The 53,694-nt window shown below is 69.6% G+C and carries 57 protein-coding genes (2 of these 57 running past the window's edge); 23 read left to right on the forward strand and 34 right to left on the reverse strand.

What is annotated here, in order from left to right; genetic code table 11:
- Positions 1-292, forward strand: partial view of an NAD(P)H:quinone oxidoreductase gene (gene wrbA / locus RTL41_RS00290; protein ID WP_312160163.1) — the 3' portion only. Its footprint begins 308 nt before the window's first position; only the last 292 of its 600 coding nucleotides appear in the window; the start codon falls outside the window, past its left edge; it ends in the stop codon at positions 290-292.
- 94 nt (positions 293-386) lie between these two features.
- Here the strand turns inward: wrbA and RTL41_RS00295 are convergent, their stop codons facing one another.
- Together RTL41_RS00295 and RTL41_RS00300 are read right to left on the reverse strand one after the other, a co-directional pair.
- Positions 387-1,364 carry a nitronate monooxygenase family protein gene (locus RTL41_RS00295; RefSeq protein ID WP_312160164.1) on the reverse strand — a complete coding sequence of 326 codons (978 nt, stop codon included), beginning with the start codon at positions 1,362-1,364 and terminating at the stop codon, positions 387-389.
- Positions 1,365-1,579: 215 nt separating this feature from the next.
- The gene (locus tag RTL41_RS00300; RefSeq protein ID WP_312160167.1) at positions 1,580-2,362 is read right to left on the reverse strand and encodes an SDR family oxidoreductase; all 783 of its coding nucleotides are present in this window, start codon (positions 2,360-2,362) and stop codon (positions 1,580-1,582) included.
- A 186-nt stretch (positions 2,363-2,548) separates the two neighbouring features.
- On the opposite strand from RTL41_RS00300, the gene RTL41_RS00305 reads away from it, so the two are divergent.
- Together RTL41_RS00305 and RTL41_RS00310 are read left to right on the forward strand one after the other, a co-directional pair.
- Positions 2,549-2,962 carry an HXXEE domain-containing protein gene (locus RTL41_RS00305; protein WP_312160169.1) on the forward strand — a complete coding sequence of 138 codons (414 nt, stop codon included), beginning with the start codon at positions 2,549-2,551 and terminating at the stop codon, positions 2,960-2,962.
- Positions 2,963-3,037: 75 nt separating this feature from the next.
- Complete coding sequence (locus RTL41_RS00310; RefSeq protein WP_312160171.1) at positions 3,038-3,478, forward strand: hypothetical protein; 441 nt, start codon at positions 3,038-3,040, stop codon at positions 3,476-3,478.
- Positions 3,479-3,501: 23 nt separating this feature from the next.
- Here RTL41_RS00310 and RTL41_RS00315 read toward each other — a convergent pair whose 3' ends face one another.
- The 4 genes from RTL41_RS00315 to RTL41_RS00330 form a co-directional block, all read right to left on the reverse strand.
- Positions 3,502-4,299: a 3-hydroxybutyrate dehydrogenase gene (locus tag RTL41_RS00315; RefSeq protein ID WP_312160172.1), complete on the reverse strand. Its 798-nt coding sequence runs from the start codon at positions 4,297-4,299 to the stop codon at positions 3,502-3,504.
- 4 nt (positions 4,300-4,303) lie between these two features.
- Complete coding sequence (gene yaaA, locus RTL41_RS00320) at positions 4,304-5,104, reverse strand: peroxide stress protein YaaA (RefSeq protein WP_312160174.1); 801 nt, start codon at positions 5,102-5,104, stop codon at positions 4,304-4,306.
- A gap of 7 nt (positions 5,105-5,111) precedes the next feature.
- Positions 5,112-6,521 carry an FAD-binding oxidoreductase gene (locus RTL41_RS00325; protein ID WP_312160176.1) on the reverse strand — a complete coding sequence of 470 codons (1,410 nt, stop codon included), beginning with the start codon at positions 6,519-6,521 and terminating at the stop codon, positions 5,112-5,114.
- A 115-nt stretch (positions 6,522-6,636) separates the two neighbouring features.
- Positions 6,637-6,945 carry a YciI family protein gene (locus RTL41_RS00330; protein ID WP_312160178.1) on the reverse strand — a complete coding sequence of 103 codons (309 nt, stop codon included), beginning with the start codon at positions 6,943-6,945 and terminating at the stop codon, positions 6,637-6,639.
- A 250-nt stretch (positions 6,946-7,195) separates the two neighbouring features.
- Between RTL41_RS00330 and RTL41_RS00335 the strand changes: the two genes are divergently transcribed.
- On the forward strand, positions 7,196-7,498 hold the full coding sequence (locus tag RTL41_RS00335; RefSeq protein ID WP_312160180.1) for a hypothetical protein: 303 nt from the start codon (positions 7,196-7,198) through the stop codon (positions 7,496-7,498).
- Between the two features lie 96 nt (positions 7,499-7,594).
- On the forward strand, positions 7,595-8,233 hold the full coding sequence (locus RTL41_RS00340; RefSeq protein ID WP_312160181.1) for a glutathione S-transferase family protein: 639 nt from the start codon (positions 7,595-7,597) through the stop codon (positions 8,231-8,233).
- A 27-nt stretch (positions 8,234-8,260) separates the two neighbouring features.
- Here the strand turns inward: RTL41_RS00340 and RTL41_RS00345 are convergent, their stop codons facing one another.
- The 3 genes from RTL41_RS00345 to RTL41_RS00355 all read right to left on the reverse strand — a co-directional run bounded on the left by RTL41_RS00345 (position 8,261) and on the right by RTL41_RS00355 (position 10,966).
- Entirely contained in the window at positions 8,261-8,536 is a 276-nt protein-coding gene (locus RTL41_RS00345) for a hypothetical protein (RefSeq protein ID WP_312160183.1), read from the reverse strand.
- A gap of 178 nt (positions 8,537-8,714) precedes the next feature.
- On the reverse strand, positions 8,715-9,593 hold the full coding sequence (locus tag RTL41_RS00350; protein ID WP_409418298.1) for an L-threonylcarbamoyladenylate synthase: 879 nt from the start codon (positions 9,591-9,593) through the stop codon (positions 8,715-8,717).
- Positions 9,594-9,610: 17 nt separating this feature from the next.
- Positions 9,611-10,966, reverse strand: coding sequence for a YceI family protein (locus tag RTL41_RS00355; protein WP_312160186.1), 1,356 nt, complete (start codon positions 10,964-10,966; stop codon positions 9,611-9,613).
- A gap of 291 nt (positions 10,967-11,257) precedes the next feature.
- Between RTL41_RS00355 and RTL41_RS00360 the strand changes: the two genes are divergently transcribed.
- Positions 11,258-13,000 carry an acyl-CoA dehydrogenase gene (locus RTL41_RS00360; protein WP_312160187.1) on the forward strand — a complete coding sequence of 581 codons (1,743 nt, stop codon included), beginning with the start codon at positions 11,258-11,260 and terminating at the stop codon, positions 12,998-13,000.
- 3 nt (positions 13,001-13,003) lie between these two features.
- Here RTL41_RS00360 and RTL41_RS00365 read toward each other — a convergent pair whose 3' ends face one another.
- A complete protein-coding gene (locus tag RTL41_RS00365) occupies positions 13,004-13,486 on the reverse strand; it encodes a peroxiredoxin (RefSeq protein ID WP_312160189.1) in 483 nt (160 codons plus the stop codon).
- A gap of 113 nt (positions 13,487-13,599) precedes the next feature.
- Between RTL41_RS00365 and RTL41_RS00370 the strand changes: the two genes are divergently transcribed.
- Positions 13,600-14,169, forward strand: a complete 570-nt coding sequence (locus RTL41_RS00370; RefSeq protein ID WP_312160191.1) for a YqgE/AlgH family protein — start codon at positions 13,600-13,602, stop codon at positions 14,167-14,169.
- Here the strand turns inward: RTL41_RS00370 and RTL41_RS00375 are convergent.
- The 12 genes from RTL41_RS00375 to coxB form a co-directional block, all read right to left on the reverse strand.
- On the reverse strand, positions 14,166-15,824 hold the full coding sequence (locus tag RTL41_RS00375; RefSeq protein WP_312160193.1) for a bifunctional diguanylate cyclase/phosphodiesterase: 1,659 nt from the start codon (positions 15,822-15,824) through the stop codon (positions 14,166-14,168). The genes RTL41_RS00370 and RTL41_RS00375 overlap by 4 nt on opposite strands.
- A gap of 60 nt (positions 15,825-15,884) precedes the next feature.
- The gene (locus RTL41_RS00380; protein WP_312160196.1) at positions 15,885-16,496 is read right to left on the reverse strand and encodes a GNAT family protein; all 612 of its coding nucleotides are present in this window, start codon (positions 16,494-16,496) and stop codon (positions 15,885-15,887) included.
- A gap of 64 nt (positions 16,497-16,560) precedes the next feature.
- The gene (locus tag RTL41_RS00385) at positions 16,561-17,838 is read right to left on the reverse strand and encodes a pitrilysin family protein (protein ID WP_312160199.1); all 1,278 of its coding nucleotides are present in this window, start codon (positions 17,836-17,838) and stop codon (positions 16,561-16,563) included.
- Positions 17,825-19,219: a threonine synthase gene (gene thrC / locus RTL41_RS00390; RefSeq protein WP_312160201.1), complete on the reverse strand. Its 1,395-nt coding sequence runs from the start codon at positions 19,217-19,219 to the stop codon at positions 17,825-17,827. Before thrC ends, RTL41_RS00385 begins: the two co-directional genes overlap by 14 nt.
- Entirely contained in the window at positions 19,219-20,028 is an 810-nt protein-coding gene (locus RTL41_RS00395) for an SURF1 family cytochrome oxidase biogenesis protein (RefSeq protein ID WP_312160203.1), read from the reverse strand. The genes thrC and RTL41_RS00395 overlap by 1 nt, the downstream gene beginning before the upstream one ends.
- On the reverse strand, positions 20,021-20,377 hold the full coding sequence (locus RTL41_RS00400) for a DUF983 domain-containing protein (RefSeq protein WP_312160205.1): 357 nt from the start codon (positions 20,375-20,377) through the stop codon (positions 20,021-20,023). The genes RTL41_RS00395 and RTL41_RS00400 overlap by 8 nt, the downstream gene beginning before the upstream one ends.
- Positions 20,378-20,387: 10 nt before the next feature.
- Positions 20,388-21,263 carry a cytochrome c oxidase subunit 3 gene (locus RTL41_RS00405; protein WP_312160207.1) on the reverse strand — a complete coding sequence of 292 codons (876 nt, stop codon included), beginning with the start codon at positions 21,261-21,263 and terminating at the stop codon, positions 20,388-20,390.
- Positions 21,264-21,337: 74 nt separating this feature from the next.
- Positions 21,338-21,976 carry a cytochrome c oxidase assembly protein gene (locus tag RTL41_RS00410; protein ID WP_312160209.1) on the reverse strand — a complete coding sequence of 213 codons (639 nt, stop codon included), beginning with the start codon at positions 21,974-21,976 and terminating at the stop codon, positions 21,338-21,340.
- Positions 21,957-22,109: a hypothetical protein gene (locus RTL41_RS00415; RefSeq protein WP_312160211.1), complete on the reverse strand. Its 153-nt coding sequence runs from the start codon at positions 22,107-22,109 to the stop codon at positions 21,957-21,959. The genes RTL41_RS00410 and RTL41_RS00415 overlap by 20 nt, the downstream gene beginning before the upstream one ends.
- Positions 22,106-23,077, reverse strand: a complete 972-nt coding sequence (cyoE, locus tag RTL41_RS00420) for a heme o synthase (protein WP_409418291.1) — start codon at positions 23,075-23,077, stop codon at positions 22,106-22,108. The genes RTL41_RS00415 and cyoE overlap by 4 nt, the downstream gene beginning before the upstream one ends.
- An 81-nt stretch (positions 23,078-23,158) precedes the next feature.
- Positions 23,159-24,814, reverse strand: coding sequence for a cytochrome c oxidase subunit I (gene ctaD / locus RTL41_RS00425; RefSeq protein WP_312160214.1), 1,656 nt, complete (start codon positions 24,812-24,814; stop codon positions 23,159-23,161).
- Between the two features lie 17 nt (positions 24,815-24,831).
- A complete protein-coding gene (coxB, locus tag RTL41_RS00430) occupies positions 24,832-25,833 on the reverse strand; it encodes a cytochrome c oxidase subunit II (protein ID WP_312160216.1) in 1,002 nt (333 codons plus the stop codon).
- 354 nt (positions 25,834-26,187) lie between these two features.
- Here coxB and tldD point away from each other — a divergent pair, with 354 nt between their 5' ends.
- Together tldD and RTL41_RS00440 are read left to right on the forward strand one after the other, a co-directional pair.
- Positions 26,188-27,618: a metalloprotease TldD gene (gene tldD / locus RTL41_RS00435; RefSeq protein ID WP_312160217.1), complete on the forward strand. Its 1,431-nt coding sequence runs from the start codon at positions 26,188-26,190 to the stop codon at positions 27,616-27,618.
- Positions 27,619-27,754: 136 nt separating this feature from the next.
- A complete protein-coding gene (locus RTL41_RS00440; protein ID WP_312160220.1) occupies positions 27,755-29,800 on the forward strand; it encodes a TonB-dependent receptor domain-containing protein in 2,046 nt (681 codons plus the stop codon).
- A 63-nt stretch (positions 29,801-29,863) separates the two neighbouring features.
- Here RTL41_RS00440 and RTL41_RS00445 read toward each other — a convergent pair whose 3' ends face one another.
- On the reverse strand, positions 29,864-31,705 hold the full coding sequence (locus tag RTL41_RS00445) for a peptide MFS transporter (RefSeq protein WP_312160222.1): 1,842 nt from the start codon (positions 31,703-31,705) through the stop codon (positions 29,864-29,866).
- A 188-nt stretch (positions 31,706-31,893) separates the two neighbouring features.
- On the opposite strand from RTL41_RS00445, the gene RTL41_RS00450 reads away from it, so the two are divergent.
- Positions 31,894-32,382 carry a DUF427 domain-containing protein gene (locus RTL41_RS00450; protein ID WP_312160224.1) on the forward strand — a complete coding sequence of 163 codons (489 nt, stop codon included), beginning with the start codon at positions 31,894-31,896 and terminating at the stop codon, positions 32,380-32,382.
- 15 nt (positions 32,383-32,397) lie between these two features.
- Here the strand turns inward: RTL41_RS00450 and RTL41_RS00455 are convergent, their stop codons facing one another.
- The 3 genes from RTL41_RS00455 to RTL41_RS00465 form a co-directional block, all read right to left on the reverse strand.
- Positions 32,398-32,787 (reverse strand): GFA family protein, encoded by a 390-nt coding sequence (locus tag RTL41_RS00455; RefSeq protein WP_312160225.1) that lies wholly within the window; start codon positions 32,785-32,787, stop codon positions 32,398-32,400.
- Between the two features lie 2 nt (positions 32,788-32,789).
- Positions 32,790-34,148: a glutamate--cysteine ligase gene (locus RTL41_RS00460; RefSeq protein ID WP_312160227.1), complete on the reverse strand. Its 1,359-nt coding sequence runs from the start codon at positions 34,146-34,148 to the stop codon at positions 32,790-32,792.
- 70 nt (positions 34,149-34,218) lie between these two features.
- On the reverse strand, positions 34,219-34,953 hold the full coding sequence (locus RTL41_RS00465) for a 16S rRNA (uracil(1498)-N(3))-methyltransferase (RefSeq protein ID WP_312160229.1): 735 nt from the start codon (positions 34,951-34,953) through the stop codon (positions 34,219-34,221).
- A 113-nt stretch (positions 34,954-35,066) separates the two neighbouring features.
- On the opposite strand from RTL41_RS00465, the gene ppk2 reads away from it, so the two are divergent.
- Complete coding sequence (gene ppk2 / locus RTL41_RS00470; RefSeq protein WP_312160231.1) at positions 35,067-35,846, forward strand: polyphosphate kinase 2; 780 nt, start codon at positions 35,067-35,069, stop codon at positions 35,844-35,846.
- Positions 35,847-35,859: 13 nt separating this feature from the next.
- Positions 35,860-37,059, forward strand: a complete 1,200-nt coding sequence (locus RTL41_RS00475) for a winged helix-turn-helix domain-containing protein (protein WP_312160233.1) — start codon at positions 35,860-35,862, stop codon at positions 37,057-37,059.
- A gap of 49 nt (positions 37,060-37,108) precedes the next feature.
- Here the strand turns inward: RTL41_RS00475 and RTL41_RS00480 are convergent, their stop codons facing one another.
- From RTL41_RS00480 to RTL41_RS00490, 3 genes are all read right to left on the reverse strand, one after another.
- Positions 37,109-37,909: a hypothetical protein gene (locus RTL41_RS00480; RefSeq protein ID WP_312160234.1), complete on the reverse strand. Its 801-nt coding sequence runs from the start codon at positions 37,907-37,909 to the stop codon at positions 37,109-37,111.
- A 69-nt stretch (positions 37,910-37,978) separates the two neighbouring features.
- Positions 37,979-39,766 (reverse strand): ABC transporter ATP-binding protein, encoded by a 1,788-nt coding sequence (locus RTL41_RS00485; RefSeq protein ID WP_312160235.1) that lies wholly within the window; start codon positions 39,764-39,766, stop codon positions 37,979-37,981.
- Complete coding sequence (locus tag RTL41_RS00490; RefSeq protein ID WP_312160236.1) at positions 39,763-41,550, reverse strand: ABC transporter ATP-binding protein; 1,788 nt, start codon at positions 41,548-41,550, stop codon at positions 39,763-39,765. Before RTL41_RS00490 ends, RTL41_RS00485 begins: the two co-directional genes overlap by 4 nt.
- A 614-nt stretch (positions 41,551-42,164) precedes the next feature.
- On the opposite strand from RTL41_RS00490, the gene RTL41_RS00495 reads away from it, so the two are divergent.
- Positions 42,165-43,175: a UbiA family prenyltransferase gene (locus RTL41_RS00495; protein ID WP_312160238.1), complete on the forward strand. Its 1,011-nt coding sequence runs from the start codon at positions 42,165-42,167 to the stop codon at positions 43,173-43,175.
- Between the two features lie 13 nt (positions 43,176-43,188).
- On the opposite strand, the gene RTL41_RS00500 is transcribed toward RTL41_RS00495, so the two are convergent.
- The gene (locus RTL41_RS00500) at positions 43,189-43,605 is read right to left on the reverse strand and encodes a MerR family DNA-binding transcriptional regulator (RefSeq protein WP_312160240.1); all 417 of its coding nucleotides are present in this window, start codon (positions 43,603-43,605) and stop codon (positions 43,189-43,191) included.
- Between the two features lie 152 nt (positions 43,606-43,757).
- Between RTL41_RS00500 and RTL41_RS00505 the strand changes: the two genes are divergently transcribed.
- From RTL41_RS00505 to RTL41_RS00520, 4 genes are read left to right on the forward strand one after another with little or no spacing between them, the layout of a single operon-like run.
- Positions 43,758-44,492, forward strand: coding sequence for an SDR family oxidoreductase (locus RTL41_RS00505; RefSeq protein ID WP_312160243.1), 735 nt, complete (start codon positions 43,758-43,760; stop codon positions 44,490-44,492).
- Positions 44,489-45,259 carry an SDR family NAD(P)-dependent oxidoreductase gene (locus tag RTL41_RS00510; RefSeq protein WP_312160246.1) on the forward strand — a complete coding sequence of 257 codons (771 nt, stop codon included), beginning with the start codon at positions 44,489-44,491 and terminating at the stop codon, positions 45,257-45,259. Before RTL41_RS00505 ends, RTL41_RS00510 begins: the two co-directional genes overlap by 4 nt.
- Before the next feature lie 54 nt (positions 45,260-45,313).
- Positions 45,314-45,910: a TetR/AcrR family transcriptional regulator C-terminal domain-containing protein gene (locus RTL41_RS00515; protein ID WP_312160247.1), complete on the forward strand. Its 597-nt coding sequence runs from the start codon at positions 45,314-45,316 to the stop codon at positions 45,908-45,910.
- Positions 45,910-46,842, forward strand: a complete 933-nt coding sequence (locus RTL41_RS00520) for a fatty acid desaturase family protein (protein ID WP_312160249.1) — start codon at positions 45,910-45,912, stop codon at positions 46,840-46,842. The genes RTL41_RS00515 and RTL41_RS00520 overlap by 1 nt, the downstream gene beginning before the upstream one ends.
- Here RTL41_RS00520 and RTL41_RS00525 read toward each other — a convergent pair.
- Positions 46,839-47,426 (reverse strand): HdeD family acid-resistance protein, encoded by a 588-nt coding sequence (locus RTL41_RS00525; protein WP_312160251.1) that lies wholly within the window; start codon positions 47,424-47,426, stop codon positions 46,839-46,841. The genes RTL41_RS00520 and RTL41_RS00525 overlap by 4 nt on opposite strands.
- A gap of 101 nt (positions 47,427-47,527) precedes the next feature.
- Here RTL41_RS00525 and RTL41_RS00530 point away from each other — a divergent pair, with 101 nt between their 5' ends.
- Complete coding sequence (locus tag RTL41_RS00530; RefSeq protein WP_312160252.1) at positions 47,528-48,190, forward strand: methyltransferase; 663 nt, start codon at positions 47,528-47,530, stop codon at positions 48,188-48,190.
- Between the two features lie 91 nt (positions 48,191-48,281).
- Entirely contained in the window at positions 48,282-48,794 is a 513-nt protein-coding gene (locus RTL41_RS00535; protein WP_312160254.1) for a YkgJ family cysteine cluster protein, read from the forward strand.
- On the opposite strand, the gene RTL41_RS00540 is transcribed toward RTL41_RS00535, so the two are convergent.
- The gene (locus RTL41_RS00540) at positions 48,782-49,072 is read right to left on the reverse strand and encodes a hypothetical protein (protein WP_312160256.1); all 291 of its coding nucleotides are present in this window, start codon (positions 49,070-49,072) and stop codon (positions 48,782-48,784) included. The genes RTL41_RS00535 and RTL41_RS00540 overlap by 13 nt on opposite strands.
- A 164-nt stretch (positions 49,073-49,236) precedes the next feature.
- Between RTL41_RS00540 and RTL41_RS00545 the strand changes: the two genes are divergently transcribed.
- From RTL41_RS00545 to RTL41_RS00555, 3 genes are all read left to right on the forward strand, one after another.
- On the forward strand, positions 49,237-51,000 hold the full coding sequence (locus tag RTL41_RS00545; protein WP_312160258.1) for a gamma-glutamyltransferase family protein: 1,764 nt from the start codon (positions 49,237-49,239) through the stop codon (positions 50,998-51,000).
- Between the two features lie 26 nt (positions 51,001-51,026).
- Positions 51,027-51,371, forward strand: coding sequence for an MmcQ/YjbR family DNA-binding protein (locus RTL41_RS00550; RefSeq protein WP_312160260.1), 345 nt, complete (start codon positions 51,027-51,029; stop codon positions 51,369-51,371).
- 98 nt (positions 51,372-51,469) lie between these two features.
- A complete protein-coding gene (locus tag RTL41_RS00555) occupies positions 51,470-51,655 on the forward strand; it encodes a hypothetical protein (RefSeq protein ID WP_312160263.1) in 186 nt (61 codons plus the stop codon).
- 3 nt (positions 51,656-51,658) lie between these two features.
- Here RTL41_RS00555 and RTL41_RS00560 read toward each other — a convergent pair whose 3' ends face one another.
- The gene (locus RTL41_RS00560; protein ID WP_312160266.1) at positions 51,659-51,949 is read right to left on the reverse strand and encodes a UrcA family protein; all 291 of its coding nucleotides are present in this window, start codon (positions 51,947-51,949) and stop codon (positions 51,659-51,661) included.
- A 116-nt stretch (positions 51,950-52,065) separates the two neighbouring features.
- Positions 52,066-52,287: a hypothetical protein gene (locus RTL41_RS00565; protein ID WP_312160268.1), complete on the reverse strand. Its 222-nt coding sequence runs from the start codon at positions 52,285-52,287 to the stop codon at positions 52,066-52,068.
- 82 nt (positions 52,288-52,369) lie between these two features.
- On the opposite strand from RTL41_RS00565, the gene RTL41_RS00570 reads away from it, so the two are divergent.
- Positions 52,370-53,694, forward strand: partial view of a UbiD family decarboxylase gene (locus RTL41_RS00570; protein WP_312160270.1) — the 5' portion only. It continues 199 nt past the right edge of the window; the window shows 1,325 of its 1,524 coding nt (coding positions 1-1,325); its start codon is at positions 52,370-52,372; its stop codon lies beyond the right edge, outside the window.

The raw sequence follows: 53,694 nt of genomic DNA on the forward strand, positions 1-53,694 counted from the left end.
GGTCGGCAAGGTCGGCGGGGTCTTCACCTCCACCGCCACCCAGCACGGCGGCCAGGAGACCACCATCATCTCGACCATCACCCAGTTGCTGCACCACGGCATGGTCATCGTCGGCCTGCCCTACGCCTGGGCCGGCCAGATGCGTCAGGACGAGATCACCGGCGGCAGCCCCTACGGCGCCTCGACCATCACCGCTGGGGACGGCTCGCGCCAGCCCAGCGCCAACGAACTGGACGGCGCGCGCTTCCAGGGCCGCCACCTGGCCCAGATTGCGGCCAAGGTCGCCGCGTAGCGTCCAGACGACCGGCGGAAGGCCGCACACCCCTTCCGCCGCAACGCCGCGCCCGTCCCCGCCAGCCCCGGGGGCGGGCGCTTTTCGTTGCAGCCTAGGCCGGAACGCCCGCCCGCAGTTTGGCGGTGCGGTCGATGGCCGCCTCGGCTTCCTTGATCAGGTTGGCGACGATCTGCGCCGCCGGCAGCACCTCATGCACGCCGCCGGCCGACTGGCCCATGGCGAAGCAGGAGCGGTCGGGGTCCAGGCCCTCGATCTGGCCGCCGATCCCGCCCATCACCCCGGCCCGGCTCGACAGCATCGCCTGCATCGGGAAGGGCTGGATGTCCTGGGGCCGGGTCTCCCATTCCTCGACATAGGGGTTCTTCTTCACCCGCATCGGCTTGCCCGAGTAGGAGCGAGTGCGGACCGTGTCCTCGTCCGCCGCCTCCAGGATCGCCTGGCGGTAGAGCTCGCCGGCATGGGCCTCCGTCGAGGCGATGAACCGGGTGCCCATCCAGACGCCGGTCGCGCCCAGCGTCAGGGCCGCGGCCAGGCCCCGGCCGTCATAGAGGCCGCCCGCGGCCACCACCGGGATCTTCACCGCCTCGACCGCCTGGGCCACCAGCGGCATGGTGCCGACCAGGCCCGTATGCCCGCCGCCCTCGCCGCCCTGGCAGATGACGGCGTCGCAGCCGGCCTGCTCGGCCTTGACCGCGTGCTTCACCGCCCCGCAGACGACCATGACCTTCAGGCCCGCCTTCTTGAGCTTCTCCATGATCGGCATCGGCACGCCCAGCCCGGCGACGAAGGACGAGGCGCCCTCCTCGATGATGATCTCGACCGAGGCGGTCAGGCTCTCCGGCGAGGCGGCCAGCAGGTCGACCCCGAACGGCTTGTCGGTCAGCGACTTCACCTTGCGCATCTCGTCGCGGATGAACTCGGGCGTGCGGCCGGCCATGCCGAGCACGCCATAGCCGCCGGCGTTGGACACCGCCGCCGCCAGTTCGGCGTAGGAAACGCCGCCCATGCCCGCGAGCATGATCGGGTGCTTCACGCCCAGCAGATCACAAAGCGGAGTATGCAGGGTCATCGAAATCCTCCCAAATCTTATGCCGGGGAGGATGGCGCCCGGCGGCCCGTCTGGAAACCATGACCCGACGTCAGCGGCTCCGCCGCCACCGCCGCCGCCAACGTGTCATCCCGGTTTGCGCAGCAAGACCGGGACCCATGAACACCGGATGGATCAGGATGCGGCTCGGCCGCGCCCCCTCTTCGCCTCCGGCGAAACCGGGATGACAGCCGACCTCAGAAGATCGCATACCCCCCGTCGATCAGCACCGAGTCCCCGGTGTGGAACGCCGAGGCGTCCGACGCGAAATAGACCGCCATGCCGCCGAAGTCGGCCGGCTTGCCCCAGCGCCGCATCGGCACGCGCTTGATGACGTTGTCGTTGAACTTGTCGTTGTCCTGCGCCCCGGCCGTCATGTCGGTGGCGATCCAGCCGGGCAGGATGCAGTTGGCCCGCACGCCATAGCGCGCATGCTCGACCGCGATGGCGCGGATCATCGGGATCAGCGCGCCCTTGGTGGCCGCATAGGCCTCGTTGCGCGCCGCGCCGTCCAGCGCCGAGAGCGAGGAGATCGCCACCAGCGAGCCGCCATGGTCGCCCTGGCCCGAGCGCTCGACCATGTGCTTGCAGGCCTCGCGGAAGGTGAAGAACACCCCGTCCAGATTGACCGACAGCACCTTGCGATAGGTGTCGGTCGGGAACTCGGCGAACGACCTGGCCCCGCCGCCGATGCCGGCGTTGGCGATCACCGTGTCGACCCGGCCCATCTTGCTCACCGCCTCGGCCATGCCGGCGCGCACCGCCTCCTCGTCGGCCACGTCGACCACCTGGGTCAGCACCCGCACGCCGGTGGCTTTGAGCTTCTCGGCCGCGTCGGCGTTCTTCTGGGGGTTCGAGCCCCAGATGACGATGTCGGCGCCGGCCTGGGCCATGGCCTCGACCATGCCAAAGCCGATGCCGCCGTTGCCGCCGGTCACCAGCGCCACCTTGCCGGTCAGGTCGAATGGTTTGTAGGCCACGAGCGCCTCCCTCGTTTTCAAACGTTTGTTGGGCCACAAGGAGCGTGCTTCCGCCGGGGCCGTCAAGCGCCCCGGTTGACTTCCGCCCCGCCTGGGGCGCTCGATCGCTCGCTGCACGGAGCCGCGACATGCCCAAGCTCTACGACCGCCCGCCTTCATCCTGCGCCGCCCGGCCGGGCGGCTGAGATGGGCCGCCGCCGCGCCGCCGGCCTGCTGCTGATCAGCGCGCTCGCCCTGCACAATCTGGAGGAGGGCCTGGCCTATTCCCTGATGCGCGGCCGGGTGGCCGCCATGCTGCATCACCTTGGCCTGGGCTGGTGGTCGCCGGCGCCGGAGATGTTCGCCCTGGTCCTGACCCTGCTGACCCTCAGCGTCGGGGCCCTGGTCGGCTGGGCGGCGACCGGCGCGACCTCCGGGATCAAGATCGGCGTGCTGCGGGCCGTCGCGGCCCTCCTGCTGATCAACGTGGCCCTGCCCCACCTTCCGGCGGCCGCGGTCCTCGGCGGCTACGCCCCCGGCGTCCTGACCTCGCTGCTGGTCAACCTGCCCGTCTCGCTCTGGGTCCTGTACAGGCTGCGAGAGTCCGCACAACCTGGATAACGTTGTTCTCCAGGCTACGGCAGAGCAATCTCCCCGCGCGCATCCCTGCGCGACACAACCAAGGGAGAGTTACGCGTGAGAACGATCCTTCTATCGGCCGCCCTGGCCCTGGCCATCGGCGGCTCGGCCATGGCCCAGAACGCCGCCAGGACCTACGACCTGGGCCCGGTCTGGCAGGTCAGCTACATCGAGACCAAGCCCGGCATGTTCGACGACTACATGGCCTATCTGAACTCGACCTGGCGCGGCATCCAGGAGGCCGAAAAGGCCCGGGGCGACGTCCTCGACTATCGCGTCCTGGCGATCGACTCCCCGCGTGACGGCGAGGCCGACGTCATCCTGATGATCCAGTACAAGAACATGGCCGTCTTCGACCGCAGCCTGGACGAGGACGAGGCCACCATGGCCAAGGCCTTCGGCAGCATCCCCAAGAGCAACCAGGCCGCCGTTTCGCGCGAATCCATCCGCGTGCTGCGGGGCGGCCTCACCGCCCGCGAGCTGAAGTTCAAGAAGTAAGGCCGTTGCGGGCGGGGACCTTCTCAGGTCGCCGTCCAGCCGCCGTCCACGACCATCGCCGCGCCCGTCGCCGAGGCCCCGAGGTCGGACACCAGATAGAGCAGCATTCCGGCCAGGTGCTCGTACTCGACGAACTTCTTGGTCGGCTGGGCCGCCAGGATGACCTCCTCCATCACCCGGTCCTCGGGAATGCCGCGGGTCTTGGCCTGGTCGACGATCTGCGCCTCGATCAGCGGCGTCTTCACATAGCCGGGGCAGATGGCGTTGGCGGTGATTCCGGTCCGCGCCAGCTCGACGCCCAGGCCCTTGGTGAAGCCCACCACCCCATGCTTGGCCGCCACGTAGGGCGCCTTGAACGGCGAGGCGACCAGCCCGTGCGCCGAGGCGATGTTGACGATCCGCCCGCGCCCTTGCGCCTTCATGATCGGGATCGCCGCGCGGCTGGCGTGGAAGGTCGAGGACAGGATGATCGCGATCAGCGCATCCCACTTCTCCGGCGGGAACTCGTCCACCGGGGCGACATGCTGGATGCCGGCGTTGTTGACCAGGATGTCCAGCCGGCCGAACTCGCGCACCGCATAGTCGATCAGGTCGGTGATCTCGTCCGGCTTGGTCATGTCCGCGCCGTGGTAGCGGATCGCCGCATTGGTGCGGGCCTGCAGCGCCGCGCGGTCGGCCTCGATCTTGGCCGGGTCGCCGAAGCCGTTGAGGATCACGTTGACCCCCTGCTCGGCCAGCGCGGCGGCGAGCGCCTGGCCGATCCCGCTGGTGGAGCCGGTGATGACGGCCACATGGCCCTGCAACCCATAGTCGACGGCCATCCGATCAGTCCTTCTGCTTTCTGGCCGCCGACGGCGGCGGAGGCTGGGGCCGCGAGAACACCCATTCGGCGTCGCTCGAGGCGCTCTTCTGGAAACGATAGCCCTCGCTGTCGAAGGCCTTGAGATCCTCGGCCTTCTCGATCCCGTGGTCGATGGCGTAGCGGGCCATCAGCCCGCGCGCCTTCTTGGCGTAGAACGAGATGATCTTCGACGACCCGTCCTTCTCCTCGAAGAACTTCGTGGTCACCACCGGCAGCTTGATCGCATTGCGGTCGACGGCGCCGAAATATTCCTGGCTGGCGCAGTTGACCAGGGTCGGGTCCTTGTGGTCCGCGCCCGCCTCGTTCAGGGCCTTGGCGATGCGGTCGCCCCAGAAGTCGTAGAGGCTGGCCCCGCGCCGGGTCTTGATCCGCACGCCCATCTCCAGGCGATAGGGCTGGATCGCGTCCAGCGGCCGCAGCACGCCGTAGAGCCCCGACAGGATGCGCAGGTGCTTCTGGGCGAAGGCCAGGCGCTTCTTGTCCAGGCCGCGCGCCTTCAGCCCCGAATAGACGTCGCCGTTGAAGGCGAAGGCGGCCTGCAGCCCGTCCTCCATCGCCGGATCGAAGGCCTGGAACCGCTCGCGGTTGAGCTGCGCCAGCTTGTCCGACAGGTCCATCATCTTCTTCAGGTCGGAGACCTTGAGCTTCTTGGCCGTGACGCTGAGCTCGGCGATGTCGGCCCCCATCTGCGGCGTCGTCATCGGCGCGGCGATGTCCGGCCGCGTGAAATCGAGCGCCTTGGCGGGGGAGATGACGATCAGCATGGGGACTTCAGAAAAGGACTCGCGGATTCATGATCCGCTTCGGGTCCAGGCTTAGCCGGATCGCCGAGAGCGCCGCAACCTCGACCGGCGACTTATAACGCCTCGCCTCGTCGGTCTTCATCGATCCCAGCCCATGCTCGGCCGAGATCGAGCCGCCCATCGAAGCGACGATGTCGTGGACGATGCGCGAGCCTTCGGCCCGCAGCGCCGCATGGGCGCCGTCGTCGCCGCCGTCCGGCCGGATGACGTCGTAGTGGATGTTGCCGTCGCCGACATGGCCGAAGGCGGTCACCCGGCAGCCGGGAACCAGCGCCTCCATCCGCGCCGTCGCCTCGTTCAGGAACGCCGCCACCCGGCTGACCGGCACCGAGACGTCGTGCTTCCAGGTCGCGCCCTCGGGCTTCTGGCCCGGCGACTGGTTCTCGCGCACCGACCAGAAGGCCCTGGCCTGGGCCTCGCTCTGGGCCACGGCGGCGTCGCGCACCAGCCCGTCCTCCAGCGCGGCGGCCAGCAGCCGCTCCATGGCGTTCTCGGCCGCGCCGGGCTCGCCCGAGGCGATCTCCACCAGCACGTACCAGGGATGAACCTCGCTCAGCGGATCGCGCTGGTTCGGGATGTTCCTCAGCACGAACTCGATCCCGCGGCGGCCCATCAGCTCGAACGCCTCGACCGCGCCGCCCGCCTCGTCCTTGGCGCGGGCCAGCAGCCGGATCGCCGCCTCGGGGTCGTCCACCGCGGCGATGGCGGTGGCGCGCGAGACCAGCACCGGGAACAGCTTCAGGCTGGCGGCGGTCACCACCCCCAGCGTCCCTTCCGCCCCGATCAGCAACTGCTTGAGATCATAGCCGGTGTTGTCCTTGCGCAGGCGCTTGAGCCCGTTCCAGATCTCGCCATTGGGCAGCACCGCCTCCAGCCCCAGCACCAGGTCGCGGGTGTTGCCATAGCGCAGCACCGCGGTGCCCCCGGCGTTGGTCGAGACGATGCCGCCGATGGTCGCCGTGCCCTGGGAGGCGATGTCCAGCGGGAAGCGCCGCCCGGCCTCCAGCGCCGCGTCGTGCGCCGCCTGCAGCGTCACCCCGGCCTCGGCCACCAGCACGTCGTCGAAGGCGTCGACGTCGCGGATCGCCCGCATCCGCTCGGTCGAGAGCAGGATCTCGCCCAGCGGGATCTGGCCGCCGACCAGGCCGGTATTGCCCCCCTGCGGAACGATCGGGACCCCGGCCTCGGCGCAGACCCCGACCACCGCCGCCACCTCGCGGGTCGTCTTCGGCAGGGCCAGAAAGGGCGTGTTGCCCTGCCAGCGGTCGCGCCATTCCACCAGCTTGGGCGCCAACCGGTCGGGGTCCTGGCTCCAGCCGCCCTCGCCGAGCACGGCCTTGAGGCGGGAAATGACGTCGGCGGGCACGGGAACGGTCATGACGCCGACCCTAGGCCCGCGCCCCGCCCCCTTGAACTCAAATTTCGTCTCGCCCTGGAGTTGGTTCGGACAGGCCCCCGAGGGCCTGCATATGCTGCGGGCGGCGAGACGTCCGTTATCTCGTCTTGCCGCGGGCGGGATCGTCCGCGAACGCGCCGAACATCGGGTCCCACGACAGGATCGTGAGCTCGTCGATCAAACCCTCCACCGCGAAGGGATCGAGGGCGATGAGCTGCTCGACCTCCTCGCGGTCGTCCGCCGTCACGAGGATGAAGCCGGCGCGCTTGCCAAGGCCCTCTACAGGGCCCGACGCCCGGATCTTCCCCACCGCTATCAGGGATTTGAGATAGTCGACGTGGGAGACGACATGGCGGCCCCAACCTTCGCCGTCAGGGTGCGTCATCGTCACCAGGAAGAACGCCATGGGCCTCTCTCTCGTCTGAACCTTGCCCGCCTCTTGCCACGTCCGCCGCGAGCGCGCCATGGCGCGAACCAGGGGACCGCCTTCGCTTCGGCGACATTCCCGAGGCCCCCCGCCTATGCCTTCGCAACGGGTTCAGGAGTGAATCGACCCGTCGCGAACCCGCCGAATCAAGGACGATGTCCGCCCATTGCAGACGTCAGCCCCTCGCCCATGCTAGGCGCCGAGGTCAGCCCCCATCGCGAGGAACATCATGACCCTGCAGGATCAACCCGCCTACATCATCAGGATGCGCGCGAAGCCCGGATCGGGGGACAAGCTCTTTGAGCTTGCAACCGTCGGCATGGCCAAGTCCGGCGCCTCGGATCGGTTCATTATCTTGCGCGAGAGGCAAGACCCCGACGTGCTGTGGAACGTCGAGGTGTTCAGATCGACGGAGGCGAAGGACGAATATGAGAACAGCCCTCTCGCCGACTTGCTGCGCGATGAAATCATAGACCTCCTGGCCGAACCCCCGATGCGGATTGAAGCCAGCCCGTATTCCGCGGCGCCTTGAGGAAGCCGCCGCCCGGAACCGCCGGCCGGGAACGGCTGTTGCCAAACCGCTGTCAGCAGCCTCGGGATATGTCATCGCGATCAAAGGGAGCCGACCATGTCCGACCTCGTCTTCTACACCAACCCCATGTCGCGCGGCCGCATCATCCGCTGGATGCTCGAGGAGGTCGGCCAGCCCTACGAGACCAGGATCCTGCGCTGGGAGACCGGAGAGGCGAAGGGCGCCGACTATCTCGCCATCAATCCGATGGGCAAGGTGCCCGCCATCGTCCATGACGGGGTGGTCGTCACCGAATGCGCCGCCATCTGCGCCTACCTCGCCGACGCCTTCCCCCAGGCCGGTCTGGCTCCGCCCGCGCACAGCCCGCTGCGCGGTCCCTACTATCGCTGGCTGTTCTTCGGGGCCGGCCCGATCGAGCAGGCCGTGGGCGCCAAGGCGGTGGACCTGGAACCGACGATCGAACAGCGCAGCATGCTGGGCTTCGGCTGCATCGAGGACGTCCTGGCGACCGTGGAGGGCGCGGTCGAGAGCCGCCCATATCTCGTCGGCGACAGCTTCACCGCCGCCGACCTCTATCTCGCCTCCCACCTGTCCTGGGGGATGAACTTCGGCACGATCGAAAAGCGCCCGGCGTTCGAGACCTATGTGGAGCGCCACCTGCAGCGCCCCGCCGCACGGCGCGCCGACGAGATCGACAACGCGCTCATCGCCGCCGCCGCCCAGCCGACGTCCTAAAGCCGGGCCGCCGGCGACTTCGGCCGCTCAGCGCACCCCTTCCTTCTCCCTGGGAGCCGAGACGCGGCGCGTCCTGGCTTGCGCCTTGGGCTTGGGCAGCAGTCGGAAGCGCGTCTGGCACCAGGCGAAGTCGACGCCCACGTCGAGCAAGGCGTCGGAACGTCCGCACGGGCAGGCGAAGTCCATGACCGCGAGGACCCGGTAGGTCTCCCCGGCCTGGAGGGGCACCGGCCTTCCCGTGACATGGTTTGGGGCGGCGTTGACGCAGAGAACCAGATCGCCAGGGCCGACGGCGTCACTCATGGCTTTCTTCCCTTGGCCCGCAGGGCGATCGCACATGGAGGTCGCCCTATTTTTCCTCCCCCCGCTGCGCAAGGGAGGAAAAGGGGCCAAGGCCATATGCGATACCCCTGCCTACAATGGGTGAAGACTAGACCCGGACCCCCAGGGCGCAAAGACCGCTTTCCGACCGCGCGCCCGCCTAACCCACGAACCCCGCGGCGCGCTTCAGGCGGTCGTTGATCGCCTCGCCCAGCCCCTCGTGCGGGATCGGGGCGACGGCGATGGCGGCTGGGTCGGTGCGGTCGGCGTCGCGCAGATAGGCGAAGAGGCGCGCGGCGGCCTCGCGCAGGTCGCCGGTCGGGCTGAGGTTCCAGCGGTGCTCGCCCGGACCGAAGGCCAGGTACGCCTCCCCCGCCCGCGGCGCGGCGGCGTTCAGGCGCACCGGGGCCTTGGGCGAATAGTGCCGCGCCAGCCGCCCGGGCGAGCGCCTGGCGTCGGCCTCGGCTTCGGCCAGCGGGCCGATCACCGCCTCGATCTGCGCGCGGGTCACCGAGCCGGGCCGCAGCAGCCGCGGTTCGTCCAGCAGCGCCACCACCGTCGACTCCAGGCCGACCTCGCAGGGGCCGCCGTCGAGGGCGGCGGCGGCCGCCTCGCCGGTCTCCTCAATCGCGTCGGCATAGTTGGTCGGGCTGGGCCGGCCCGAGCGGTTGGCGGACGGCGCCACCACCGGCCCGCCGAACCGCGCCAGCAGCGCCTGGGCCAGCGGATGGGCCGGCGCGCGCACCGCCACGGTGTCGAGCCCGGCGCGGGCCAGGTCGCTCACCGCCCCGATGTCGGCCACCGGCAGCACCAGGGTCAGGGGACCGGGCCAGAACGCCGCGGCCAGCGCCCGCGCCCGATCGTCGAACCGGGCGATCTTCTCCGCCGCGGCCAGGTCGGCGACGTGCGAGATCAGCGGGTTGAAGCTCGGCCGCCCCTTGGCCTCGAAGATGGCGGCGACGGCCTGCGGGTTGGCGGCGTCGCCGGCCAGCCCATAGACCGTCTCGGTCGGCAGGATGACCAGTCGGCCCGCGCGCAGGGCTGCGGCGGCGGCGTCTAGCGCCGCGTCGCCGTCAGGTCGACGCTGACCTTCACCTCGGCCGGGATTTGATCGGTGCTCTTCCACTCGCCCTGTCCGACGCCAAAGGCCGTGCGGTCGAGGCTGGTTACACCGCTGACGCGCGCCTTGTCGCCCTCGATCTTGAGCGTGAACGGCAGGCGCTGCGGCTTGCTGACCCCGCGCAGGGTCAGGGTCCCGTGGGCGACATAGCGGTCCTCGCCGGTCTTCTCGAAGCGGGTGGCGGTGAAGGTCGCCCTGGCGTGGCTGGCGACGTCGAACCAGTCCGAGCCCTTGATCGACTCGTCGCGCTGGCCGTCTCCCGTCACCGCCGAGGCCAGGTCGATGCTGACGCTGACCTTGGACTTGTCGAGCGCCTCGGGGCTGAAGCGGATGTCGGCCCGCCAGCGGTCGAAGCGCCCCTCGATCGCCGTGCCGCTCCAGGAGGTCGCAAAGCCCAGGGTCGAGCCCGGGCTGACGGTCCAGGCCGAGGGTTCGGCGGCGGCCGGCTCGGCCTGGGCCGGAGCGGCCTCGGCGGGGCTCGCGGTTTCGGCGGGCGGGGCGGCGACGACCTCCGCCGGCGCCTCCTCGACCACGGCCGGCGGGGGCGGCAGCGGCCTGGAGGCCGGCGGGGCGGGCCGCACGGCGTATCCCGCGCCGATCACCGCCAGGGCCGCGACCGCGACGCCGAGCAGCCGCGGGTCGAACCAGGCGCCGGGCCGCGCGCCGGGCGCCATGTGCGCCAGCACCGGCTCGTCCTTGCTGAAGAGCTGGTGTTTCAGCGCCCCGGCCACGTGCAGCGCCACCAGGACATAGGCGCCCCAGGCCAGGACCTCGTGCCCGGTCTCGCCGAACGCGTGCCAGGCGGCCTTGGCCGGCGCGGCCAGGTGCGCCAGCCCCGGCACGTGCGGCCAGGGGATGACGCCGTAGAGCAGGGTCGGGACCTGGATCTTGCTGGCCGAGACCATGATCCAACCGGTGATCGGCAGCCCGATCATGATCACGTAGAGCCCGACGTGCGCGGCCTTCGCCAGCCATGTCTCCCAGTTCGCCATGCCGGCCGGCAACGGCGGCGGCCGGTGGGTCAGGCGCCAGCCCAGCCGGATCAGGCTGAGCAGCAGCACGGTGATCCCGATCGACTTGTGAAGCTGGACCAGGGCGAAGCCCTCCGGGGTCCGCCCCCCGCCCATCCGCCAGGCGATGATGACCTGGAAGACGATGGCCGCGGCGATCAGCCAGTGCAGGACGATGGCGACGGCGCTGTAGCGGCTGCGCCCCGGGGCGGTCTCGGACATCGGTCGGTACTTCCTGCTGCGCGCGACGACGACCACGATGCGCCGTCTCGGCAGGATCATGGAAGCGTCGATCGAAAACCTGCCGGTTGGCATGGCCAAGCTCGAAATTCCATATGGGCGACGATAGCCGGCTGGCTAGGGGCCGGCCGGCCGCGGATCGACCATCCTCCGCGCGATCCCCGGGGCCCGGGGCGGCGCAGACAGGCGCGCCACGCCTGGCCGGCCGCGGCTGCGCACCCGCCGACGCCCCTCAAGCCATTGACCCGACATTGACTTTCAATTTGGAACTCGTGGGGGCTTGGAGCGGCGCCGCGCCTCCCCTAAAGAACGCCTGACATATCGGAGTTCAGCATGTCCTTTCGCGCGCCCATCCGTGACCTTGCCCTTTCGCTGCGGATCGCCGGTCACCCGGCGCTCGTATCGGGCGCCTTTGCCGAACTCGATGACGATACGCTCGCCGCGGTGCTCGAGGCCGCCGGCGCCTTCACCGAGGAGCAGCTCGCCCCGCTCAATCGCAAGGGCGACCAGGTCGGCGCGCGCTACGAGAACGGCGCGGTGATCGCCGCACCGGGCTTCGCCGACGCCTACCAGGCCTTCGTCGCCGGCGGCTGGAACTCGCTGTCGGCCGATCCCGAGCATGGCGGCCAGGGCCTGACCAAGGCCATGGAGCTGGCGGTGTTCGAGATGGTCCACGCCTCGAACATGGCCTTCGGCCTCTGCCCGATGCTGACCCAGGGCGCGATCGAGGCGCTCGACCTGCACGGCACCGAGCGCCAGAAGTCGCTGGTCCTGCCCAAGCTGGTCTCGGGCGAATGGACCGGCACGATGAACCTCACCGAGCCGCAGGCCGGCTCGGACCTGGCCGCCGTCACCACCCGCGCCGAGCCCGACGGCCAGGGCGGCTATCGCCTGTACGGCCAGAAGATCTTCATCACCTGGGGCGACCACGACGCGGCCGACAACATCTGCCACCTGGTCCTGGCCCGCCTGCCCGACTCCCCGCCCGGCGTGAAGGGAATCTCGCTGTTCCTGGCGACCAAGCGCCTGGTCGAGGACGACGGCTCGCTGGGCGTGGCCAACGATCTGCGCGCCGGCTCGATCGAGCACAAGCTGGGCATCCACGGCTCGCCCACCTGCGTGATGCTGTTCGAAGGCGCCAGGGCCGAGCTGGTCGGCGAGGTGAACAACGGCATCGCCCATATGTTCGTGATGATGAACGCCGCGCGCCTGCAGGTCGGCGTCCAGGGCGTGGCCATCGCCGAACGCGCCTTCCAGCAGGCCCTGGCCTTCAGCCAGGAACGCCGGCAGGGCCGCGCCGTGTGGTCGGCCGAATATCCCGCCCCGCTCTACGGCCACCCGGACGTGCGCCGCTCGCTGCTGCTGATGAAGGCCAAGATCGAGGCCGCGCGCGGCATCTGCCTGACCACCGGCGTGCTGACCGACCTCGCCCGCCTGGCCCGGACCGACGCCGAGCGCGCCACCGCCAAGGCGCGCCAGGAGCTGCTGACCCCGATCGCCAAGGCCTGGTCGACCGACGTCGGCGTCGAGATCGCTTCCATGGGCCTGCAGATCCACGGCGGCATGGGCTTCATCGAGGAGACCGGCGCGGCCCAGCACTATCGCGACGCCCGCATCGCCCCGATCTACGAGGGCACCAACGGCATCCAGGCGATCGACCTGGTCGGCCGCAAGGTCTCGATGGAAGGCGGCGGCGTCATGGACGCGCTCTGCGCCGAGATGCACGCCACGGCCGAGGCGCTGGACGGCGGGCTCGCCCCGGTCGGGGCGCGGCTGGAGGCCGGGGTCGCGGCGCTGGAGCGCGCCACCGACTGGGTGCTGCAGAACAAGGGCCCCAACGCCCTGGCGGCCGCCACGCCCTATCTGAAGCTGGCCGGCGACGTGATCGGCGGCTGGATGCTGGCCCGGCAGGCCCAGGCCGTCGCCGAAGGTTCGGACGACTGGTCGAAGAGCAAGGCCGCCCTGGCCCGCGTCTACGCCAGCCAGGTCCTGGCCCAGGCCCCGGGCCTGGCCGACGGCCTGATGGAAAGCGCCGACGACCTCGAGGCCGTCGGCGCTCAGGCCCTGGGCGCTTGACGCCTAGAGCTGGGCCAGCATGTAGTCCGCGGCCGAGACCTTGAACTCGCCGGGAGCCTCGACGTTGAGCTCCTTCACCACGCCGTCCTCGACGATCATCGAGTAGCGCTGCGAGCGCACGCCCATGCCGAACTTGGAGGCGTCCATCTCCAGGCCGATCGCCTTGGTGAAGTCGCCGTTGCCGTCGCCCAGCATCAGGATGTCGCCGAGCACCGACTGGCTCTCGCCCCAGGCCTTCATCACGAAGGCGTCGTTGACCGAGATGCAGGCGATGGCGTCGACGCCCTTGGCCTTGAAGTCGGCGACGTGGTCCTTGAACCCCGGCAGGTGGCGGGCCGAGCAGGTCGGGGTGAAGGCGCCGGGCACCGCGAACAGGGCGACCTTCTTGCCGGCGAAGATCTCGTCGACGCTCATCGGCTTGGGGCCTTCGGCCGTTCCTGCGGAAAAGGTGGCGGCGGGCAGCTTGTCGCCGACTTTGATGGTCATGATCTGTCTCCCTGATCAGTTCAGGCCACCAGATAACGCCCTGCGCGGCCGCTTCAACGGCCTTATGTAACGCTATGACTTGAAAGAGCCGCGATCAGAGTCACATTCGAGGCATGGGAGACGGCGCTTTTCTTTCCGGCAAGATGCTGATCGCCATGCCGGGCATCGGCGACCCGCGCTTCGAGCGCGCGTTGGTGCTGATCTGCGCCCACGACGAAGGCCACGCCATGGGCATCGCGGTGAACCGGCCGGTGGAAGGCCTCACCCTGCCCGACCTGCTCGGCCGGCTGGACGTGAAGACCTCGGTCGACATGGCGCCGGACCTGGTGCTGCTGGGCGGTCCGGTCGACCGCGAACGCGGCTTCGTCCTGCACACCGACGACTACATGGCCGGCGAGCACAGCCTGGAGGTCGGCGAGGGCGTGGCCCTGACCGCGACGCGCGAGGTGCTGGAGGCGATGGCCGGCCACGGCCATCCGCCGCGGCGCTCGTTGCTGGCCCTGGGCTATGCCGGCTGGGGTCCCGGCCAGCTCGAGCGGGAGCTGCGCGAGAACGTCTGGCTGACCTGCGAGGCCGACGAGGCGCTGATCTTCGGACCCGACCACGCGCACAAATGGTCGAAGGCCCTGGCCAAGATCGGGGTCGACGCCAGCCTGCTGACCTCGACCGCCGGCCGCGCCTAGCCGCGCGCCTTCACCGGCGCGGCGCCGTCCACGTAGCTTTCGTTGAGATAGACCTCGGCCTCCTGCGGCGAGAGCGCCGGCGCATAGCCGAAGCCCTGGCCGTAGTCGCAGCCCAGCGAGAGCAGTTGGCGGGCCATCTGGGCGTTCTCGACCCCCTCGGCGACCACTTCCAGCGACAGGTCCTGGCCGAGCTTGACCACCGACGACACGATCTTGGCCGACCCCTCGTTGGTGGCCATGGTCCGCACGAAGTAGCGGTCGATCTTCAGGGTGTCGAACGGCAGCCGCGTCAGATAGCTGAGCGAGGAGAAGCCGGTTCCGAAATCGTCCAGCGCCAGGGCGGCGCCGGCCTCGCGCAGCTTGTGCAGGACGATCGCCGCGCGGTCCGGGTCGCGCATGACGTCGCCTTCGGTGACTTCCAGCTTCAGCGCGCCGGGCGGCAGGCCGGTCTCGCGGCGGATCTGGGCCACGTCCGAGATCAGGTCCGGGCGGTCGATCTCGCCGGTCGAGAGGTTGACCGCGACCGTCAGTTCGCCGGCCGCGCGGTGGTCGCGCCGCCAGCGGGCCAGTTGCTCGCCGGCCTGGCGCATCATCATGGCGCCCAGCTCGCTCATCAGCCCCATCTCCTCGCAGAGCGGCAGGAACTGGTCGGGGGTCAGCAGGCCCCGGCGCGGGTGGCGCCAGCGGACCAGGGCCTCGAAGCCGGACAGCGCGCCCGTCGAGAGCCGCACGATGGGCTGGTAGAAGGGCACGATCTCGTTGCGGCCCATGGCGCCGCGCAGGTCGCTCTCCAGGGCCAGGCGCGAGAGCCCGTCGCTCTCCAGGCTGCGGCCGTAGGCGGCCGCGCCGCCGCGCCCGCCGCTCTTGGCCGCCTCCACCGCCAGCTCGGCGCGGCGCAGCAGTTCGGCCGCTTCGGGCGCGTCCTCGCCGCCGACCGCCTCGACGGCGCCGATCGAGAGGGTCGGGTGAATGTCGAAGCCGGCGACCCGCAGCGGCTGCTCCAGCGCCTGGCGCAGGGTCTCGGCGGCCGACTGCTGGCTGACCGGGGTCAGCACCGCAAACTCGTCCTCGCCCACCCGCGCCAGCAGGGCGTGGGGCGGGAAGGCCGCGGCCAGGCGCGAGCCCAGGGCCGCCAGCACCAGGTCGGCGCGCTCGTGGCCCAGCGCCTCGTTCAGGCGGCGCAGGCGGTCGAGGTCGGCGACCACCAGTTCATGTTGTCCGGGATGGGCCAGGCGCTCCCTGGCGCGCGCGACGAAGCTCTTGCGGTCGAGCAGGCCGGTCAGACCGTCCAGGTCCGAGGCGGCGAACTTGGCTTCCGGCGCAACGACCCCGGCGGCGCGCAGCCCTTCCTCCAGCCAGACCCCGCGCCAGATGCAGACGCCGCCGCCGCGCATGCGCAGCCGCACGGAAATCTCGGCGCCCGGCTCCTGGACGCGCAGGATGTCCTCGGCCAGGGCGCGATCGGGCGGCAGCGCCAGCGCGCGCATCGCCGCCGACGAACATTCGGGCGCCAGCGGGCCAAGACCCAAGGCGCGCGAGGCGCCGGTCAGGTGCAGGCGATCCTTCTCGGGTTCCCAAAGCCAAAGGGCCACATCGGCGGCGCCTAGCGCCTCCAAGGTCGCGGTTGCGTCCCAGCTCCAACGATCGTTCGGCATTGTCTCAAGACATTTCTGGCCAACGCGCCGCAGAGCGGTTCGGCCCACGACAGCCGAGCGCTAAACAGACACTCCTTCGTCCGGGCCCTCGTGCGCCCGCAGCGGAGACACGAGACCGAACAGCACATGATCTCGCCAGACGCCGTTAATTTTCAGATAAGCCTGGGCGAGACCTTCCTCGCGGAACCCGGCTCGGTTGAGGAGCTGGCGCGAGGCCTCGTTGCTGGGCAGGCAGGCCGCTTCCAGGCGGTGAAGGGCCAAAGTGCGGAACGCGAACACCGTCAGGGCGCGGACCGCCCCCAGGGTTTGCCCTTGCCGCGCAAAGGGTTGGCCGCACCAATAGCCCACCGATCCCATCTGGGCGACGCCGCGCCGGATGTTGGACAGGGTGATGCCGCCGGTCAGGGCGTCGTCCCGGCTGCGGAACACGAAGAACGGATAGGCGGCGCCCGCCTCGCGGTCGCGGGCATAGGCGGTGAGCCTGCGGCGGAAGGCCGCACGGGTCAGGTCGTCGGCCGGCCAGGTCGGTTCCCAAGGCTGCAGGAAGTCGCGCGACTGCTGGCGCAGCTCCCGCCACTCGGCGAAATCCGCGGCGCGGGGCGGGCGCAGCCACACGCCGTCGCCCTCGATGCGCAGGCCGCTTTCCGGCGCGATCCAATCCAACAAGGCCATCGGCGGAACCTCGCGGGATGCGGGGAGGCCGTCAAGACCGGCCTTGGCCCGCCTTTCCCGTGCGCTACCCGAACAAGGCCCGCTGGAACGCCTCGGCGGCTTTCATCGAGGCCTTGGGGCCGAGCACGCTGGCCGCCGCCCGGCCGGGGGCCAGGATCGCCTCGCCCAGGCGGATGACGTCGGCCTGGCTGACCGCGTCGATCTGCTCGGCCAGTTCGGCCGGCGCCAGGGTGCGGCCGAACAGCAGCACCTGGGCCGCGGCCTGTTCGGCGCGCGACAGCGGCTGCTCGCGGGCCATGAACATCGAGGCCTTGAGCTGCGCCTTGGCGCGGGCCAGTTCGGCGGGCTCGACCCGTTCGGCCATGCCGCGGATCTCTCCGGCGGCGACGCGGGCCAGCTCGACGGCGTCCTTGGCCGCGCAGCCGGCGAAGACGCCCAGGACGCCGGTGTCGGCATAGGTCTCCGAATAGGCGTCGACGGCATAGGCCAGGCCGCGCTTCTCGCGCGCCTCCTGGAACAGCCGCGAGGCCATGCCGCCGCCGAGGATCTCGGCATAGATGCGCAGGGCGAAATAGCCCTGGTCGCGCACCCCGACGGAGGGCAGCAGGAAGACCAGGTTGGCCTGCTCCAGGCTCTTGGAGGTCGTGCGCGCGCCGCCGGCGAAACTGGCCGGCGCCGGCGCGGCGGTCCCCTGCCCCTGCGCGCCGCCGAAGTCGCGCTCGGCCAGGGCCAGCAGTTCGTCCTCGTCCACCGCCCCGGAAGCGGCGATCACCAGGGCGTCGGGCGCATAGAGCGCCGCGCGCCAGTCCGACAGCGTCGCCGGCTCGGCGCGGGCGATCGACTCGTCGGTGCCCAGGATCGGGCGGCCCAGGGGCTGGCCCTCGAAGGCCGCCTGCTGGGCCATCTCGAACACGTGGTCGTCGGGGGTGTCGGCGGCCTCGGCGATCTCCTGGCCGACGACCTGGATCTCGCGGGCGAGGTCGCCGGCGTCCATGGTCGGATGCAGCACCAGGTCGGCGACCACGGCGCTGCCCAGGTCCAGGCCGCCCTTCAGGGCGCGGATCTGGAAGCTGGTGCGCTCATAGCCGGTGGCGGCGTTGATCTGGCCGCCCTCGGCCTCGATCACCTCGACGATGTCGCGGGCCGAGCGCTCGCCCGCGCCCTTGAACACCATGTGCTCCAGCAGGTGCGACCAGCCCGAACGGGCCTCGTCCTCCGATCGCGCGCCGCGGCCGGCGACGACCGACAGGGCCAGGGTCTCGAGTCCGTCGATGGGGTCGCAGACGACCCGGACGCCATTCTTCAGCGTATGAATGTTGGGCAGAGCATCAGCCTTCCGCAAAGGCCCTGACATAGGCCTTGATGGTGTCCGCGTCAGCCGGCAACCGGTCGAAGCGCTCTTCCCGGCCGGCCAGGTGCGCGGCGGTGCGCGGCATGACCGGGGTCTCGCCGGTGGCCGCCTCGACCGTCTCGGGGAACTTGGCCGGGTGCGCCGTCGACAGCACCACGATCGGGGCGGCGGTCGCGCCGCGGGCCCGCTGCATGCCGGCCACGCCGACGGCGGTGTGCGGATCGATCAGTTCGCCGGTCTCGCGCAGGGTGGCGACGATGGTGCGGGTGGTGTCGCCCTCGCCGATCGAAACGCCGGTGAAGGTCTCGCGCATGGTCGCCAGGGCCTGCGGCGGGATGTCGACGCCGCCGGTCTCGGCGAAGGCGGCGAAGGCGCGCGCGGTCTCCAGGCCGTCACGGCGCACGGCTTCGAAATAGAGCCGCTCGAAGTTGGACGCCGACTGGATGTCCATGGCCGGCGACTGGGTCGGGGCGGTGACGCCGCGGACGTAGCGGCCGTCCTCGAAGGCGCGGGCCAGGATGTCGTTGGAGTTGGTGGCGACGATGATGCGGTCGATCGTCAGCCCCATCCGCTTGGCCACATAGCCGGCGAAGCCGTCGCCGAAGTTGCCGGACGGCACCGCGAACGAGACGGACCGATGCGGCGCGCCCAGCGCCACCGCGGCGGTGAAGTAGTAGACGCTCTGGGCGACGATGCGCGCGAAGTTGATCGAGTTGACCGCCGAGAGGCCGACCGACTGCTTCAGCGAGGCGTCGGAGAGCGCGGTCTTCAGGATCGCCTGGCAGTCGTCGAAGTCGCCGGCCACGGCCACGCAGCGGACATTGGCCTCGTCGGCGGTGGTCATGAAGCGGCGCTGGACCTCCGAGATCCGGCCGTCCGGGAACATGACCACGATCTTGGTGTTGCTGCGCCCGCGGAAGGCCTCGACCGCCGCGCCGCCGGTGTCGCCGGAAGTGGCGCACAGGATCGTCTGGGTGCGCTTCTGCTGGCCCAGCACATGGTCCGACAGGCGGGCCAGCAGTTGCATGGCCACGTCCTTGAAGGCCAGGCTCGGCCCGTGGAACAGCTCGGCGATGAAGCCGCCCGCGGCGATCTGGCGGACCGGGACCACGGCGGCGTGGGTGAAGCTGGCATAGGCCTCGGCGCACATCTCGGCCAGCGTCGCGCGGTCGATCTCCTCGCCGACGAACTTGGCGAGCACCGCGCTCGCGACCTCGGCATAGGGGCGGCCGGCGAAGGCGGCGATCTCGTCGCGGGTGAACTCGGGCCACGCCTCGGGGACATAGAGGCCGCCGTCCGGGGCCAGGCCGGCCAGAACCGCATCGACAAAGCCGACCGAGGGCGCCTGCCCCCGCGTAGAGACGTACCGCATCAAGACTTCCGTTTCCGCCCCCCACCCCGCGGGGTCGGTGCTGACTGATTGATTGGCGAGTTTTCGTCGCCGAACCGGCCGCCGTTTCGGCGGAAAGTTCGCCAGAGCATGGCGGCATAGACGCCGACCAGGGCGGCGGCAAGGCCGAACCAGGTCAGGGCGTATTCGAGGTGGCGATTGGAGATTTCCGCCGGGAGCGGGGCCGGATCCAGCGCCGTCCATTCCGGGTTCGAGGAGGTCTCGGCCATCAGGAACAGCGGGGCCGGGGCGTCGGCCTGGAGGGCGTTGGCCATCGCCGCGGTGTCGCGGACGTACCAGCGGTTGGCGGTCACGTCGTTGGGCGGGCTGAACAGGTTGCCGGCCTCGGGCGCGCGCAGGACGCCGACGATCTCCACCGGCGTCGTGTCCGAGACGTTGACGCGCGGCCGGGCCGAGACGTCGTCGCCGACGAAGCCGCGATCGACCAGGATGCTGTTGTAGCGGCCGCCGGCTGTGCGGCAGGCTGAGATCAGGCGCGAGCCGGCCTTGCCCTCGCGGACCGAGAACAGCTCCAGATAGGGCGCGCTGGCCAGGCCCGGGCATTCCAGCCGCACGCGGGCGAAATCGAGATCGGCGCCCGCGCCCATCTGCTCCATGGCCGCGACGCCGGAGGTCGCCGGCGCGGCCTGCAGGGCGCCGACCCGCGCGAGCAGCGCTTCCTTCCAGTGCAGGCGCTGCAACTGCCAGCCGCCCAGGCCGATCAGGATGACGAGCGAAACCGCGACCGCGATCGTCAGGCCGACCGGAAAGCGGCCGGCGCGGTCAGTCATGGCGCGCTTCCGAGGCCCTGTTGGCGAACTGCGCGGCCAGCATCAGGCCCTTGAGCGGCCGCAGCAGGCCGATGCAGACGGCCAGGGTGAGGGGCAGGAACATGACGATGTGCACCCAAACCGGGGGCGAGAAGGCCAGCTCGGTGAAGAGCATGGCGAAGGCGCAGAGGAAGCCCGCGATCAGGATCACGAAGACCGCGGGACCATCGCCGGAGTCGGCCTTGGCCAGATCGTAGCCGCACCGCTCGCAGGCGGGGGCTACGTTCAGGAAGCCTTGGAAAAGACGCCCCTCTCCACAGTTCGGGCAGCGGCCGCGAAGGCCCGCCAGCAGCGGATTGGGGCTGTCCATATCTGCGGTCCTAGTGGCCCGCCCCGCCGAACACCACGTAGATGAAGGCGAACAGGAAGAGCCAGACGACGTCGACGAAGTGCCAGTACCAGGCGGCCGCTTCGAAGCCGAAGTGCTTCTGCGGGGTGAAACCGCCGCGCAGCAGGCGGATCAGGCAGACGGCCAGGAAGATCGTCCCGATCAGGACGTGGAAGCCGTGGAAGCCGGTGGCCATGAAGAACGACGAGCCGTAGAGCCCCGAGTTCGCCGCGCCCTCGCCGCCGAAGAAGTACTTGTGCTCGAGGATGTGGTGGTACTCGTAGGCCTGGATGGCGGTGAAGAATGCGCCGAGCGCGATGGTCAGGGCCAGGGCGATCTTCGTGCCCTTGCGGTCGCCCTGCTGCAGCGCGTGGTGCGCCCAGGTCACCGTGGTGCCCGAGAGCAGCAGGATCAGGGTATTCAGCAGCGGCAGGTTCCAGGCCGGGACCGTCTCGATGCCGGCCGGCGGCCAGGTGGCCCAGGCGGCGCGGACTTCCTCGATCGAGGACAGGGTCCGGTGCTCGTGGAAGAGCGCCATCTCGAAGAAGATCCAGAACCAGGCGACGAAGAACATCACTTCCGAAGCGATGAACATGATCATGCCGTAGCGCAGGCCGATCGAGACGACGGGGGTGTGGTCGCCCGCCTTGGATTCCTTCACCACGTCCGACCACCAGCAGATCATGGTGATAAGCACGCCAACGAGGCCGAGGAAGAACACCCACGGAGAATGCTGGGGAAGGCCGAACATGCCCTTCATCCAGATCACCCCGCCGATCGCCATCACCGCCGCGGACAGGGAGCCCACGAGCGGCCACGGGCTGGGAGGCAGCAGGTGGTAGTCGTGCTTAACTTCGCCGTGGGCCATTTCGGTCCTAACCCCTCTCAGATCTCACAGACGCCTGCCCCTCTCTCGGACCGGCGAATGACAATTCGCGTGTGCTATAGCCCCGCCTTGGCCGGTACGCCAAGGGCCGAAGCGTGCTTTGACGGCGTGGCGTCCGCGCGCTTTTCGCCGCGCTGGGCCTCCACCGACGGGAAGAAGGTGTAGGACAGGGTCACTTCGCCCTTGCCCTTGGTCTCGAAGTCGTCCGCGAACTTCGGATCGACGAAGTAGACGACCGGGAATTCGATGGTCGTTTTCGGCGGAATCGTCTGGTCCGAGAAGCAGAAGCACTCGAGCTTCTGGAAGTAGGCGCCGGCCGATTCGGGCACGACGTTGTAGATCGCCCGGCCGGTCTGCGGCTGGTCGCTGTTGTTGGTGACCTTGAAGAAGGCCAGGCCCGTCTGGCCGATCTTGACCTCCTGGGTCACCTGCTCGGCGGTGAAGGTCCACGGCAGGTCGCGGATGTTGGCGTCGAATCGGATGGTCAGGTTGCGGTCCAGCACCTTGTCCGGCGCCGCCTCGGCCTTGCGCACCGTGCCGTCGAAGCCGGTGATCTGGCAGAACGCCTTGTAGAGCGGCACCGAGGCGTAGGACGCGCCGATCATGGCGGCGAACACGCCGGCCGCGATCATGCCGACCTTGCGGTTGCGCTTCTGGAGCGGGGTGAGCTCGGGCTTAGAACGGCCGCTGGCCAACGCTGCCTCCCAGACGCACGATGGTCACGACGAAGACCAGGACCACGAACAGCACCAGCCCCAGCGCCAACGCGATGTTGCGGCCGCGGCGGGCGCGGGCTTCGACGGTCGGATCGGGGGTGGGCTCGCTCACGAGAATACTCCGACGGCGGGCAGGTCGAGCAGGTGCTCGGCCAACAGGGTGGCGAACAGAAGGGTCAGGTAGAGGATCGAGAACGCAAAGAGATTGCGCGCGTCCTTCGAGCTCGCCTTCACGTCATAGAGGCCATCGTCGTTGCGCTGGCCGCCGGTCTCGCCGGCCTGGCTCCTGAACACGCGCCAGGCCAGGATGAGGAACATCAGGCCGCCGAGCGCAGCGACCGCCAGATAGGTGATCCCGCCCAGGCCGGTGAAGGCCGGCACGATGCACAGCGGCACGAACAGCAGGCTGTAGATCAGGATCTGCTTGCGGGTGGAGGCCGCGCCGGCGGTGACCGGCATCATCGGCACGCCGGCCTTCTGGTAGTCCTCGCTGGTGTAGAGCGACAGCGCCCAGAAGTGCGGCGGGGTCCACATGAAGATGATCGCGCAGAGCAGCCAGGCGTTCAGCGGCGCGGTTCCCGTCGCCGCGGCCCAGCCGATCACCGGCGGCAGCGCGCCGGCGAGGCCGCCGATGACGATGTTCTGCGGCGTCGAGCGCTTCAGCCACATCGTATAGACGACGGCGTAGAAGAAGATGGTGAAGGTCAGCAGGCCCGCGGCCAGCCAGTTGGTCGTCATGCCCAGCAGCATGACCGAGAACAGCGAGAGCACGACGCCCATGGCCAGGGCGTCGGCGCCCTGCACCTTGCCGGCCGGCACCGGGCGGCCGCGGGTGCGGCGCATCTTGGCGTCGATGTCGGCGTCGTACCACATGTTGAAGGCGGCCGACGCGCCCGCCCCGACGGCGATGCAGAAGATCGCCACCGCCCCCAGCACCGGGTTCACCGGCGCGTTGGCGCAGACCAGGCCGGTGATCGCGGTGAAGATGACCAGCGACATGACCCGCGGCTTCAGCAGCTGGACGTAGTCCTGCCACCGCGGGGGCGCGCTGGAGCGGGAAAGGGCTGGCGACATGGCCATCACAATACTCTCAAAACGACCGAAGGGCGCGCGCCGGAATGTCCCAGCCCGCGCCCCACAGAGGTCTTTGGGGAGCCGGACCTAGTGCAGGTCCGGCTTGACCACCGGCAGTTCGTTGAACTGGTGGAACGGCGGCGGCGAGGACAGGGTCCACTCCAGCGTCGTGGCGCCTTCGCCCCACGGATTGGCTTCGGCCTTGCGGCGGAAGATCATCGCGTCGATCAGGACCACCAGGAAGATGCCCACGGCGACCAGGGTCACCAGGTAGCCCATCGACGAGACGTGGTTCCAGAGGGTGAACGCCTCGGGATAGTCGATGTAGCGGCGGGGCATGCCCTGCAGGCCCAGGAAGTGCTGCGGGAAGAAGATCAGGTTCACGCCGACGAACATGACCCAGAAGTGCAGTTGGCCGAGCCACTCGCGGTACTTCACGCCCCACATCTTCTCGAACCAGTAGTAGAAGCCCGCGAAGATGGCGAAGACGGCGCCCAGCGACAGCACGTAGTGGAAGTGCGCCACGACGTAGTAGGTGTCGTGCAGGCTGTAGTCGATGCCGGCGTTCGCCAGGACCACGCCGGTGACGCCGCCCACGGTGAACAGGAAGATGAAGCCCATCGCCCAGAGCATGGGCGTCTTGAAGTCGATGGAGCCGCCCCACATCGTGGCGATCCAGGAGAAGATCTTCACGCCGGTCGGCACCGCGATGACCATGGTGGCCGCCACGAAGTAGGCGCGCAGATTGATGCTCATGCCCACGGTGTACATGTGGTGGGCCCACACGACGAAGCCGATGAACCCGATGGCCACCATGGCGTAGGCCATGGCCAGGTAACCGAAGACCGGCTTGCGCGAGAAGGTCGAGACGATGTGGCTGATGATGCCGAAGCCCGGCAGGATCAGGATGTACACTTCCGGGTGGCCGAAGAACCAGAACAGGTGCTGGTACATGACGGGATCGCCGCCGCCGGCCGCATCGAAGAAGTGGGTGTTAAAGTTCCGGTCGGTCAGCAGCATGGTGATCGCGCCGGCCAGGACGGGCAGCGAGAGCAGCAGCAGGAAGACGGTGACCAGCACCGACCACACGAACAGCGGCATGCGGTGCAGGGTCATGCCCGGGGCGCGCATGTTGAAGATGGTGGTGATGAAGTTGATGGCGCCGAGGATCGACGAGGCGCCGGCCAGGTGGAGGGCCAGGATCGCGCAGTCCATCGCCGGGCCCGCGTGGCCCGAGGTCGACAGCGGCGGATAGGCCGTCCAGCCGCCGCCGAAGCCCGTACCCGGGCCGCCGTCGACGAACATCGAGACCAGCAGCAGGATCCAGGCGGCGACCAGCAGCCAGAACGAGATGTTGTTCATCCGCGGGAAGGCCATGTCCGGCGCGCCGATCATCAGCGGCACGAACCAGTTGCCGAAGCCGCCGATCAGGGCGGGCATGACCATGAAGAAGATCATGATCAGGGCGTGCGCGGTGACCACGGCGTTGAAGCCGTGCTTGGACGCCTCGATCAGGCCGATCTGGTCGAGCAGCGAGCCCTGGGTGAAGACCTGGATGCCTGGCTCGGCCAGTTCCCAGCGGATGAGGCCCGACAGGGCGCCGCCCACCAGGCCCGCCATGATGGCGAACAGGATGTAGAGGGTGCCGATGTCCTTGTGGTTGGTCGAGAAGAACCAACGCGCGATGAAGCCGGGCTTGTGGTCGGCTTCGTCGTGATGATCGTGAGCTGCGGCTTGTGCCATCTTACTATGTCCTAAGCTCAATTCGCGGCCGGCGCCGCGGCGGGCGCGGCGGGCGTGGAGGTCGGGGCCGGCGCGGCGTCGGCTGCGGCAGGCGCCGTGGCGGCGGCCGGGGTCGCGGCGCCTTCGGCGGCCGGAGCGGCGGCGGGCGCCGCAGCAGCGGCGGCCTCGGCGGCCTTGGCGGCCGCTTCATCGGCGGCGGCGGTCATCGAACCGCCCTTGGACGCCACCCAGGCCTCGAACTCGGGCTGGGTCACGACCTTGATCTCGATCGGCATGAAGGCGTGATCGACGCCGCACAGCTCCGAGCACTGACCATAGAAGGTGCCGGTGCGCTCGGCCTTGAACCAGGTTTCGTTGATCCGGCCGGGGATCGCGTCGATCTTCAGGCCGAAGGCCGGCAGCGCGAAGGCGTGGATCACGTCGGCGCCGGTGACCAGGACGCGGACGGTCTTGTTGACCGGCACGACCAGCGGTTCGGTGGAAGCCAGGCGGAAGGGGACGTTACGCGCCTTGGCCTCGTCCTCGGGCAGCATGTTCGAGATGAACTCGCCGACCTTCTGGTCCGGGAGCTCGTAGCCCCAGTACCACTGATAGCCGGTGGCCTTAACCGTGTAATCCGGCTTGGGCATGTCGTGGTAGGCGAACAGCAGCTTGAACGAGACGATGGAGATGCCCATCAGGATCAGGACCGGAACGACCGTCCAGATCACCTCGATCAGGGTGTTGTGGCTCCACTTGGCCGGAACCGGGTTGGCGCGCTTGTTGTAGCGCACGACGACCCAGATCAGCAGAGCCAGCACGAACAGGCAGATCGCCGTGATGATCGGCAGCAGGATGAGATCGTGGAAGTCATGCGCCGCATGCTTCAGCGGCGCGGCCGCCGGCTGCAGCCCGATGCCCCCCGGCGTCGGTTGCCCCATCAATTCCTCAGCGAACGCCTGGACGCCCCAGAACGCCGAAGTTGCGCCCGCCGCGGCTGCCGCCGCCCACGTCCGCATGCCCTGAACCCTAGACTTCATGTCCCCTCGGTCTGCTTGGCCGGCCGCGCCTCGCGAAAGACGATCGCCCCCGCCGACTGAAACAAGGCCAGGCGCCGCGCAAACCGCGAGGCCCCGCCCTTAAGCCGGGGTGCATACGCGCTCTCCCGTAGCTTGCCAAGGCGCTAAGACCCCCTATGGCGCAATGTCTCGCCATGGAGCCGGTCTCCACCGTCCGCACACCCCCGAAAATGAGGGATTTGGCGTAACTTCGGAAGGTTAAGGCCGTGATCTTCCATGAAGCTGACGCCAAACCGGGGCCTAGAGGCGGATTGGGGTGACGATCCGTCCGCGAACACCTATTTCTGAGGGCTCGTATTTCGAAAGCAGCCGCCGATGAACGCCCTCGCCCCCTCCACCTCGATCCTCGAATCCGTCGGCCTCGAGCCCGAACGGGCCCGGGAAATCCTCGGCGAGGCCCTGGCCGGGGCCGACGACGGCGAACTGTTCGTCGAGCGTTCCGAGAGCGAGGCCTTCCTGTTCGACGACGGCCGGCTGAAGTCGGCCTCCTATGATTCGTCGGAAGGCTTCGGCCTGCGGGTGGTCGCCGGCGAGACGGCCGGCTATTCGCACTCGAGCGAGGTGTCCGAGGCGGCGATGAAGCGGGCGGCGCAATCGTCGGCCCTGGCCAAGCGCGGCTATAGCGGCGTCTCGGCGGAAGGCCCGCGGGCCACCAACGCCAAGCTCTATGGCGAAGAAGACCCCACCGCCTCGCCGGCCTTCTCCGACAAGGTGGCGCTGCTGCAGGAGATCGACGCCTGGGTGCGGGCGCGCGACCCGCGCGTCGTCCAGGTGATGGCCAGCATCGCCGGGGAGCGCCGCATCGTCGAGATCCTGCGCGCCGACGGCCGGCTGATCCGCGACGTGCGCCCGCTGTGCCGGGTGAACGTCCAGGTGACGGTCGAAAAGGACGGCAAGCGCGAGAACGGCTATTCCGGGGCCGGCGGCCGGGCCGGGTTCGACGCCTGGATCAGCCCCGACAAGTGGCAGGCCCAGGCCGACGAGGCCCTGCGCCAGGCGATGGTCAACCTGGACGCCGTCCCCTGCCCGGCCGGCGAGATGGACGTGGTGCTGGGCCCCGGCTGGAACGGCGTGCTGCTGCACGAGGCGGTCGGGCACGGCCTGGAAGGCGATTTCAACCGCAAGGGCACCTCGGCCTTCTCCGGCAAGATCGGCCAGCGGGTGGCCGCGCCGGGCGTCACCGTGTTCGACGACGGCTCCCTGCCCGGCCGCCGCGGCTCGCTGACCGTCGACGACGAGGGCACCCCGACCGAGCGGACCATCCTGATCGAGGACGGCATCCTGGTCGGCTACATGCACGACCGGATGAGCGCGCGGCTGATGGGCCTGGCCACGACCGGCAACGGGCGGCGCCAGTCCTACGCCCACATGCCGATGCCGCGGATGACCAACACCGCGATGATGGCCGGCCATCACAAGCGCGAGGAGATGATCGCCTCGACCAGGCGCGGGCTCTACTGCGCCAACTTCGGCGGCGGCCAGGTGGACATCACCAACGGCAAGTTCGTCTTCCAGTGCACCGAGGCCTACCTGATCGAGGACGGCAAGATCACCACGCCGGTCAAGGGCGCGACCCTGATCGGCGACGGCCCCTCGGCCCTGACCCGGGTGACGATGATCGGCGACGACTTCGACTTCGACAACGGCGTCGGGGTCTGTGGCAAGTCCGGCCAGAGCGTTCCGGTCGGCGTCGGCCAGCCTTCGCTGAAGATCACCGGCCTGACGGTGGGCGGGACCAATATCTAAGCTCCATCTCAACAGATGATTACACGCATGTAATCATCGCAATTCTTGCGGCGATTTAATCCACATTTCCTGGATTTAATTGGCGCGACTCCCTGAGCGCAGGTCACTTGCCTGCTTCTTCGGGGAGCATTGTTACATGATCGTTTCGGCCTTGGCGTCCGCACTCGCCCTTGCAGCGCCGGAGGCCGCCGGCGGCGGCGCGGGGCCCGCGCCCACCGCGGCCGCGCCCGCCTCTGACGGCGTCATCAGCTATCCGCCGTCGTTCTTCGCCGCGAGCCAGGCGGCCAACGCCTGGGAGATGCTGCTGCGCCTGCCTGGCTTTGCGCTGGACACCGGCGACGCGATCCGCGGCTTCGAGGGCGGCGGCGGCAACGCCCTGGTCGATGGCCAGCGCCCTTCCAGCAAGACCGATCCGCTGGACGAACTGCTGCGCCGGATCCCGCTGTCGCAGATCGAGCGCATCGACCTGATCCGCGGCGGCGCGCCGGGGATCGACATGCAGGGCCGCACGGTGATCGCCAATGTGGTCCGCAAGCCGGGCGGCGCCTTGCAGGGGCTGGTCGCCCTGGCCAACAACCATGTCTATGACGGCCGCAACATGCACGGCTTCCGCCTGGAGCTGTCGGGCGGCAAGGACGGGCGCAACTGGGAAGGCTCGGCCCGCTACGGCTTCGGCGCCGACGATGGCGGCGACTTCGGGCCGGGCGTCATGCTGGGGCCGGACGGGACGCCGATCCGGATCTCGCAGATCGATTCGACCGGCGGCATCGGCAACCAGACCCTGACCGGCGCCTACGAGCAGCCGGTCCTGGGCGGCAAGCTGCGGGTCAACGGCCGGCTGTTCTGGGAGAAGTACAAGTTCAAGGAGGACAACGTCATCGTCTTCCCGGCGCCGGGGCTGGCGACCACCGACGACATCAACCACACCCATGAGACCGAACTGGGCGGCCGCTTCACCCGCGACCTCGGCGCGCGCGCGACGCTCGACCTGGTCGGCCTGCGCCAGACCCGCGAGCGGGACATCTCGTCGGTGTTCGATTCGCCCGGCGAGGACGGGCGCTTCAACCTGGCGCGGGAGTCCAGCGAGACGATCGGCCGGGGCGTCGTGTCCTATCGGTTCAGCGAGACCCTTTCGGTGGAGACCGGGGCGGAGGGCGCGTTCAACAGGCTCGACAGCCGGACCGCGCTGACCTCGAACGGCCTGCCGGTGCTGCTGCCCGCGGCCAATGTGACGGTCGAGGAAACCCGCGGCGAGGCGTTCGCCAAGGGCGTCTGGCGTCCGAGCCGCCCTTGGACGGTGGAAAGCGGCCTGCGCTACGAGGCCTCGTCGATCTCGTCGTCCGGCGACGTGGCGCTGGACAAGAGCCTGCGCTTCCTGAAGCCGCGCCTGGCCCTGACCTGGGCGCCGAGCGCCACGACCCAGGTGCGGCTGCGCATCGAGCGGGTGGTCGGGCAACTGGCCTTCGACGACTTCGTGGCCGATTCCTCGTTCAACACCGGCGCCGTCACCGCCGGCAATCCCGACCTCGATCCCGAGCAGGCCTGGGTCAGCGAGGTCGCGCTGGAGCAGCGGTTCTGGACGGACGGCGTGATGGGCGTGACCCTGCGCCGCTCGACGCTCACCGACGTGATCGACCGGGCGCCGATCTTCACCCAGTCCGCGGTGTTCGACTCGCCGGCCAATATCGGCGACGGGACCAAGGACGAGCTGGTGCTGAACCTGACCGCCCCGCTGCGCCGTTTCGGCCTGACCGGCGCCCAGTTGAAGGCCGAGGCGACCTGGCGGCGCTCGGAGGTGACCGACCCGACCACCGGCGAGAGCCGCGAGATCTCCAAGCTGCGGCCGGTGGAGTGGGAGGCGACCTATTCGCAGGACCTGCCGCAATGGCGGATGACCTGGGGCGTCGACGCCTATGGCGGCTGGCGCGAGACCAGCTATCGGTTCAACGAGGTGGCGACCTTCAAGCTGGGGACCTTCGTGCGGCCGTTCGCCGAGTGGCGGGCGCGCCCCGACCTGATCGTGCGCTTCGAGCTGCCCAACGTCACCGAGCGGGGCCTGCGCCGCACCCGCACCGTCTATGACGGTCCGCGCGGGTCGAGCGAGGTGCTGTTCACCGACGACCGCAAGCTGGACTTCGGGCGGATGTACTATGTCCGCGTCCGCAAGACCTTCGGGGCCTGACGAAGAAGGGCCGGACGCATGGCTGCGTCCGGCCCCCTCCGTTCGTCGCCTTGACGCGGCCGATCAGCTCTCGCGATCGGCGCGGATCGCGGCCGGGCTCACCGCCTGGCGTTCTCCGTCCAGGGTCGGGGCGATCGGCTCGGGCTGGACCGGGCCGGTGTCGTTCGCGCCATGGGCCCAATGCTTGATGAAGAAGCTCAGCAGGACGAAGACCGCGCCGACGCCGACGCCGGCCCAGCCCAGCTTGTTGAAGCCGTCCATCGAGGTGGCCAGCGCCGCGGCGGGATCCAGCACCTGGCCGCCGACCGTCTCGGTCCCCATGGCGCCGGCGATGATGCCGCCGACGTACTGGGCGATCGAGGAGGACAGGAACCACACGGCCATCATGAACGACACCACCGAGGCCACCGAGAGCTTGGTGATCTGCGAGAGGCCGACCGGCGAGAGGAAGAGCTCGCCCGTGGTGTGCAGCATGTAGAGCAGGGCCAGCATGATCAGCGGCAGGCGATAGTTGTCGTCGGCCAGGCCCTGGGCCCAGACCACGACCAGGAAGCCGAGGCCGACCTGCAGCAGGCCGAAGCCGAACTTCAGCGTCGGGTTGGGGTCACGCCCGCGCGCGCCGAGCCAGGCCCACATCGCCGCGAAGATCGGCGCGAAGATCAGAATGAAGCCGGCGTTGAACGACTGGGTCTGGGCCGCGGAGATGCCCATCAGGTCGACGTTGCGCGCGGCGAACAGGTTGAGCGAGGTGCCGGCCTGTTCGAACAGGGTGAAGAACACCACCGAGCCGAAGATCAGCACCAGGGCCAGCAGCATGCGCTCGCGCTCGATCTTGTCGCACTTCACGGTCAGGAAGTAGCCGATGAAGACCAGGGCCAGGATCGTCGAGACGCCCAGCGCCCAGCCGACGAGCTGGTTGCTCTGCACCAGCAGCCAGATCGGCGCGACGCCGAGGATGGCCAGGATGTAGATCAGCCATTCGCGGTTGACCGGCCCGGCGATCGGGGCCTTGAGACGTTCCGGGTTCGGCGGCTCGCCCTTGCCCTGCAGCAGCGGCTTGCCGAGCACGAACACCACCCAGCCCAGCGCCATGCCGACCCCGGCGAGGCCGAAGCCCGCCCACCAGCCGACCGTCTGGCCCAGCAGGCCGCAGAGCACCGAGGCCCAGAAGGCGCCCAGGTTGATGCCGTAGTAGTAGAGGGTGAAGCCGGAATCCCGGCGCGGATCGCCCTGCGGATAGAGCTGGCCGACGATGGTGGAGATGTTCGGCTTCAGGAAGCCGACGCCCATGATGATCAGCGCGACCGCCAGGTAAAAGGCGTTCTTGCCCAGCGGGTCGACCTGCTTCTCCATCGTGTAGCTGTCCTTGGGCAGGACGGTGGGCAGCGGGCCGCCGGCCGCAAGGCCCTTGATCTCCACGCCGCCGCCCTCGGCGGGACCGAAGTCGTAGGCCTTGTCGCCGACCATCAGCTTGACGGAACGCGATTCCATCCGGCCCTCGGCGACGACCTCGTACTGCTGGCCGGCATAGACGAGATGCTGGGTCGCGGGCTTGCCCTCGACCGCCATGGTCAGGTGGCCGGCGACGAGCAGCAGGGCGCCGAACGCCACGGCCTTGCGGGTGCCCAGATAGCGGTCGGCCAGCAGGCCGCCGATCAGCGGCAGCAGGTAGACCAGGCTGGTGTAGGAGCCGTATTGCGCCCCGGCGGTGGCGTCGTCGAACAGCAGATGCTGGGTCAGGTAGAAAATCAGGATGCCCCGCATCCCGTAGTAGGAGAACCGCTCCCACATCTCGGCGAAGAACAGGATGATCAGCCCTCGCGGATGCTGTTTCAGCAACTGCATGAGGACGGGGATCCCGGTCGCCAGGGTAATGACGATCCCCAGAAGGACTACGATGTTCATGAGGGCGGTGTTCCGATTCCTTGGACTGCCGGCTCTTCAGAGGGTCGTTTCGCCCCCGCCGGGCTAATTTGGCGGGAGAAGATCACGCGGCCGGGCCAAGCACAAGCAATCGGGCGCCTGAAGCTTGGCAATGGGGGAGCCCAGGCCCCACCTTGAGCGTTGCACCTGCACGAAGGAGGAGCGTCCCCATGCTGATCCCCGGCCCAGACCATCCCATCGAGGTCACGCCCGCCAAGACCCGCTGGCGCGCCATGTACGGCGACCACGTGATCGCCGACAGCGGCGATGTCCTGATCCTGACCGAAGCCAGCTATGCCCCGGTGGCCTACTTCCCGAGGGCGGACGTCTCGATGGAGTATTTCTCGCGCACGGACCGCAAAACCCATTGTCCGTACAAGGGTGAAGCCTCGTACTACACGATCCTGATGGACGGCCGGTTCGCCGACAACGCGGTGTGGACCTATGAGGAGCCCTACCCCGCCATGGAGGTGATCCGCGGCCGGCTGGCCTTCTATCCCGACAAGGTCGAGGTCTATGCGGTCGAGGACATGCTGGTCGATCCCAAGCATCCGCACGCGGCGGTGGACCAGATCGTCCAGCACACCGACAGCGGCGCCGGCGCCAGCCAGCGCGACCATTGGCCGCCGAACGTCACCACCCCGCCGCCCGAAGGCTGACGCCGCCGGGAAGGTTCAGGACGTCCGCGGTCCGGGCCATTCGGGGCGGGCGTCCGGGGTCTCGATGCTCATGCCGACGCCTTCGGTGGCGCGCATCGGCAGGGCGCTCGGGTCAAAGCCGTCGAGGCAGAAGACGTTGATCCCGTAGTGATCGGGAGCCGAGCGCTTGCGGTGGAAGGTGTAGATCCCGCAGCGGCTGCAGAAGTAGTGGCGGGCGCGGCCGGTGTTCCAGCGATAGAGCGAGAGCGCGTCCTCGCCCGCGGTGATGGTCAGGGCGCTCTCGTGCACCTTGGCCATGACGGCGTTCTTCTTCACGCACAGCGAGCAGTCGCAGGTGGTGAGCTCTTCGATCTCGGCCTCGACCTGGAAGCGGACGGCGCCGCAATGGCACGACCCGGCCAGCATGGTCAGTAGGCGAAGTCTTCGAAGACGCGGCGCACGTCGCCCTTCCAGGGGCCGTTGTAGAGTTCGAGCAGGCGCTCGGCCGGGGTGATCCCGCTGTCGGCGATCTCTTCCAGCTCGGCCAGATAGCCGCTCTCGTCGACCATGCCGGCGCTGAGGCGGCCGCGGTTCTTCAGGCCCTGCCTGGCGATGGCGACCATGTCCCTGGCCACGTCCTGCACGCTGCGGCCGTTCACCTGCGCCTTGAGGCCGAGGCGGGCGACGTCGGCGCGCAGGCGCTCGTGGTCCTCGACCTTCCAGTCCTTGCAGAGATCCCAGGCGGCGGCGAGCGCGGCCTGGTCGTAGAAGATGCCGGCCCAGAGCGCCGGCAGGGCGCAGAGCCGGCTCCAGGGCCCGGAATCGGCGCCGCGCATCTCCAGGTACTGCTTGAGGCGCACTTCCGGGAAGGCGGTGGTGGTGTGGTCGGCCCAGTCCTTGAGGCTGGGGCGGTCGCCCGGCAACTCGGCCAGTTCGCCGGCCATGAACTTGCGGAACGAGCGGCCGGCGAGGTCGACGTACCTGCCGTCGCGCTTGGCGAAATACATCGGCACGTCGAGGGCGTAGTTGGCGTAGGTCTCGTAGCCGAAGCCGTCGGCGAACACGAAGTCCAGCATGCCGGTGCGGTCGGGGTCGGTGTCGGTCCAGACGTTGGCCCGCGACGACAGGAAGCCCGACGGCTTGCCCTCGATGAACGGCGAATTGGCGAACAGGGCGGTGGCGATCGGCTGCAGCGCCAGGCTGGTGCGGAACTTGGCCACCATGTCGGCTTCGGAGCCGAAGTCGAGATTGGCCTGGACCGTACAGGTGCGGAACATCATGTCGAGGCCGAGCTTGCCGACCTTGGGCATGTACTCGCGCATGATCTTGTAGCGGCCCTTGGGCATGACCGGGATCTCGTCGCGCCGCCACAGCGGCGTGAAGCCGAGGCCGAGGAAGCCGAGGCCGAGTTCGTCGGCGACCGTCTTCACCTCGGTCAGGTGCTGGCCGGTCTCCTCGCAGATGTCGTGCATGGTCTCCAGCGGCGCGCCGGACAGCTCGAACTGGCCGCCGGGCTCGAGGCTGACATTGGCCATGCCCCGTTCCAGCGCGATGATGTTGTCGCCCTCGTAGACGCCCTTCCAGCCGAAGCGCGTCAGGCCGTTCAGCAGGGCCTGGATCCCGGCCGGACCATCGTATGGAATCGGCTCGTAGGTCCCGAGCCGGAACACGAACTTCTCGTGCTCGGCGCCCACGCGCCAGGCGCCGGCAGGCTTCTCGCCCGCTTCGAACCAGCGGACCAGGTCCTCCAGCGTGAGGGGTCGCTCGTCGGTCACGACGTCGGCCATCTCGTTCTCCCCAGCCCAATCCAGCCAAAAACGGCGCGATCTTTACGCCGTTCAGACACGTGGGCGCAATTCAGGAAACCTCAAGGCCACGCCAATCGCCCTGAGCGGCCTGCCACAGGGTAAGCGCGCTGATCGCCGCGGTGTCGGCCCGAAGAATCCTCGGTCCGAGAGAAGCGGGCGTAGCGTAGTTCAGGTTCCGCAAGGTCTCGCGCTCGCTCGGGGAGAACCCGCCCTCCGGCCCGATCAGGATCGACCAGGGCGCCGGTTCGGCGCCGGCGAGGGCCTGCAGGACCGGCCTGGCGTCGCCGGCTTCGTCGCAGAACAGCAGCCGGCGCGGCGCCTCCCAGGCCTCGATCAGCCTGGCGAGCTTCACGGGCTCGAAGATCTCCGGCGCGTCGAGACGCCCGGTCTGCTCGGCGGCCTCGGCGGCGATGGCGGCCAGGCGGTCGATTCGGGTCCGCTCGGCGTTGGTGCGCTCGGTGATCACCAGCCGCACGCGGCGCGCGCCCAGCTCGGCCGCCTTCTCGACGATGGTCTCGACGCGGCCGCGCTTGACCAGGGCGACGACGAGGTCGAGGTCGGGGCCGAAGACCTGGGGCCGCTCGAGCGCCCTGGGCCGCAGGATGACGCCGCGCTTGCCGGCCACCTCGATCTGCGCGCGCCACTCGCCGTCACGGCCGTTGAAGACCAGCACCTCGTCGCCGACGCCGCGGCGCATGACCGAGGTCAGGTAGTGGCTCTGGCCGTGGTCGAGGGTGAGGGCGACGTCCTGGGCGAGATCGGCGGCGACGTAGAGACGGATCATGGCGCGAGGTTCTAGCGTGCTTCTCGGGTTCGCTCGGAGCCCGTCCAACAAGCAGGCGAACTTCAGATCCGGCACACTAGCCCTGCGCGCGGGTTCAGGACTAGGCTCGGCGCATGGGAAAATCCGATGACGACAAGAACGACGACGCCTACGAGGCCGAGCTCGCGGCGCTGCAGCTAGCCCTGGTGCGCTACCAGCAGGGCGCCATGAAGGCCGGCGACAAGGTGCTGGTGATCTTCGAGGGCCGCGATGCGGCGGGCAAGGACGGCGCGATCAGCCGGATCATCGAGCACATGTCGATTCGCGCCACCCGCGTGGCGGCCCTGCCCAAGCCCACCGAGCTGGAATCCAGCCAGTGGTACTTCCAGCGCTACGTCCCGCACCTGCCGTCGGCCGGCCAGTTCGTGATCTTCAACCGCTCCTGGTACAACCGCGCCGGGGTCGAGCGGGTGATGGGCTTCTCCAGCAAGAAGGACCAGGAGGTCTTCCTGCGCGACGTGCCGCACTTCGAGGAGATGCTGGTCGAGAGCGGGCTGAAGCTGGTGAAGATCTGGCTCGACATCAGCCAGAAGGAACAGGCCGAACGGCTGAGGGAACGCCGCGAAGACCCGCTGAAGGCGCTGAAGACCAGTCCGCTGGACGACGTCGCCCAGGAGAAGTGGGCCGACTACAGCGCCGCGCGCGACGAGATGCTGACCCGGACCCACCAGGCGGCTTCGCCCTGGACCTGCGTGGTCACCGACAAGAAGAAAGTGGCCCGGATCAACGTCATGCGCCACCTGATCAAGACGATCGCGCCGGACGCGATCGCCGAGACGGTCGCCGCGCCGGACGACCAGGTGCTGTTCCCCTTCGAGATCGGGGCCATCGCCGAAGGCCGGCTGAACAAGTAGCGGAGCGCGTCGATTGGGGGCGGAACAGATCTCGGCCCGCGAGGCGCGGCGCATCGCGCTGGCCGCACAGGGCTTCGCCGAGCGGCGGCCCGCGAACCCGGGCAGGCGCCACCTGCTGAAGACCATCGAGCGGCTGGGCGTCGTCCAGATCGATTCGGTGAACGTCGTCTCGCGCACCCACTACCTGCCGGTGTTCTCGCGGCTGGGCGCCTATCCGCGGCCGCTGCTGGAGGAGATCGCCTGGGGCAAGCGCCCGGCCCTGGTCGAATACTGGGCGCACGAGGCCTCGCTGCTGCCGGCGGCGACCCACCCGCTGCTGCGGTGGCGGATGGAGGACGCCCGGGCCGGGGTCGGCACCTGGAAAGGGATCGCCCGGTTCCTGCGCACCCACGGCGACTTCATCGACAAGTGCCTGGCCGAGATCGAGGCGCGCGGACCGATGCCGGCTTCGGAGCTCAGCATCGGGGCCAAGGGCGCGGGCAGTTGGTGGGGCTGGAGCGAGGGCAAACGGGCGCTGGAATGCCTGTTCTGGGTCGGCGACCTGACCACCGCCACCCGCCGCGGGACCTTCGAGCGGGTCTATGGCCTGCCGCAGAAGGTGCTGCCCCAGGCCGCCCTGGCCGAGCCGCCGCCGCGCGAGGAAGCGCAGCGCGAACTGCTCAGGATCGCGGCGCGGGCCCAGGGCCTGGCCACCGAGCGCGACCTGCGCGACTATTTCCGCATGGGCGTGGCCGAGACCAAGGCGCGGGTCGCCGAACTGGTCGAGGCCGGCGAGCTGCTGCCCGCGAAGGTCAAGGGCTGGGAGAACGGCGCCTACCTGCACCGCGACGCGCGGCGGCCGCGGAAGATCGCCGCCAACGCCCTGCTCTCGCCGTTCGACAACCTGATCTGGTTCCGCGAGCGGACCGAGCGGCTGTTCGGGACCCGGGTGCGGCTGGAGATCTACACCCCGGCCCACAAGCGGGTGCACGGCTACTACGTGCTGCCCTTCCTGCAGGGCGAGGCGATCACCGCGCGGGTGGACCTCAAGGCCGAGCGCAAGAAGGGCGTGCTGATGGTGCAGGCCGCCCACGCCGAGCCGGACGCCGACGCTGTCACGTCCGAACTGCTGGCCGCCGAGCTGAAGCTGATGGCCGGCTGGCTGGGCCTCGACCGCGTCGAGGTCGCCCCCAAGGGCGACCTGGCGGCGGCGTTGGCGGGCGCGCTGGGCTAGGGAGGCCGCCTCTTTGTCCTCCCCCATTCCGATGGGGGAGGAAGGGGGCCTACGCCTTCGGCGTCATCACCAGCCAGGGGGTGGCCTGGAGGCGGAACTCCCAGACCGCGAGCAGTTGATCAAGGTGGCTGGCGCCCTTGAGGAAGGCCGGCAGCGGCAGGGTCTTGGGCTGGGGATCGAGGCGGACGATGTCGTGGGTGGGCGTGAACCGCTCGACCAGCCGCTGCAGCACGCCCGGCCGATAGACGTCGTGGGTTTCGACGATCAGGTCCATGCCGGCCAAGGCGGGCGAGAGGTCGGGCCGCAGCAGGTCGTCCTCCGCGCCCTCGATATCGACCAGCACCAGGCAGCGGCGGTCCTTGAAGGCTTCGAAGCCGTCGGGTTCGAACCGCTCGCCGATGATCACGCGCCCGGCGACCTCGTTCTTGGCGGCGAGTTCGGCGCAGGCCAGGCGCGCCTTCTCCTGGATGTCGAAGGCATGGACCGTGACGCCGGGCATCATCCGCGCCAGGCCGACCGCGTAGTAGCCCTCGGCGCAGCCCACATCGATCACGCAGTCCAGCCCCCTGGCGGCGAAGGTCGCCAGATAGGGGTGCAGTTCGGATTCATAGGTCCCGATCAGGCGCGGGGTCAGGGCGCCCTCGGTGGCCGAGGCGACATAGTTCATGCCGGCGAAGGGCCCCTGCATGATCTTGGCGCCGTAGTGGCGGACATAGGCGTCGGCGATCGCGCGCGAGCGCCAGACCGCCAGCACCCGAAGCACGACGTTCAGTTCGCGCGGATCGGCCAGCGACGGCTCGCGCGCCAGACGGTCCCGCAGCCACTGAACCACCTGCTCGACATAGGTCATAAGAAACTCCCCCAGGACCCGGCGGGTCCTGGGGGCATCTAGCACGGGCGGCCATGCCCGTGTCAGCCGTCAGACCGATCCTTCGGTGACCGCGTGCAGGCGGGCATAGGCCCCGCCCTGGCGCACGAGGTCCGCATGGCGGCCCTCCTCGACGATCTTGCCCCGGTCGAAGACCAGGATCCGGTCGGCGCCCCGGATGGTGGACAGCCGGTGGGCGATGACGATGGTGGTGCGGCCGACCATCAGCTCCTCCATGGCCGCCTGGACCTGGCGCTCGGTCTCCACGTCCAGCGACGAGGTGGCCTCGTCCAGCACCAGGATCGGGGCGTCGGCCAGGAAGGCGCGGGCGATGGCCACCCGCTGACGCTCGCCGCCCGACAGCTTCACGCCGCGCTCGCCGACCAGGGTGTCGTAGCCCTTGGGCAGGCGGGCGATGAAGTCGTGGGCGCGGGCTCGCCTGGCGGCCAGGACGATCTCCTCGTGCGTGGCGTCGGGCCGGGCGTAGGCGATGTTCTCGGCGATGCTCCGATGGAACAGGGCCGGGTCCTGAGGCACCACCGCGATGGCGCGGCGGAGCGAGCCCTGCTGCACCCGGGCGATGTCCTGGCCGTCGATCAGCACCCGGCCCTCGTCCAGGTCGTAGAGCCGCTGCACCAGTTTGACGAAGCTGGACTTGCCCGCGCCCGTGGGGCCGACCAGGGCGATGCGCTCGCCCGGGCGGATGGTCAGGGAGAAGTTCCGGAACAGAGGCTCGTTCGCCGACTTGTAGCGGAAGGTGGCGTTCTCGAAGATCACCTCGCCCAACTGGCCGGCGAACGGCTCGGCGCCCGGACTGTCGGCGACCTGGGGCGCGATCTCGGCGAAGCGGGCCACGTCCTCCACGTCGTCCAGGCCCTTCTGCAGCATGCGGACGTTTTCGCCGATGTTGCGAAGATAGCCGCTCATCACCAGGAAGGCGGTGATGCCGAAGGCCACGTCGCCGGGGGTCGCCTTGCCCTGCGCCCAGAACAGGAGCAGCAGGCCGGTCAGGCCGCCCTGGAGCACCGCCAGCAGGAGGTTCTGGATCAGCCAGAGATCGGTGAAGCGGTTCCAGGTGCGCACCACCGCCCCGCGCCAGGTCTCGGTGATCTCGCCGATGCGCGCGCTTTCACGGGCCTCCGCGCCGAAGCTGCGGACGGTGGCGTTGCCGGTGACGGAGTCGGCCAGCGCGCCGCCGATCCGCGAGTCCAGGGCCACCGACCGCTGGTTCAGGGGCCGCGCGTACCTGGCCGTCAGGATCACGTTGGAGGCGATGTAGAGCGCGACGATGGTGAGCGAGAAGAGGCCCACCATCGGCCAGCGGACGATCATCATCACTGACAGGCCGACAAGCACCAGCAGGGCCGGGCCGATCCACATCACGATGGCGTCCGAGACGAGGTCGTAGCCCCACATGGCCCGCGACAGCCGGCGCACCGTGGCGCCGGCGAAGGCGTCGGCGTGCCAGTCGGCGGAGAAGGACTGCACCCGCGCGAAGCCTTCGTCGGTCAGGTCGCGCATGTTCAGCGCCGCCAGCGGATTCCAGAACTTGTTGGCGATGTTCCGGACCACCGACAGCACCAGGAAAAGCCCGACGAACAGCGCCCAGGCGCCCCAGGCGGCGTTCGCTGCCTGGGGCCCCTCGGCGACGGCGTCCACCAGCCGGCCGGCCGCCACTGGGATCGCCATGTCGGCGGCGATGGAGAGCAGGCTGAAGAGGATCATGCCGGTCAGCAGGCCGGGGCGCCGCAGCCAGTAGCGCATGACGAAGCCGATGACCCTGCTGTTGGGCAGGGTCCGCTGTTTCTGATCCTCGGCGTCCTCGTAGTGCTCGGTCACAGCTCGGTTCCTTCGGTGACGGCGTGCAGCCGCGCATAGGCGCCGCCCTTGTCGATCAGTTCGGCGTGGCGGCCCTCCTCGACGATCCGGCCCTGGTCGAACACCAGGATCCGGTCGGCGCCGCGGATGGTGGAGAGCCGGTGGGCGATGACCACGGTCGTGCGCCCGACCATCAGCTCCTCCATGGCCGCCTGGACCTGGCGTTCGGTCTCCACGTCCAGCGACGAGGTGGCCTCGTCCAGCACCAGGATCGGGGCGTCGGCGAGGAAGGCGCGGGCGATGGCCACGCGCTGGCGCTCGCCGCCCGACAGCTTCACGCCGCGCTCGCCGACCGGGGTCTCGTAGCCGTTGGGCAGGCGGGCGATGAAGTCGTGGGCGCGGGCCCGCCTGGCGGCCAGCATCACCTCGTCCGGCGTCGCGTCGGGCCGGGCGTAGGCGATGTTCTCGGCGATGCTCCGGTGGAACAGGGCCGGGTCCTGCGGCACCACGGCGATGGCCCGGCGCAGGCTGGCCTGGCTGACCTTGGCGATGTCCTGGCCGTCGATCAGGATCCGGCCGCCCTGCACGTCGTACAGCCGCTGGATCAGCTTCACGAAGGTGGACTTGCCCGCCCCCGTCGGACCGACCAGGGCGATGCGCTCGCCCGGGGCCACGATCAGGGTGAAGTTCTCGTAGAGCGGCCGCGGTTGGTTGGCGTAGCCGAAGGTGACGCGGTCGAAGATGACCTCGCCCAGCTCGCCGCGGAACGGCCTGGCGTCCGCATGATCCTTGAGCTGCGGCTCGGTGCGCATGTAGGTCGCCACGTCCAGCATGTCGTCCAGGCCCTTCTGGAGCATCTGGGTGATCTCGCTGAAGTTCCGCATGTAACCGGCCATGACGATGAACGAGGTGATCGCGAAGGCCACGTCGCCGGGCGTCGCCTTTCCCTGGCTCCAGGCGTGGACCAGAAAGCCGGTCAGGCCCGCCTGCAGGATGATCAGCAGGATGTTCTGGCCCAGGCCGATGATGTTGAAGCGGTCCCAGGTCTTGTTGACCGCCCAGCGCCAGGCGTCGGCGGTCTGCGCGAAGCGGGCTTCCTCGCGTTCCTCGGCGCCGAAGCTCTTGACCGTCGGGTTGGCCCCGATGGCGTCGGCCAGGGTGGCGCCGATCTCGGAGTCCAGCGCCGTCGACCGGAGGTTGGCGGGACGCACGAAACGCACCGACATCAGGACGTTGTAGGCGGCGAAGACCATGATCACGACGGCCACGAACAGCCCGGCCAGCGGCCAGCGCAGGCCCAGCGAAATGGCCAGGCCGCCCAGCACCAGCACGGTCGGCAGCAGCATGGCGATCAGGGCGTCGGCGGCGCTGTCGTAGCCCCACATGGCGCGGCTGACCCGCCGGACCGTCGCGCCGGCGAAGTTGGAGGCGTGCCAGTCCGAGGAGAAGGCCTGCACGCGGGCGAAGCCCTCCTTGACCATGCGCGACATGATCCGGGCGTAGAAGCCGTTCATCACCCGGAACATGCTGGTCCGGGCCATGTAGAAGACCACGTAGAGGCCCGACAGCGAGGCCCAGGCGATCCAGGCCGCGTCGGTGACCTTCTCCGGGCTGGAGACGGCGTTGATCAGGCCGCGGGTCGCCCAGGGGATCAAGAGGTCGCAGACCGTCGCCACCAGGCCAAGGCCGATGATCGTGGCGAACTTGCGCGGCTCGCGCATCCAGTGCCCGGCCATGAAGCCGAGCACCTGGGTGTTGGTCAGGGTTCGGGGACGATCGCCGTCGTCATCGTAAGGTTCTGACATGACGCTTTCACAAATCTGCCCGGCCGCGGCCGGGGTGAAGAAGGTGTCGAGGGTGGGCGCCGGGGCCCATGGGGGAGCACAGGTCCCGGCGCCGCTGCCGCGCCCCTAGACGGGTCGCAGGGCCTCGAAATCGAGTGTTCGGCTGGAGCGGCCGGGCGGCGGTCCTGAGGGCCGGACGGCGCCTACGGGATCCAGGGCGTTCGTCGGGACCGAAATGGGTTCGGGCATGTCGTCGTCTTTCGAGACGGACGGAGTCCTGGCGATGCCGGTCAGGACTCCGTGGAATCGGGAAAGGCCAGGGAAGCGCGAAGGCTCGCGCGGTCAGGCTGGCGATGGAGGGGCAGATCGGGCCGCAAGAGGGGCCCGGCGCGACTTAGTCGCGGAACCTTCCTGCGTAGGCGATCACGGCGACAAGGGGCATCTGCGGACGATGATTTAGTGCTGCCACGATGATCACCTCCCTGTCAGATGGTTGCGGGGCCGGACGACGACGGAACGCAAACTGCGCGCATGGATTTGCCCTGTCAATCATCATGACCGGTGTTATTTCACCCACACCGCAAAGTTGCAGGCGGGGAGTGGCCGCAACGCCACAGGCGCGGTAAAGCCTGCGCATGACCGCCCAGCTCCCCGACGCCGCGCCCAGCAACTGGGTCGACCGCTACGCCCCCGCGGCCCTGCAGCCCTGGCTGAAGCTCGGCCGCTTCGACCGCCCGGCGGGGATATGGCTGCTGATGCTGCCCGGCTGGCAGGGCGCGGCCCTGGCCGCCGCCATGGACGGCGCGCTGCCGGACCCGATCCTGCTGGCCAAGATCTTCGTCGGCGCGGCGCTGATGCGGGCGGCAGGCTGCGCGTTCAACGACATCGTCGACAAGGACTTCGACGCCAAGGTGGCCCGCACGGCCATGCGGCCGGTGGCGTCGGGCCAGATCGCCGTCGGCCAGGCCTGGGCCTTCGTGGTGCTGTGCAGCCTCGTCTCCCTGGCCCTGCTGCTCAGCATGACGCCGCTGGCGGTCGGCCTCGGGATCGCCTCGCTGGGCCTGGTGGCCGGCTACCCGTTCATGAAGCGGATCACCTGGTGGCCGCAGGCATGGCTGGGCCTGACCTTCAACTGGGGGGCGCTGCTGGGCTTCGCCGCGGCCACCGGGGCGGTGTCCGGCTATAGCTGGCTGGCGAGCCTGATCGGCGGCGCCGACCTGGTGGCGGCCGACCAGCTCGAGGTCGGACGGCTGAGCCTGGCGGCGGGGCTGCTCTACGCCTCGGGGATCTTCTGGACCCTCGGCTACGACACGATCTACGCGATCCAGGACCTGGAGGACGACGCCCTGGCCGGGGTCAAGTCCTCCACCCGCCGGCTGGGCGCGGGCGTGCAAAAGGGCGTCCTGGCCTTCTACGTGCTGAGCTTCGCCCTGGCGCTGGCGGCGGCGTGGGCCGGCGACCTGGGGCCGCTGTTCCTGCCGCTGGCGGCGCTGTTCGGGATGCACCTGTCGCGGCAGGCGGCGCGGACCGACATCAACGACGGCCCGCTCGCCCTGGCGCTGTTCAAATCCAACAGCCTGGCCGGGCTGCTGTTGTTCCTGGCCCTGGCGGCCGGGACCTGGAAGGGGCCGATGGCCGGGTTCTAGGCCGCCAGCCGCCTCAGCCGAAGGCCGCGCGGCCGGCGCGCGCGGCCAGCGCCTTCTCCAGCGCCTCGCTGGCGTTGTGCAGGACCTCGATGGCCATGTCGATCTCGCGCCGCTGGGCTTCGAAGGCCTTGATGCGTTCCCTGAACTTGCCCAGGGCCTGGGTGTTCTGGGCGGTCAGGTCGTCGTCGCGTTCGTAGAGGTCGAGGATGTCGCGGATCTCGGCCAGCGACAGCCCCACCATCTTGCCGCGCAGGATCAGGGTCAGCCGGCCACGGTCGCGATAGGAGTAGATCCGCGCCTGGCCTTCGCGGCTGGGCGACAGCAGGCCCTGCTCCTCGTAGTAGCGGAGCGCCCGCGGCGTGGTTCCGAACTCGCGGCAGAGCTGCGTGATGGTGAAGGTGGTCGCCGGACGGCGAAGCTTCTGAAGCATCTGAACCTCCCGTTTTGAGTGCGGCGCTTGTTCCGCGCCCGTCACCACGAAGAGTTCCCCGGGTTTACGTGCACGTCAATGCTGACGTTGGGTGAGCATTGCCGCACCCCGGCCCGCGGCGTGAGGATGCCGCAAACAGGGAGGACGGGACGATGGGAGAGCTGGACTTCACCGGCCGCACCGTGCTGGTCGTGGGCGGTTCGAGCGGGATCGGCAACGGGATCGCGCACGGTTTCCGCGCTCGCGGCGCCCAGGTGCACGTCTGGGGCACCCGCGAGAGCGCCGCCGCCTATGCCGGGATCGAGGGCTCCGACCTCGACGGGCTGGACTACGCCCAGGTCGACGTCGCCGACCGGGCGGCGATCGCCGCCAACGTCCCGAGGTTCGACAGGCTGGACGTGCTGGTGCTGTGCCAGGGGACGGTGGTCTACAAGCGCGGCGAGTTCGAACCGCCCGGCTGGGACCAGGTGATGGCGGTCAATCTCGACAGCCTGATGGCCTGCGCGGGCAAGTTCCACGACATGCTCGCCGCCGCGAAGGGCTCGATCATCATCGTCAGCTCGGTCTCGGGGTTCCAGGCCAACCGCGGCAACCCCGCCTACGCCGCCTCCAAGGCCGGAGCGGTCAGCCTGACCAAGACGCTCGGCCAGGCCTGGGCCGGCGACGGCGTCCGCGTGAACGGCCTGGCGCCGGGCCTGGTCGACACCAAGCTGACCAAGGTCACCACCGAGCATCCCGACCGCCTGCGCGGGGCGCTGAGCCGCATCCCGGCCGGGCGGATGGGCCAGCCGGAGGACATGGCGGGCGCGGCGCTGTTCCTGGCCTCGCCGCTGGCCTCCTACGTGGTCGGCCAGACCCTGATCGTCGACGGGGGGCTGAGCCTGTGAGCCGCCTCAGCCGCTCGATGCAGGGATCGCGGGTGCTGGTGACCGGCGCCGGATCGGGCATGGGCCGGGCGACGGCCGAGGTCTTCGCCCAGGAAGGGGCGATCGTCGCCGTCACCGACCACGCCCTGGCCCCGGCGCAGGCCGTGGCCGACGAGCTCGCCGCCCAGGGCCTGTCGGCGCGGGCCTGGAAGCTGGACGTCTCCGACGCCGCCGAGATCGCCGCCGTCGTGCCGCAGATCGGCGAGGCGCTGGGCGGCCTGGACGTGGTGATCAACAACGCCGGGATCTCGGCCTTCTCGCCGATCGACAGCGACGGCTACGAGGCGGTCTGGGACCGCTCGCTGGCCATCCTGCTGAGCGCGCACCAGCGGACGATCCGCGCCGCCCTGCCCTTCCTGCGCGCCTCGGCCGCGCCGCGGATCGTCAACATCGCCTCGACCGAAGCGCTGGGCGCGACGGCGATGGACAGCCCCTATGCGGCGGCCAAGGCCGGGGTCGCCGGCCTGACCCGCGCCCTGGCCGTGGAGCTGGGCCGCGAGGGGATCACGGTCAACTGCATCTGCCCGGGGCCCATCGCCACCGGCATGACCGCCGCCATCCCGGAGGACCAGAAGGCGGTGTTCGCCAGGCGGCGCACGGCGCTGGGCCGCTATGGCCAGCCCGACGAGGTGGCGCACATGACCTTGAGCCTGTGCCTGCCGGCCGCGTCGTACATCACCGGCGTCACCATCCCCGTCGACGGCGGCCTGATGGCGCGCAACGCCTGATTTGACGCGCTTGTTTGTATGGCGTACAAATACGTCATGCCGAACGTGCGATCCTTGGCCGATGTCCGCGGGGTGCGAGAGCCCGGCAAGCGCATGCGCTCGCGCCTGCTCGACGCGGCCGTGGAACTGTTCAAGGCGCAGGGGCTGGCGGGGGTGGCGGTGGCCGACATCGCCGCCGCGGCCGGGGCGTTCCCCAGCCAGATCACCTATTACTTCCGCACCAAGGAGGCGCTGTTCGTCGAGGCCGCCTGCCGCGAGGTGCTCTATGTCGCCCGCCAGGCCGAGGAGGCCGCGGCCCGGGCGCCGAGCGGCCGCGACTACAACCGGGTGCTGGTCGAGACGGTGATCGGATCGCCGGGCCTGGCGCTGTTCGTCGAGGCGCTGTCCCTCACCCGCCGCCGCCAGGACCTGGTGCCGCTGGTCGAGCGCACCTTCGAGCGGCTGCACGCCCAGGGCGACCGCGCCTATGCCGAGATCAAGGCCCGGCGCGGCTGGTCGGGCGGCGATGATCCGGCCGTCACCGCGCGGCGGTTCTGGACCCTGGCGCTCGGCGTCGTCCTGCGCGACGGCGCGACCGGCGCCACCACCCAGGAAGCCGTCGACGAGATGGCGGCCCTGATGCGGCATGGCCCGCCCGGAGGAGACGACTGATGGCCGCTGCGGCTCGCCTCTCGCCCAAGGACTTCTTCACCGACCAGGAATGGGCGCCGATCTCGGCCCGCTCGTCGTGGAAGGGCGCGGCGATGATCGCCCACGCCTGGGCGCTGATCATCGCGGCCGGGGCGATGGTGGTGGTCTGGCCGCTGACCCTGCCGCTGGCGGTGATGATCATCGGCGCCCGGCAGCTCGGCCTGTCGATCCTGATGCACGACGCGGCCCACGGCGCCCTGCACAGGAACCTGAAGGTCAACGACTTCATGGGCGAGTGGATGACCGGCGGCGGCCTGCACCGCTACCGGCCCTATCACCTGACCCACCACCGCTTCGCCCAGCAGAGCGAGGACCCGGACCTGGTGCTGTCGGCGCCGTTCCCGATCACCCCCCTGTCGCTGAAGCGCAAGGTCGTCCGCGACCTGACCGGCCAGACCTTCTTCAAGCAGCGCTTCGGGATGTTCGTGGCGCGGCTGAAGTCCCGCAAGGCCGGCGAGCCGGTGCTTCCGATCATCGTCCAGGAGATCAAGGACAAGCGCCGCTGGCTGGGCTTTGGCCTGATCGTCACCGCCCTGGGCGCGCCATTCGGCCTATGGTGGATCTGGCCGGTGCTGTGGGTGCTGCCGCAGGCCACCTGGCTGCCGCTGGTCACCCGTCTGCGCAACATCGCCGAGCACGCCTGCATCGACGTCAACGAGCCCGACCCGATGCGCCAGGCGCGGACCACCAGGGCCGGCTTCCTGGAGCGGCTGCTGATCGCGCCCTACTATGTGAACTATCACTGCGAGCACCACATGTTCATGCATGTGCCCTGCTACAACCTGCCCCGCGTACATCGCGTGCTGCGGGAGAAGGGCGTCGGCGAGCGGATGCTGATCGAGCCCGGCGGCTATCTGAAGGTGCTGAAGCTGGCGGCGTCGAAAGGGGCCTAGAGCCCGGCCTTCTTGCGCTCCGAGCGGAGCTGGAAGGCGAGGACCAGCAGGGCGACGCCGAACACCAGGCCATAGACGCCCAGCCACCAGGTCAGCACCACCGCGCCGACCATCGGCGAGATGATCAGCACCACGCCGAACAGCAGCGAGACCACCGCCGAGAAAGCCAGCCAGCCGCGCGCCGGCACCGGCCCGCGCCGCATGGAGGTGACCAGCTTCACCCCGCCGGCGAACAGCGCCCAGACCGCGACGATCGCCACGAACGCCACCATGCCCAGGCCCGGCATGAAGAACAGGATCAGGCTGGCCAGGATGTTGGCGACGCCTTCCACCGCCAGCAGGCCCCAGGAATGGCGCTCGCGCGCGGCCCGGAACGCGCTGGCGATGGCCAGGAAGCCGTCCGCCATCAGGTAGATCGAGAAGACCAGCACCAGCGAGAGCGCCGTCGTCACCGGCGCGAACACCGCCAGCAGGCCGAACAGCAGGCCGACGACGCCGCGCGCCGCGATCGCCTGCCAGGACACGCCCTCGAATATGGCCGTGAGCAGCGGATTGGGTGAGCGCAATCCTTGGTCAGTGGTCATGGTCGTCTCCCGCTTGAGGGGAAAAAGGCGAAAGGGAGGCATTCGGTTCCGCGCCGCTTTCGGCGCCCGACGCCGGCGTGCAGACGTGCTAGGGGGCGGCGGTGATCATTCAGACCCTGGAAGGCCGCCACGCCTTCGTCCTCGAAAACACCCGCCTTCAGCAGCCGCCGCATACGCCGGAGCTGAACCTGCACCTGGCCGACGAGGTCACGCCGATCTGGCGGCTGACCGAGGAGGCGCTGGCGGAGATCGGCCTGCCGCCGCCGTTCTGGGCCTTCGCCTGGGCCGGAGGGCAAGCGCTGGCGCGCTACATCCTCGACCATCCCGAGGAGGTCGCCGGCAAGCGGGCGATCGACTTCGCCTCGGGCTCGGGCATCGTCGGCATCGCGGCGATGAAGGCCGGCGCCGGCCATGTGCTGGCCGCCGACATCGATCCGTTCTGCGGCGCGGCCCTGGCGGCGAACGCCCAGGCCAACGGCGTGCGGGTCGACTACACCGACCAGAACCTGCTGGACGCGCCGGCGCCGGACGTCGACGTCATCCTGGCCGGAGACATCTGCTACGAGCAGCCGCTGGCGGCCCAGGTCATGGACTGGCTGGCCGCCGCGCACGTGCGCGGGACCCGGGTGCTGATCGGCGATCCGGGCCGCAGCTACTTCCCGCGGGTGGGGCTGGAGAAGCTGGCCGAGTACCAGGTGCCGACCACGCGCGAGTTGGAGGACCGCGAGGTCAAGAAGACCGCGGTCTGGACCCTGCCGGCCTGACCACGCCGTCAGGAGGCCGCCGGGGCCGTCGCCGAACCGTCACGCGACGCCGCTATCGTCCGCCACCGGACGAAGCTGGGAGACGGGCGCGATGGGCAAGAGCTGCGGCGAGTGCGGCATGTGCTGCAAGCTGCTGGCGATCCAGTCGCTCGACAAGCCGGCCGGCGCCTGGTGCGGCCATTTCAAGCGCGGGGGCGGGTGCGGGATCTATGAGGACCGGCCGCCGGCCTGCCGCGGCTTCATCTGCCTGTGGCTGGACAGCGAGAAGCTGGACGACGCCTGGCGGCCCGACCGCGCCAAGTTCCTGATGTACACCGAGAAGGACGGCCAGCGGCTCAACGTCATCGTCGATCCGGCCCAGCCGGGCGCCTGGAAGCGCGAACCCTATTACCGGCGCCTCAAGGCCATGTCCGAGCTGGCGCTGGAGGGCCGCGAACTGGTGGTCTGCATCGGCGATCGCCGGATCGTGGTGTTCCCGCACGAGGACGTCGACCTGGGCGTGGTCAATCCCGAGCACAAGCTGGTCAGCGGCTATGCCGAGCGCGACGGGGCGATGATCCCCTATGCGATGATCCTCAGCGACGTGGACGCTCAGGTGAGCTGAGACATCATGGTCGGATCGCATGTGGTGGCCAAGGCGATCCCGGCCCGATCCTGGACCAGCGGCAACAGGCCCTCGCCGGCTTTCGCGGACGGCAGGGTCATGGCGTAGCAGGCCTCGGCCGGGCCGCTCATCGCGCCCAGCAGCCGGACCATGTCCTGTTCCAGCATCCATGTTTCGGCGGCGATTTCGTCGGACGAGGCTTGCACGCCCGACGACTGGCTGAACGCCAGAACGGCGAGCAGCACCATTGACGCCGCCACGGCGTCGATTGTTCGCATGTCTATCCCCTGGCGCCATATAGCCGAGCCAGGGCATGGGGGGCAACCGGACGAAACCGGGCCGAGCCCGGAACGGGGTGCAAAGCCGCCTCAGATCGTGCGCGCGCAGAGCAAACTTCACCTTATAGTGGCGCGTCGCCGAGCATTTGTTTTCCGGAGCCGCCATGCGCCGCCGCACTTTCCTCGCCGCCCTGCCCGCCTCCGCCCTGGCCGGGAGCGCCCTGGCCCAGAGCCGCGCCGACAACCCCAACCGCAACCGCCCCGACGTGCATGGTGGCGACCGGATCGACGGCGCGACCTTCGCCTCGCGCAGCGCCGCCTGGGGCGCGCATGGGGCCGCGGCCACCGCCCACCCGCTGGCCAGCCTGGCGGCGATCGACGTCCTGCGGCTGGGCGGCTCGGCGGTCGATGCGGCGATCGCGGCCAACGCCGTGCTGGGCCTGGTCGAGCCGATCGCCTGCGGTATCGGCGGCGACTGCTTCGTCATGGTCTGGGATCCGAAGACCCGGCGCGTCGAGGGGCTGAACGGCTCGGGCCGCAGCCCCAGGGGCCTGTCGCTGGAGACGGTGCGCGGCCGGGCCAGGAACGGGCTGATCCCCTCCTATGGCGCGGTCTCGGTCAGCGTGCCGGGCGCGGTCGACGCCTGGTGGACCCTGCACCTGCGCTACGGGAAACTGCCCTGGAAGGACCTGTTCGCCCCGGCCATCCTCTACGCCGAGGAAGGCCATGCGGTGTCCCAGAACGTCGCCTACTATCTCGACCGCGCGCTGAGGAACTTCACCCGCCCGGACGCCGGCGTCGAGGAGGTGGAGAACTTCAGGAAGGTCTGGGCGCCGGAAGGCGCCGCGCCGAAGGAAGGCGAGATCTTCAGGAACCCGGCGCTGGGCCGCACCTATCGCCAGATCGCCGCCAACGGCCGCGACGGCTTCTATGGCGGCGAGGTCGCCCAGACCATCGAGGCCTATTTCAAGCGGATCGGCGGCTGGATGACCCGGGCGGACCTGACCGCCCACCACGCCCGCTGGGACCCGCCGCACAAGGTCAACTATCGCGGCGTCGACGTCTGGGGCCTGTCGCCCAACAGCCAGGGACTGGCGACGCTGCAGATGCTGAACATCATGGAGACCTTCGACATCGGGGCCATGGGCTTCCAGTCGGCGGCCGCGATCCACCACGCGGTCGAGGCCAAGCGCCTGGCCTTCGAGGACCGCGCCCGGTTCTACGCCGACCCCGATTTCTTCAAGGTCCCGACCGAGTGGCTGCTGTCGAAGGACTACGCCCGCGAGCGCGCCAAGCTGATCTCGCCAGGCAGGATCCTGACGCCGGTCTTCCCCGGCCAGGCGCCCAGCCGCGGCGACACCACCTATTTCACCACCGCCGACGCCAACGGGATGATGGTCTCGATCATCCAGTCGAACTATCGCGGCATGGGCTCGGGCCTGTCGCCCGACGGCCTGGGCTTCATGTTCCAGAACCGCGGAGAGATGTTCGCCCTGGAAGACGGCCACGCCAACATCTACGCCCCCGGCAAGCGGCCCTTCCAGACCATCATCCCCGGCTTTGCGACCCGGGGCGGGGAGCCCTGGCTCTCGTTCGGGGTGATGGGCGGCGACATGCAGCCCCAGGGCCAGGCGCAGATCATCTCCAACATGGTCGACTTCGGGCTGGGGGTGCAGGAAGCTGGCGACAGCCCGCGCTGGCGTCACGGCGGATCGTCCGAGCCGACCGGCGAGGCGCAGAACGGGATCGGGGTGCTGAACCTGGAGAGCGGCGTGCCGGAGGCGACGCGCGCGGAACTGGCCGCCATCGGCTGGAAGATCGCGCCCGACCCCGGCGGCTATGGCGGCTACCAGGCGATCGAGCGCTGGCCCGGGCGCTATGCCGCGGCGACGGAGATGCGCAAGGACGGCGTGGCCCTGGCCTATTGATGCAAGCCGGCCGCAAGGAGAGCGTGATGACCCCCGAAGACGTCCGCAGGATCGTGCTGGCCTTTCCCGGCGCCGAAGAGGGCGTCTCCTATGGCCAGCCTTCGTTCAAGGTGAACGGCAAGTTCTTCACCCGGCTGCGGCGCGAGGACCAGAGCCTGGTGCTGCTGGACGTCAGCCATGACGAGCGCGAGATGCTGATGGAGGCCGAGCCGGCCACCTTCCACATCACCCCGCACTACAAGGACTATCCGAGCGTGCTGGCCCGCATCGAGAGCCTGCACCCAGGCTCGCTGCACAACTTCCTGGACCGCCGCTGGCGCAAGATCGCGCCGAAGAAGCTGGTCAAGGCGTTCGACGCGGCCAAGGGCTGAGGCGCCGCGCCGAAGATTTCTTGGAACGGAGATGGCGTCAGATCGCTCCCAAGGCGATGGTGGGCGCACGCCGCAACGCCCGCGGAGAGGAGATGACCATGGCCCAGCCGAAACCGCTCGAGCGCTTCGAGTTCGAAGAGACCGACGAGGGCTACCTGCTGACCGTGGCCGGCGCCGGGGGCGAGCCCGTGGCCTTGGAGGTCACGCCGGACCAGATGGACGCCATCATCGACGCCCTGAACGAGGTCCTGGGCGCCGACGACGACTTCGACGACGAAGACTAGGTCCTAGCGGATCGCCAGGCCGGTGCGGACCTGGGCCGAGGCCTGGGCCAGGGTCTCTCGATAGCAATCCGAACGCGCGATGGCCTGCTTGACCATGCGGGCGCTGGCGTCCTGTGCGCCGCAAGCCTCGAGCGAGGCCGCCTGCAGGCGTTTCTGCAGCCGCTCGACGTCGGCCGGCCGGCCGGTGTTGAGGTCGCCGACCCGCACGGCGGCGGAGCCGTAACCCGCCGGAGCGGCCAGGACGGGGCCCGCGACCAGCGCGAGCGCGGCAGAAAATGCGAAGATTTTGAGCATGGCGTTTCCCTACTGCCAAAAGATGTCGCAGCCAGGAGGCTCTGCGGCCTCGTTGCGCCACAACACTTGACAGATATGGGGTTTGCGCCGTCGGCGCCACCCGAAAAGGGACGCGCCTAGAACTCGTCTTCCATGGCCGAGCGGAACTGCTCGAAGATCTCGGCGGCGCGCTCGTGGCTGGGCTGCTCGGGCTCCGGCTCGGGAACCGGCGCGGCCGCGCCGACCAGACGCCCGGCGACCGCGCCGTTCTGGACCAGCAGCAGTTCCTCGCCCGCCTCCAGGCCGGCGAGCAGTTGGGCCGCCTTGGGCGGCAGGTCGTCGAGATCGATGCGCTTCATGACCCGCCGATTTTACCGGGCCGGCGCAGGTGACACCAGCGTTGCCCCGCCCTAGACCAAGCTCAGCACGAATGGAGAGCGCATGGCCTACCGGTCGCTGAGGGATTTCATCGCCAAGCTGGAAGCCGCGGGCGAACTGGTGCGGGTCAGCGAGCCGGTCTCCAGCGTGCTGGAAATGACCGAGATCCAGCGCCGTCTGCTGGCGACGGGCGGCCCGGCGGTGCTGTTCGAGAACGTGATCCGCGCCGACGGCGAGCCCTCGGCCATGCCGTGCCTGGTCAACCTGTTCGGCACCGTGAAGCGGGTGGCCATGGGCGTGACCCTGGAGGGCCAGGAGCGCACCACCGCCGCCGAACTGCGCGAGGTCGGCGAACTGCTGGCCTTCCTGCGCAGCCCCGAGCCGCCGCGCGGGCTGAAGGACGCCTTCGACATGCTGCCGCTGGCCAAGACGGTCATGTCCATGCGCCCGGCGACGGTGAAGAAGGCCCCGGTGCAGGAAGTGGTCTGGACCGGCGACCAGATCGACCTTTCGAAGCTGCCCATCCAGACCTGCTGGCCGGGCGAGCCGGCGCCGCTGATCACCTGGCCGCTGGTGGTGACCAAGGGGCCGTCGGACGAGCGCGAGGACGACTACAACCTCGGCATCTACCGCATGCAGGTGCTGGGCAAGGACAAGACCATCATGCGCTGGCTGGCCCACCGCGGCGGCGCCCAGCACCATCGCCGCTGGAAGGCGGCCGGCAAGCCCGACGCCCTGCCCGCCGCCGTGGTGATCGGCGCCGATCCCGGCACCATCCTGGCGGCGGTGACCCCGGTGCCGGAGACATTGTCGGAATACCAGTTCGCCGGCCTGATGCGCGGCGCGAAGGTCGACCTCGTGCCGGCCAAGACCGTGCCGCTGCTGGTCCCGGCCCAGGCCGAGATCGTCATCGAGGGCCACGTGATGCTGGACGAGTACGCCGACGAAGGCCCCTACGGCGACCACACCGGCTACTACAACTCGGTCGAGCAGTTCCCGGTGTTCAAGGTCAGCGCGATCACCATGCGCAAGGACCCGATCTACCTGACCACCTTCACCGGCCGGCCGCCGGACGAGCCGAGCGTGCTGGGCGAGGCGTTGAACGAGGTGTTCATCCCCCTGCTGCGCCAGCAGTTCCCCGAGATCATCGACTTCTGGCTGCCGCCCGAGGGCTGCTCCTACCGCATCGCCGTGGTCTCGATGAAGAAGGCCTATCCCGGCCACGCCAAGCGCGTGATGATGGGCGTCTGGAGCTTCCTGCGGCAGTTCATGTACACCAAGTGGGTGATCGTCGTGGACGACGACGTCGACGCCCGCGACTGGAAGGACGTCATGTGGGCGCTGTCGACCCGCATGGACCCGGCCCGCGACATCACCCTCGTCGAGGG

It is taken from the genome of Phenylobacterium sp., assembly GCF_031984885.1.
In the GTDB taxonomy this organism is placed as follows: domain Bacteria; phylum Pseudomonadota; class Alphaproteobacteria; order Caulobacterales; family Caulobacteraceae; genus Phenylobacterium.

Excerpts from the sequence above, each read along its gene's own strand:
- RTL41_RS00295 (WP_312160164.1), bottom strand. The coding sequence starts at position 1,364 with ATGACCCTGCATACTCCGCTTTGTGATCTGCTGGGCGTGAAGCACCCG.
- RTL41_RS00305 (WP_312160169.1), top strand. The coding sequence starts at position 2,549 with ATGGGCCGCCGCCGCGCCGCCGGCCTGCTGCTGATCAGCGCGCTCGCC.
- RTL41_RS00315 (WP_312160172.1), bottom strand. The coding sequence starts at position 4,299 with ATGGCCGTCGACTATGGGTTGCAGGGCCATGTGGCCGTCATCACCGGC.
- yaaA (WP_312160174.1), bottom strand. The coding sequence starts at position 5,104 with ATGCTGATCGTCATCTCCCCCGCCAAGGCGCTCGATTTCACGCGGCCG.
- RTL41_RS00325 (WP_312160176.1), bottom strand. The coding sequence starts at position 6,521 with ATGACCGTTCCCGTGCCCGCCGACGTCATTTCCCGCCTCAAGGCCGTG.
- RTL41_RS00330 (WP_312160178.1), bottom strand. The coding sequence starts at position 6,945 with ATGGCGTTCTTCCTGGTGACGATGACGCACCCTGACGGCGAAGGTTGG.
- RTL41_RS00335 (WP_312160180.1), top strand. The coding sequence starts at position 7,196 with ATGACCCTGCAGGATCAACCCGCCTACATCATCAGGATGCGCGCGAAG.
- RTL41_RS00340 (WP_312160181.1), top strand. The coding sequence starts at position 7,595 with ATGTCCGACCTCGTCTTCTACACCAACCCCATGTCGCGCGGCCGCATC.
- RTL41_RS00345 (WP_312160183.1), bottom strand. The coding sequence starts at position 8,536 with ATGAGTGACGCCGTCGGCCCTGGCGATCTGGTTCTCTGCGTCAACGCC.
- RTL41_RS00355 (WP_312160186.1), bottom strand. The coding sequence starts at position 10,966 with ATGATCCTGCCGAGACGGCGCATCGTGGTCGTCGTCGCGCGCAGCAGG.
- RTL41_RS00360 (WP_312160187.1), top strand. The coding sequence starts at position 11,258 with ATGTCCTTTCGCGCGCCCATCCGTGACCTTGCCCTTTCGCTGCGGATC.
- RTL41_RS00365 (WP_312160189.1), bottom strand. The coding sequence starts at position 13,486 with ATGACCATCAAAGTCGGCGACAAGCTGCCCGCCGCCACCTTTTCCGCA.
- RTL41_RS00370 (WP_312160191.1), top strand. The coding sequence starts at position 13,600 with ATGGGAGACGGCGCTTTTCTTTCCGGCAAGATGCTGATCGCCATGCCG.
- RTL41_RS00375 (WP_312160193.1), bottom strand. The coding sequence starts at position 15,824 with ATGCCGAACGATCGTTGGAGCTGGGACGCAACCGCGACCTTGGAGGCG.
- RTL41_RS00380 (WP_312160196.1), bottom strand. The coding sequence starts at position 16,496 with ATGGCCTTGTTGGATTGGATCGCGCCGGAAAGCGGCCTGCGCATCGAG.
- thrC (WP_312160201.1), bottom strand. The coding sequence starts at position 19,219 with ATGCGGTACGTCTCTACGCGGGGGCAGGCGCCCTCGGTCGGCTTTGTC.
- RTL41_RS00395 (WP_312160203.1), bottom strand. The coding sequence starts at position 20,028 with ATGACTGACCGCGCCGGCCGCTTTCCGGTCGGCCTGACGATCGCGGTC.
- RTL41_RS00400 (WP_312160205.1), bottom strand. The coding sequence starts at position 20,377 with ATGGACAGCCCCAATCCGCTGCTGGCGGGCCTTCGCGGCCGCTGCCCG.
- RTL41_RS00405 (WP_312160207.1), bottom strand. The coding sequence starts at position 21,263 with ATGGCCCACGGCGAAGTTAAGCACGACTACCACCTGCTGCCTCCCAGC.
- cyoE (WP_409418291.1), bottom strand. The coding sequence starts at position 23,077 with ATGGCCATGTCGCCAGCCCTTTCCCGCTCCAGCGCGCCCCCGCGGTGG.
- ctaD (WP_312160214.1), bottom strand. The coding sequence starts at position 24,814 with ATGGCACAAGCCGCAGCTCACGATCATCACGACGAAGCCGACCACAAG.
- coxB (WP_312160216.1), bottom strand. The coding sequence starts at position 25,833 with ATGAAGTCTAGGGTTCAGGGCATGCGGACGTGGGCGGCGGCAGCCGCG.
- tldD (WP_312160217.1), top strand. The coding sequence starts at position 26,188 with ATGAACGCCCTCGCCCCCTCCACCTCGATCCTCGAATCCGTCGGCCTC.
- RTL41_RS00440 (WP_312160220.1), top strand. The coding sequence starts at position 27,755 with ATGATCGTTTCGGCCTTGGCGTCCGCACTCGCCCTTGCAGCGCCGGAG.
- RTL41_RS00445 (WP_312160222.1), bottom strand. The coding sequence starts at position 31,705 with ATGAACATCGTAGTCCTTCTGGGGATCGTCATTACCCTGGCGACCGGG.
- RTL41_RS00450 (WP_312160224.1), top strand. The coding sequence starts at position 31,894 with ATGCTGATCCCCGGCCCAGACCATCCCATCGAGGTCACGCCCGCCAAG.
- RTL41_RS00455 (WP_312160225.1), bottom strand. The coding sequence starts at position 32,787 with ATGCTGGCCGGGTCGTGCCATTGCGGCGCCGTCCGCTTCCAGGTCGAG.
- RTL41_RS00460 (WP_312160227.1), bottom strand. The coding sequence starts at position 34,148 with ATGGCCGACGTCGTGACCGACGAGCGACCCCTCACGCTGGAGGACCTG.
- RTL41_RS00465 (WP_312160229.1), bottom strand. The coding sequence starts at position 34,953 with ATGATCCGTCTCTACGTCGCCGCCGATCTCGCCCAGGACGTCGCCCTC.
- ppk2 (WP_312160231.1), top strand. The coding sequence starts at position 35,067 with ATGGGAAAATCCGATGACGACAAGAACGACGACGCCTACGAGGCCGAG.
- RTL41_RS00480 (WP_312160234.1), bottom strand. The coding sequence starts at position 37,909 with ATGACCTATGTCGAGCAGGTGGTTCAGTGGCTGCGGGACCGTCTGGCG.
- RTL41_RS00490 (WP_312160236.1), bottom strand. The coding sequence starts at position 41,550 with ATGTCAGAACCTTACGATGACGACGGCGATCGTCCCCGAACCCTGACC.
- RTL41_RS00495 (WP_312160238.1), top strand. The coding sequence starts at position 42,165 with ATGACCGCCCAGCTCCCCGACGCCGCGCCCAGCAACTGGGTCGACCGC.
- RTL41_RS00500 (WP_312160240.1), bottom strand. The coding sequence starts at position 43,605 with ATGCTTCAGAAGCTTCGCCGTCCGGCGACCACCTTCACCATCACGCAG.
- RTL41_RS00505 (WP_312160243.1), top strand. The coding sequence starts at position 43,758 with ATGGGAGAGCTGGACTTCACCGGCCGCACCGTGCTGGTCGTGGGCGGT.
- RTL41_RS00520 (WP_312160249.1), top strand. The coding sequence starts at position 45,910 with ATGGCCGCTGCGGCTCGCCTCTCGCCCAAGGACTTCTTCACCGACCAG.
- RTL41_RS00525 (WP_312160251.1), bottom strand. The coding sequence starts at position 47,426 with ATGACCACTGACCAAGGATTGCGCTCACCCAATCCGCTGCTCACGGCC.
- RTL41_RS00535 (WP_312160254.1), top strand. The coding sequence starts at position 48,282 with ATGGGCAAGAGCTGCGGCGAGTGCGGCATGTGCTGCAAGCTGCTGGCG.
- RTL41_RS00540 (WP_312160256.1), bottom strand. The coding sequence starts at position 49,072 with ATGCGAACAATCGACGCCGTGGCGGCGTCAATGGTGCTGCTCGCCGTT.
- RTL41_RS00545 (WP_312160258.1), top strand. The coding sequence starts at position 49,237 with ATGCGCCGCCGCACTTTCCTCGCCGCCCTGCCCGCCTCCGCCCTGGCC.
- RTL41_RS00550 (WP_312160260.1), top strand. The coding sequence starts at position 51,027 with ATGACCCCCGAAGACGTCCGCAGGATCGTGCTGGCCTTTCCCGGCGCC.
- RTL41_RS00555 (WP_312160263.1), top strand. The coding sequence starts at position 51,470 with ATGGCCCAGCCGAAACCGCTCGAGCGCTTCGAGTTCGAAGAGACCGAC.
- RTL41_RS00560 (WP_312160266.1), bottom strand. The coding sequence starts at position 51,949 with ATGCTCAAAATCTTCGCATTTTCTGCCGCGCTCGCGCTGGTCGCGGGC.
- RTL41_RS00565 (WP_312160268.1), bottom strand. The coding sequence starts at position 52,287 with ATGAAGCGCATCGATCTCGACGACCTGCCGCCCAAGGCGGCCCAACTG.